Annotated in this window: 53 protein-coding genes and 1 pseudogene; 35 read left to right on the top strand and 19 right to left on the bottom strand. The window is 69.2% G+C overall.

Going from position 1 to position 51,669, the window contains the following annotated elements; all coding sequences use genetic code 11:
• Positions 1-206 precede the first annotated feature (206 nt).
• Positions 207-1,235, top strand: a complete 1,029-nt coding sequence (locus B118_RS33090) for a hypothetical protein (protein ID WP_028193321.1) — start codon at positions 207-209, stop codon at positions 1,233-1,235.
• 17 nt (positions 1,236-1,252) lie between these two features.
• Positions 1,253-1,708: a DUF4262 domain-containing protein gene (locus tag B118_RS0120290; RefSeq protein ID WP_028193320.1), complete on the top strand. Its 456-nt coding sequence runs from the start codon at positions 1,253-1,255 to the stop codon at positions 1,706-1,708.
• A 1,061-nt stretch (positions 1,709-2,769) separates the two neighbouring features.
• Here B118_RS0120290 and B118_RS28755 read toward each other — a convergent pair.
• Positions 2,770-4,338 (bottom strand): annotated as a pseudogene (locus B118_RS28755) (ISL3 family transposase).
• A gap of 714 nt (positions 4,339-5,052) precedes the next feature.
• Between B118_RS28755 and B118_RS0120270 the strand changes: the two are divergent.
• From B118_RS0120270 to B118_RS33080, 29 genes are all read left to right on the top strand, one after another.
• Complete coding sequence (locus B118_RS0120270; RefSeq protein WP_028188863.1) at positions 5,053-5,931, top strand: hypothetical protein; 879 nt, start codon at positions 5,053-5,055, stop codon at positions 5,929-5,931.
• Between the two features lie 587 nt (positions 5,932-6,518).
• On the top strand, positions 6,519-6,899 hold the full coding sequence (locus tag B118_RS0120265; protein ID WP_028188862.1) for a pilin: 381 nt from the start codon (positions 6,519-6,521) through the stop codon (positions 6,897-6,899).
• Between the two features lie 6 nt (positions 6,900-6,905).
• Positions 6,906-7,817, top strand: coding sequence for a TrbL/VirB6 family protein (locus B118_RS0120260; RefSeq protein WP_028188861.1), 912 nt, complete (start codon positions 6,906-6,908; stop codon positions 7,815-7,817).
• A gap of 38 nt (positions 7,818-7,855) precedes the next feature.
• Complete coding sequence (locus B118_RS0120255) at positions 7,856-8,788, top strand: PrgI family protein (protein WP_080678104.1); 933 nt, start codon at positions 7,856-7,858, stop codon at positions 8,786-8,788.
• The gene (locus tag B118_RS0120250; protein ID WP_043541665.1) at positions 8,785-10,569 is read left to right on the top strand and encodes a VirB4 family type IV secretion system protein; all 1,785 of its coding nucleotides are present in this window, start codon (positions 8,785-8,787) and stop codon (positions 10,567-10,569) included. Before B118_RS0120255 ends, B118_RS0120250 begins: the two co-directional genes overlap by 4 nt.
• Complete coding sequence (locus B118_RS0120245) at positions 10,566-13,082, top strand: helicase HerA domain-containing protein (RefSeq protein ID WP_050592268.1); 2,517 nt, start codon at positions 10,566-10,568, stop codon at positions 13,080-13,082. The genes B118_RS0120250 and B118_RS0120245 overlap by 4 nt, the downstream gene beginning before the upstream one ends.
• A gap of 207 nt (positions 13,083-13,289) precedes the next feature.
• Positions 13,290-14,165 (top strand): replication-relaxation family protein, encoded by an 876-nt coding sequence (locus B118_RS0120240; protein ID WP_028188857.1) that lies wholly within the window; start codon positions 13,290-13,292, stop codon positions 14,163-14,165.
• Positions 14,166-14,592: 427 nt separating this feature from the next.
• Complete coding sequence (locus tag B118_RS0120235) at positions 14,593-15,309, top strand: hypothetical protein (RefSeq protein WP_028188856.1); 717 nt, start codon at positions 14,593-14,595, stop codon at positions 15,307-15,309.
• Between the two features lie 28 nt (positions 15,310-15,337).
• Complete coding sequence (locus tag B118_RS32200) at positions 15,338-15,778, top strand: hypothetical protein (RefSeq protein ID WP_028188855.1); 441 nt, start codon at positions 15,338-15,340, stop codon at positions 15,776-15,778.
• Between the two features lie 230 nt (positions 15,779-16,008).
• Entirely contained in the window at positions 16,009-16,134 is a 126-nt protein-coding gene (locus B118_RS33490; RefSeq protein WP_272945107.1) for a hypothetical protein, read from the top strand.
• A gap of 172 nt (positions 16,135-16,306) precedes the next feature.
• Positions 16,307-16,726, top strand: a complete 420-nt coding sequence (locus B118_RS0120220) for a hypothetical protein (protein ID WP_028188854.1) — start codon at positions 16,307-16,309, stop codon at positions 16,724-16,726.
• A 186-nt stretch (positions 16,727-16,912) separates the two neighbouring features.
• On the top strand, positions 16,913-17,485 hold the full coding sequence (locus B118_RS0120215; RefSeq protein WP_238324057.1) for a hypothetical protein: 573 nt from the start codon (positions 16,913-16,915) through the stop codon (positions 17,483-17,485).
• 157 nt (positions 17,486-17,642) lie between these two features.
• Complete coding sequence (locus B118_RS0120210) at positions 17,643-18,569, top strand: hypothetical protein (RefSeq protein ID WP_028188852.1); 927 nt, start codon at positions 17,643-17,645, stop codon at positions 18,567-18,569.
• Positions 18,570-18,659: 90 nt separating this feature from the next.
• Positions 18,660-19,337, top strand: coding sequence for a GGDEF domain-containing protein (locus B118_RS0120205; protein ID WP_028188851.1), 678 nt, complete (start codon positions 18,660-18,662; stop codon positions 19,335-19,337).
• A 94-nt stretch (positions 19,338-19,431) separates the two neighbouring features.
• Positions 19,432-20,019, top strand: coding sequence for a hypothetical protein (locus B118_RS0120200; protein WP_028193318.1), 588 nt, complete (start codon positions 19,432-19,434; stop codon positions 20,017-20,019).
• 216 nt (positions 20,020-20,235) lie between these two features.
• A complete protein-coding gene (locus B118_RS0120195) occupies positions 20,236-20,649 on the top strand; it encodes a hypothetical protein (RefSeq protein ID WP_028193317.1) in 414 nt (137 codons plus the stop codon).
• 49 nt (positions 20,650-20,698) lie between these two features.
• A complete protein-coding gene (locus tag B118_RS28750) occupies positions 20,699-21,739 on the top strand; it encodes a hypothetical protein (RefSeq protein ID WP_238324056.1) in 1,041 nt (346 codons plus the stop codon).
• A 106-nt stretch (positions 21,740-21,845) separates the two neighbouring features.
• Positions 21,846-22,259, top strand: coding sequence for a hypothetical protein (locus B118_RS0120185; RefSeq protein ID WP_028188848.1), 414 nt, complete (start codon positions 21,846-21,848; stop codon positions 22,257-22,259).
• 90 nt (positions 22,260-22,349) lie between these two features.
• The gene (locus B118_RS0120180; RefSeq protein ID WP_028188847.1) at positions 22,350-23,444 is read left to right on the top strand and encodes a M23 family metallopeptidase; all 1,095 of its coding nucleotides are present in this window, start codon (positions 22,350-22,352) and stop codon (positions 23,442-23,444) included.
• Between the two features lie 293 nt (positions 23,445-23,737).
• Positions 23,738-24,037 carry a hypothetical protein gene (locus tag B118_RS0120175; protein ID WP_028188846.1) on the top strand — a complete coding sequence of 100 codons (300 nt, stop codon included), beginning with the start codon at positions 23,738-23,740 and terminating at the stop codon, positions 24,035-24,037.
• Positions 24,038-24,190: 153 nt separating this feature from the next.
• On the top strand, positions 24,191-25,363 hold the full coding sequence (locus B118_RS29605) for a hypothetical protein (RefSeq protein WP_050592266.1): 1,173 nt from the start codon (positions 24,191-24,193) through the stop codon (positions 25,361-25,363).
• Positions 25,364-25,489: 126 nt separating this feature from the next.
• Positions 25,490-25,837 carry a hypothetical protein gene (locus B118_RS28740; RefSeq protein WP_050592265.1) on the top strand — a complete coding sequence of 116 codons (348 nt, stop codon included), beginning with the start codon at positions 25,490-25,492 and terminating at the stop codon, positions 25,835-25,837.
• A gap of 201 nt (positions 25,838-26,038) precedes the next feature.
• Positions 26,039-26,182 (top strand): hypothetical protein, encoded by a 144-nt coding sequence (locus B118_RS32495; protein ID WP_196236787.1) that lies wholly within the window; start codon positions 26,039-26,041, stop codon positions 26,180-26,182.
• Positions 26,179-27,327 carry an AAA family ATPase gene (locus B118_RS0120155; protein WP_050592264.1) on the top strand — a complete coding sequence of 383 codons (1,149 nt, stop codon included), beginning with the start codon at positions 26,179-26,181 and terminating at the stop codon, positions 27,325-27,327. Before B118_RS32495 ends, B118_RS0120155 begins: the two co-directional genes overlap by 4 nt.
• Before the next feature lie 8 nt (positions 27,328-27,335).
• Positions 27,336-28,961 carry a VWA domain-containing protein gene (locus B118_RS0120150; RefSeq protein ID WP_028193316.1) on the top strand — a complete coding sequence of 542 codons (1,626 nt, stop codon included), beginning with the start codon at positions 27,336-27,338 and terminating at the stop codon, positions 28,959-28,961.
• A 272-nt stretch (positions 28,962-29,233) separates the two neighbouring features.
• Positions 29,234-29,518, top strand: coding sequence for a hypothetical protein (locus B118_RS0120145; protein ID WP_238324055.1), 285 nt, complete (start codon positions 29,234-29,236; stop codon positions 29,516-29,518).
• Between the two features lie 89 nt (positions 29,519-29,607).
• Complete coding sequence (locus B118_RS0120140) at positions 29,608-29,823, top strand: hypothetical protein (protein ID WP_018909210.1); 216 nt, start codon at positions 29,608-29,610, stop codon at positions 29,821-29,823.
• A gap of 41 nt (positions 29,824-29,864) precedes the next feature.
• The gene (locus tag B118_RS29600; RefSeq protein ID WP_238324054.1) at positions 29,865-30,575 is read left to right on the top strand and encodes an HAD domain-containing protein; all 711 of its coding nucleotides are present in this window, start codon (positions 29,865-29,867) and stop codon (positions 30,573-30,575) included.
• Entirely contained in the window at positions 30,575-30,907 is a 333-nt protein-coding gene (locus B118_RS33080; RefSeq protein WP_238324053.1) for a hypothetical protein, read from the top strand. Before B118_RS29600 ends, B118_RS33080 begins: the two co-directional genes overlap by 1 nt.
• Before the next feature lie 287 nt (positions 30,908-31,194).
• Here B118_RS33080 and B118_RS0120120 read toward each other — a convergent pair whose 3' ends face one another.
• The 10 genes from B118_RS0120120 to B118_RS0120075 form a co-directional block, all read right to left on the bottom strand.
• Positions 31,195-34,275, bottom strand: coding sequence for an AfsR/SARP family transcriptional regulator (locus B118_RS0120120; RefSeq protein ID WP_028188843.1), 3,081 nt, complete (start codon positions 34,273-34,275; stop codon positions 31,195-31,197).
• A 25-nt stretch (positions 34,276-34,300) separates the two neighbouring features.
• Complete coding sequence (locus B118_RS0120115; protein ID WP_028188842.1) at positions 34,301-34,744, bottom strand: pilus assembly protein TadG-related protein; 444 nt, start codon at positions 34,742-34,744, stop codon at positions 34,301-34,303.
• Positions 34,741-35,199: a hypothetical protein gene (locus B118_RS0120110; RefSeq protein ID WP_028188841.1), complete on the bottom strand. Its 459-nt coding sequence runs from the start codon at positions 35,197-35,199 to the stop codon at positions 34,741-34,743. The genes B118_RS0120115 and B118_RS0120110 overlap by 4 nt, the downstream gene beginning before the upstream one ends.
• Before the next feature lie 11 nt (positions 35,200-35,210).
• The gene (locus tag B118_RS0120105) at positions 35,211-35,657 is read right to left on the bottom strand and encodes a TadE/TadG family type IV pilus assembly protein (RefSeq protein WP_028188840.1); all 447 of its coding nucleotides are present in this window, start codon (positions 35,655-35,657) and stop codon (positions 35,211-35,213) included.
• 2 nt (positions 35,658-35,659) lie between these two features.
• Positions 35,660-35,860, bottom strand: a complete 201-nt coding sequence (locus tag B118_RS0120100; protein WP_018721953.1) for a hypothetical protein — start codon at positions 35,858-35,860, stop codon at positions 35,660-35,662.
• Positions 35,861-35,893: 33 nt separating this feature from the next.
• Entirely contained in the window at positions 35,894-36,766 is an 873-nt protein-coding gene (locus B118_RS0120095) for a type II secretion system F family protein (RefSeq protein WP_028188839.1), read from the bottom strand.
• Entirely contained in the window at positions 36,763-37,611 is an 849-nt protein-coding gene (locus B118_RS0120090; RefSeq protein WP_028193315.1) for a type II secretion system F family protein, read from the bottom strand. The genes B118_RS0120095 and B118_RS0120090 overlap by 4 nt, the downstream gene beginning before the upstream one ends.
• Before the next feature lie 3 nt (positions 37,612-37,614).
• Entirely contained in the window at positions 37,615-38,922 is a 1,308-nt protein-coding gene (locus B118_RS0120085; protein ID WP_028188837.1) for a TadA family conjugal transfer-associated ATPase, read from the bottom strand.
• Positions 38,919-39,557: a hypothetical protein gene (locus B118_RS0120080; RefSeq protein ID WP_028188836.1), complete on the bottom strand. Its 639-nt coding sequence runs from the start codon at positions 39,555-39,557 to the stop codon at positions 38,919-38,921. The genes B118_RS0120085 and B118_RS0120080 overlap by 4 nt, the downstream gene beginning before the upstream one ends.
• 106 nt (positions 39,558-39,663) lie before the next feature.
• The gene (locus B118_RS0120075) at positions 39,664-40,263 is read right to left on the bottom strand and encodes an SAF domain-containing protein (RefSeq protein WP_028188835.1); all 600 of its coding nucleotides are present in this window, start codon (positions 40,261-40,263) and stop codon (positions 39,664-39,666) included.
• 72 nt (positions 40,264-40,335) lie between these two features.
• Between B118_RS0120075 and B118_RS33720 the strand changes: the two genes are divergently transcribed.
• Entirely contained in the window at positions 40,336-40,536 is a 201-nt protein-coding gene (locus B118_RS33720) for a hypothetical protein (RefSeq protein ID WP_028188834.1), read from the top strand.
• A gap of 676 nt (positions 40,537-41,212) precedes the next feature.
• Here the strand turns inward: B118_RS33720 and B118_RS33070 are convergent.
• Positions 41,213-41,929 carry a hypothetical protein gene (locus tag B118_RS33070; RefSeq protein WP_238324047.1) on the bottom strand — a complete coding sequence of 239 codons (717 nt, stop codon included), beginning with the start codon at positions 41,927-41,929 and terminating at the stop codon, positions 41,213-41,215.
• A 579-nt stretch (positions 41,930-42,508) separates the two neighbouring features.
• Between B118_RS33070 and B118_RS0120065 the strand changes: the two genes are divergently transcribed.
• The 3 genes from B118_RS0120065 to B118_RS0120055 all read left to right on the top strand — a co-directional run bounded on the left by B118_RS0120065 (position 42,509) and on the right by B118_RS0120055 (position 44,397).
• Entirely contained in the window at positions 42,509-42,886 is a 378-nt protein-coding gene (locus B118_RS0120065; protein ID WP_028188833.1) for a winged helix-turn-helix transcriptional regulator, read from the top strand.
• 316 nt (positions 42,887-43,202) lie between these two features.
• Entirely contained in the window at positions 43,203-43,670 is a 468-nt protein-coding gene (locus tag B118_RS0120060; RefSeq protein WP_028193314.1) for a prepilin peptidase, read from the top strand.
• Between the two features lie 229 nt (positions 43,671-43,899).
• Positions 43,900-44,397, top strand: coding sequence for an NUDIX domain-containing protein (locus tag B118_RS0120055; protein WP_050592263.1), 498 nt, complete (start codon positions 43,900-43,902; stop codon positions 44,395-44,397).
• Here B118_RS0120055 and B118_RS28725 read toward each other — a convergent pair.
• From B118_RS28725 to B118_RS0120020, 7 genes are all read right to left on the bottom strand, one after another.
• On the bottom strand, positions 44,361-45,425 hold the full coding sequence (locus B118_RS28725) for a Gfo/Idh/MocA family protein (RefSeq protein WP_080678103.1): 1,065 nt from the start codon (positions 45,423-45,425) through the stop codon (positions 44,361-44,363). The genes B118_RS0120055 and B118_RS28725 overlap by 37 nt on opposite strands.
• Positions 45,422-46,483: a DegT/DnrJ/EryC1/StrS family aminotransferase gene (locus B118_RS0120045; RefSeq protein ID WP_028193313.1), complete on the bottom strand. Its 1,062-nt coding sequence runs from the start codon at positions 46,481-46,483 to the stop codon at positions 45,422-45,424. Before B118_RS0120045 ends, B118_RS28725 begins: the two co-directional genes overlap by 4 nt.
• A 60-nt stretch (positions 46,484-46,543) precedes the next feature.
• Positions 46,544-47,815 (bottom strand): UDP-N-acetylglucosamine 1-carboxyvinyltransferase, encoded by a 1,272-nt coding sequence (murA, locus tag B118_RS0120040; RefSeq protein WP_028188829.1) that lies wholly within the window; start codon positions 47,813-47,815, stop codon positions 46,544-46,546.
• Positions 47,816-47,879: 64 nt separating this feature from the next.
• Positions 47,880-48,497: an acyltransferase gene (locus B118_RS0120035; RefSeq protein ID WP_028188828.1), complete on the bottom strand. Its 618-nt coding sequence runs from the start codon at positions 48,495-48,497 to the stop codon at positions 47,880-47,882.
• Positions 48,494-48,715, bottom strand: a complete 222-nt coding sequence (locus B118_RS28720) for an acyl carrier protein (protein ID WP_162173365.1) — start codon at positions 48,713-48,715, stop codon at positions 48,494-48,496. The genes B118_RS0120035 and B118_RS28720 overlap by 4 nt, the downstream gene beginning before the upstream one ends.
• A 26-nt stretch (positions 48,716-48,741) precedes the next feature.
• The gene (locus B118_RS0120025) at positions 48,742-50,154 is read right to left on the bottom strand and encodes an NAD(P)/FAD-dependent oxidoreductase (RefSeq protein ID WP_026274671.1); all 1,413 of its coding nucleotides are present in this window, start codon (positions 50,152-50,154) and stop codon (positions 48,742-48,744) included.
• A 1-nt stretch (position 50,155) separates the two neighbouring features.
• Complete coding sequence (locus tag B118_RS0120020; RefSeq protein ID WP_028188827.1) at positions 50,156-51,016, bottom strand: methyltransferase domain-containing protein; 861 nt, start codon at positions 51,014-51,016, stop codon at positions 50,156-50,158.
• Between the last annotated feature and the right edge of the window lie 653 nt (positions 51,017-51,669).

Below are 51,669 nucleotides of genomic sequence, written 5' to 3'. Positions count from 1 at the left end.
CGGGACGCGCCCGCGTCATCGGCGTCGCTGCCGCCGCGCAGAGGTTCGTCGGCTGGTTCCGGCCCGCGCGCCCCGTTCCGCCGACGCCGGTACCGCTGCCCCGCCGGCAGCCCATGGCCACCCTCGGCCTCGCGGCCTGACGTCCCGAACAGAGCAGCGACCGGGGCAGATCCCGCCGCCGGTTCGACAACCCCCATGGAGGCGCCTTGACCTTCTACCAAGAGACAACCCTGGCCGGCTACGCCCGTGCCGCCGTCCACCTCAAGTCACGGATGGTCGACTACAGCCGTACCCGCTTCGCCCAGCAGTACCTGAAGGCATACCTCGACGCCGCGTTCGAGGAGACCGTTGCGACGACCCCGCCGAAGGTGCTCGCGGCCATCGACAAGCTCGCCCACCAGCCGTGGCAACTCGGCGATTCCTACGTGCTGGCCCCCGAGATGACCGCGATCGTGGCCGCCGCCGCCGAGGCACTCGACCTGACCGGCGACCTCATCCCCGACGACATCGCCCCCAGCGACAGCGGCGTCCTCTTCCTGCCCGAACCGATCTACTACCGTGGAATACACGGCCAGGTCACATCGATAGGCGCGGTCACCTGGGCCAAGATGCACAACATCGGCACCGGAAGCACCGACTGGTGGATCACCGGCTGGGCCGACCGTAACGATCCGCTCGACCCCAGCGCCGCCCGCCTCCGAGCCCAGTGCGATCAGGACGCACAACTCGCGGCGGACTTCGGCCCGTACGTGCTGGCCTTACCGGCCCGGATTCCCGTGGGCAAACCGGTCGAAGCCCGTTCCGACCTTGCCCCGTTCGATGATGACGACATCGAGTGGGAACCAGCCCCGGACGGGCGGTTCTGCATCGACGAGTCGACCGTCCGGGTCAACGCGGTCGCCGCCGTCGCCTACGCGTTCTGGGTCATCCAGGCCCAACCCCTCGCCACCGTATCCGCCCCACCCCTCGACCGCGCCGCCCGCCGCCGCGCCCAACGAGACAAGGTCGGCCACCTGACCCGCGTCGTCATGCTGCGCCGACGCAAACCCGTCACCGACCGCAACACCGGTGAAGCGAAATGGCACTACCGGGTCCGGTTCTTTGTGCGAGGCCACTGGCGTCACCTCTTCGATGCTGACGGTCGGCGGTATCGCATCTGGGTCCACAAGCACATCAAGGGGCCAGACGGTGCCCCGCTGCTTCTTGGCGACGCCGTCTCCATCCTCACCCGCTAAACAAGAAAGAAAACAAGGTGCCACCCCTCGAGGAGTTCCTCCAAAACCAACAACGTCTCATCAACGAGTTCGGCTGGGCAGTGACCGCCGTACTACCCGATCTCGGGGAGAGCGGCTCCACGTTCGCCTACACCGTCGGCCTGACCGAGCACGATCTCCCTGAGTTGGTCATCGCCGGCCTCGACCCGCTCACCGCCCAGGAATTGCTCAACGACATGGCCGCACGCGTCTCCTCCCGGGCCGAGCGGTTCACCCACGGCCAACGCGTCGCCGACCTGCTCGCCGGCTACGACGCGATCATCGTCGAGGGACCCGCCACCGACGCGCTGCATCCCGGTGCGGCCCACGCCCGGTACGGCAAGGATCGCGTGCGCCTCCAGCAGATCGTGTGGCCGGACACGCACTCCAGGTTCCCGTGGGACGACGGCTACGAATACCCCGCTCACGTACAACCGCTGCTGGGACGCCCATAACCGATGAGCGGCATCACGGGAACCATCAACGACCTGGCGCTTCCACCCGGACGACGACGACATGTTCGCCGTTGGCGCCGGTACGTGGACGTGGGAGGAGCGGCCGGAGTAGAACCCGGCCAGCCACCCGACCCGGCGCGCCCCGGGCTGTACTCGCCCGCCCGGGCGAGGCCCGTACTGCGGGCAGGCACGGCCAAGGCGCAGGGCAAGCCCTTAAACGCAGTTTCTCTACCCGAAGAAAGGAGGCGAGATGCTCAGGATCCTCGCGGTATCCGTCCGAGGTCATCGGTACCTGGAGGGAAGCCCGAGCGTTCACCCCGTCAGCGAGGTACCCGCCGGTATAGGGACCCTGTTCTCTGGCCTGACGGCGGTGCAACACCACGTGCAGCGCGAGTACCGCACCCTGTCGGTGATCTGGCGCGTCGAGGTCATCAACGAGCGTGGTCAGGTCGTATCGCGCGGCACGCGTGACGGCCTCAACGGCACCGGCAACCGNTGGGTGTGGCAGAGCACGTAANCCGTGACCGGCGCACCCACGCCACCCGAGCCCGACTCCGCTCGACGTCCGGACACTCCGGCGAGCGGCACCAGCTCCACCNGTTCCTGCGGCGTCATCCGTAGCTGACCGACGCCCGCTTTCGGCACCGCCACCGGTTGTCCGCCCCGCCTGTTGACGGCGGTTCGGCGCGGCACCAACCAACCCCATTCCCGACCGGGAGGTGGCCACGCCGGAGGCGCGGCCACCTCCCGGCCCATTTCTCAGGAGGAACAACGGATGGACTCTTCACCCACACCGGCGCACAACAGCCCCGAACGCGACTTGATCAGCGAGAGCGGCAGCGGTAGTCGTGTGTCCGCTGCACCGAGCGACGGCGTCAGGGGACCGGCGATGGCGACACCGACAACGAGTACACCCGCTACATCGGCCGGCGGCAACGTGATCAACGCGGTCAGCGGGCTGCCAAGGCTACGCGCGGGCGAGCTGCAGAACCAGGTCCTCGTGTCGGCTCCGCCTGAAAACTGGCTCTGGCACATATTTTGTGATTGATCTTGGTGGCGGTTCACGAGTTGGTCAGGATGCGTTTGCGCAGGAGGTCGAGGTTCGCCCGGCCGTACATCTGCCGCTTGATCGTCTTGATGCGGTTGACTTGGCCCTCGACCGGACCTGAACTCCAAGGCTGGGTGAGGCCGGCGACGACGGCGTCGCGGTCGCTGACAAGACCGGCGGCGAAGCCGCGGATTTCGGGGTATCCGGCGTGGCGGGCGCGGTCGATCCAGGCGTCGAGGTGCTGCCCGGTGCCTTGGTGGCGGACCAGGGCGGCGAACCCGCGGGCGAGGTCGGCGACGGTGTCGAGGTCCGGGCAGCGGCGGCGGGCGTCGGCGAGATTGGTGTGGTCGTCGGCGGTGAGTTTGTGGCCGGGGCGCATGATCCAGGCGGTGATCCGCCGGGCCGACGGCACCCGGACTGCGGTCGCCGGGGCAGGTCGGGTGCGGTTGATGGTGAGCCAGTCGCGCAGCACCCGCAAGCTGCCGTGGTAGCCGCGGGCCAGGATCTCGGCGTGCAGGTCAGCGGTCTGGTGGATGCCGTCGGTGAGGCGTTGCCGTAGGTAGGAGTGGAATGGGGCGAGGACGCTGGGTCGGCTGCTGGCGTTCGGGCCGATCAACGCTTCGGCGGTGGCGGCGTGGGCGTACTTGCGGGCGGTTCTGACGTTCATGTCGAGGTGGCGGGCGGTTGCTTTGATCGACAGTCCTTCGGCTCGTAGGGCGTGCACGGCGGCGTGGCGTTGGCGGGTGTTCGTCGCCCGTCGTCCCGCTGCGACGGGCTCGTTGGGCGGTGCGGCCAGGGCAGATGGTGGTTCGGTGTGGGTGCGTAGGCATCGGCGGTGCCCGCGGATGACGTTCTCGACGGTGTCGCTGAGGTTCTTCAGCAGGTGCCACCGGTCGGCGACCTGGATCGCGTCAGGTGCCCCTTTGCGGGCACCGTCGGCATAGCTGCCGCCTCGATCGCGGCAGATGATCTGAACGCCGGGATGGTCGCGCAGCCAGGCGGCGAGGGTGTCGGCGGTGCGGTCGGGCAGAATGTCGATCGGCCGGCGGGTGTGCATGTCGAGCAGCACGGTCGCGTAGCGGTGGCCCCGACGGCGGGCGAAGTCGTCCACGCCGAGCACCGTCGGTGTCACCGGCGGCGGGTTGGGCATCCGGCGGATCATCCGGATCAANGTCNNNCGCGACACCGNNNCNGCTAACCGATGCGCCAGCCGGCTGCCCGGTCGACCGCCCAGCGCCACCGCGACGGCTTCCAGGTCACCCGCGACCACGACGGTGTGACGGGCATGCCGCCGCGTCAGCCCGGGCACCTGCTCGACGAACGTTCACCGCCAGCATTCGGCGTTGGCGCAGGTGAATCGGCGGACCGTCAACGCGACCAGCACCTCATGACCACCCAACCTGACATCGGCCAGCCGCCGCACATAGCGACCATGCACAGTGGTCGACCACACGCCACAGGCGCCACACCGTGCCCGCACCGTCTGCGTCGCCGCAGTGATCCTGACCCCGACGGCCCGGACCACCACCGCCTCCAACCGCAAGCCCATCAGGTGCGGCAGCAACGCCGAAATGATCTCCATCCCGGCAACCCAACCCGAACTACCGACGAGCGCGACTCACAAAATGTGTGCCAGAGCCAAGTTTTGGGGCGGTGTTGACACCTCGCGGTCCTAGCCAGCCGCACCGGCGTCGCCCTGGATGTCGGCGACATCGCCGGGGTCCTCGTCGGCCGGTCCTCTGGCGCGATCGGTCAGGCGTGCGACCGGCTCGTTGGGCGCGGCCACGCCGAACTCCTGCCAAGCTCGCCGAAGCAGTACCGCATCAGCTCGGCCGGGCTAAGGGAGCACCGGGCGAACCCGACGCTGATACCGCCCGCACCACAAGGCAGCACCGCTCGACCCGCGTCCGCCGCCCGGTCGGCTGCCCCAGCCCCACGCCCGGCGGCAGCCACCGGCCCCACCCCGCCGGGGGCTGCTACCGCGCGACCCACGATGCCGGCGGCGCCCGCGCCGAAGAAACCGACCACGGGGCCGGTTCGGCGCCCGAACGGGCAGTTGTACTACCCACGGCTGCTGGCCAAACGCCCCGACGTCGACGTACTGCGGACCTGCGCAGCAGATCGTGGATCGTCTGGTCGGTGCCGTCTGTCAGAGGTCGGGGAACGGGCGGTGATCGGGGTTCTGAGCAGCTCTGTCAGAGGCTTGTGAGCCCGCTGTGGCGGAATCGATGTCACCGCTCGCCGTGACAACACCGGCGACGTCATCGAATCTCATCGCTGTCACAGGAGTTTTGACATGAGCGTGTCCGACGCTACGGACTGGCCCACATCCGCCCTTGACGCGGCGGCGACCGCCTTCGCCGCGCTGACGTGCGAGCCCGCGCCACTGGTGCTCGACTGCACGGCGTTCGGCCCCGACACGGGTCTCCCGCAGCAGGAGGTGCCGCTGCCCGCGCTGCGGGACTGGCTGCTGCGTCACCCTCGCGCCTACACGGCGCGTGACGAGGTGTGGCGGGAGCTGATCCGCCGTGCTCGGCTCGACGGGCCGCACTGGGTCGTCGCCGCGGTCGGCATGGCGATGCCGGCGCTGCAGCAGTACGCGGGCCAGTCGTGCGAGGGGTACAACGGGGACCCGGCGGACGTGGACGCCGAGATCCTGACCGGCTTCCTGACCGCGCTGCGCGATCGGGCGGACCTGACCAAGCCGGCGCCGTACGCGGGCCTGTGCAAGGCGGCGTGGCGGGCCGGGCGTGATCTACGGCTGCAGCAGCAGGATTACCTGCCGGTGGAGGACATCGAGCACGTCACGCCCGGTCCCCGCACGCCGAAGGCGCCATACGGGCATCCGGACCTACTGGTCCGCCGTGCGGTTACCCTGGGAATCCTCGACCCGGAGGACGAGCAGGCCTACATCGACGTGAGGCTCGGACACCGGGCGATCGAGCCCATCGCCGTCGCGAACGGCGTCAGCGTGGACGCTCTACGTATGCGGCTGTCGCGCATCGACAGCCGCATCGCCGAGGCCCTCGCGGACGGGCTGCTGACCGGGGTCGCGTCGCCGGAGACGGTGGCGCAGCTACGGCTGCAGGCCGGGCAGCGCAGCCAACGGCGGGCAGGCCGCGCCGCCGCCCGCCGCGAAGCCGCCGCCCACGCGCCGGTCATGGCGGCTGCCTGACAGTCTCCACCCCACCGACTCCAGCGGCTGTGGCCCGACGTGCACAACGTCGGGCCACAGCCGTTTCTGCTGTGCAACGACGCGTACTACCGCGTGCTGTCAAGGGCTGTGAGCACTGGCGACGCTCACACGACCTCGCACCCGGGCGGTTCCGACCCGCTGTGAGCTGCTGTCCTCGAACACGCCTGCTGTGTGAAACCAGCCCTGACCTGCGCTGTGAGTCGTCGCCGCGCCGTGTGAGCGGCTTGTGAGCGTGGCAAGTGTTCGCCACGGCTCACAAACCCCGGTTTGGGGGTGCGGGACTCTTCCGAGCCATGCCGCTCGCCGGTCCCGCCCGCCGCCGGGCGACACGAGGAACGAATGCGATCCGCATGCCTCGGGTGCCGCGCCACGTTGATGCGCTGACACCACATTGATGACCGCAAACCACCCATGAGGGAGGACGAGCTCCTCCCGGGGTTTACGCGGTTCGTCCGCTCCTTCACCTGCGCCCGGCGGCGGTCCCTTCGGACCGCTTCGAGCAATCGCCACGCCTCGGTCACGCCGTTCGTTCGGCGCGTCCAGGGCGCGGCGGGAGGTGAACCTCAATGTCCCGCACCCCACTGCGCACCCTTTGGAACCAACCCGTCGCACGCGCGGCGCTACGCGCTGCCGTGCCGCTGGCCGGCGTCGGCCTGACCCTGGCCCTCCCGGCCGCCGCTCACGCTGATCCCAGGGACACCGTCCACCTGGCGGCGAACTCGCTGCCGGTGGTGATCGCCAACTTGCAGACCTGGGTCATGGGGATCCTCGCCGCGATCGCCACCCTCTTCCTGGTCTTGGCCGGCGTGTACTGGGCCACCGCCGGCGGCGACCCGTCGCAGGTCGAGAAGGCCAAGTTGGCGCTTCGCAACGCTCTGATCGGGTACGGCCTGGCCGTCCTCGCGCCAATCCTGCTGCAGGTCATCCAGGGCATCGTCGGGGGCTGATCCGTCATGGGATGGATCCTCGACCAGGTACTCGACTGGCTCACCGCGGCGATCCTGGCCTGCCTCACGGCGATCTTCGACTTCATCACCGGCATCCTTCTCACCACCCCGATGGTCACCGCGCTTCCGCAGGTCCAGGCGCTCACCGGCCGATCGGTCTGGATCGTGGACACCGTCTTCGTGTTGGCGTTCGTCGCCGCCGGCGTCCTGGTTCTGGTCGCTGGCGGCGACGAACAGTCCCGCTACACGCTCAAGGACCTCCTGCCGCGGCTGGTCGTCGGATTCACCGCTGCGCACTTTAGTCAGCTCGCCTGCGGCCAGCTCATTGACCTCGGCAACGGGCTGACCGGAGCGATCAGCGAGGACACCTACGACGGCGGCGGGGCGTTCACCGCGATCCAGAGGCACCTCGCCGCGGCGCAGGACGAGAACGTCGCGCTGCTGTTCCTGGTGCTGATCCTGATCATCACGGTGCTGATCGTGACGACCGCGTTTCAGCTGATCGGCCGCTTCGTGGCGCTGCTGGTGCTGACGAGCGTCGCGCCACTGGCGCTGGCCTGCCACGCGTTGCCGCAGACCGAGCCTGCCGCCCGGCTGTGGTGGCGGGCGTACATCGGGTGCCTCGCGATACCCGTCGCTCAGGCGTTCTTCCTCACCGCTGGCGAGCAGACGTTACTCGACCCGGACTCCATGCTGCCCGTGTTCGGGCTGCCCATCGACCCCGGCGGCACCCTGAACCTCATGGTTGTCGTGGTCCTGCTCTGGACCACCGTCCGGATCCCCACGCTGATGGGCCGCTGGGCGAGTCAGAGCGGACGCGGCGGGAACGTGCTCGGCGCGGTCGTCCGCGTCGTCGTCGTACAGCAGCTCGCGCGCAGCGTCCCTGGACTCAACACGCTTCGGAAGGCCGTCAGATGACCAGATTCGAACCCGACCACTCGCCGACCAGGGCGCGCATGCCGTCAGACGTCGACGCCCCCGACAAGGTCGCCTACGGTTTGACGTTTCACCAGTTGGCGATCGTCGCCGCCGGAGCGCTTCTGTGCTACGGCGCATGGCAAGCCTTGAACACGATGGTCCCGGTACCGGTGCTCATCGGTGCTGGTGTGGTGTTGGGCGGGCTGGTGATCGGCCTAGCGCTCGGCCGCCGAGACGGTCTGTCGATGGATACGTGGCTGCTGCATGCGATCCGTCACACCCGCACCCCTCGGTCGCTGTCGGCCGCTGATGTGGCGGCGGATCCCGGTGCGCCGGACTGGGTCGAGACGCCGAAGAGCGGCCGGATGCCGCTGCCGGCGCCGTTGCGGTTGCCCGCTGACGCCATCGACGACGACGGGGAGATCAGCCTCGGTAGCGCCCGCGCCGCGATCGTCGGCACCACCACGGTGAACCTCGCGCTGCGCACCCCCGACGAGCAGGCGGCCCTCATTGATGGCTGGGGGAGGTGGCTCAACAGCTTGTCCACGCCGACGCAGATCGTCGTGTCGGCGCAGCCGGTCGATCTGGCGCCTCACAGCCGTGCGCTTGCCGCCGCCGCGGATGCCCAGCCGCATCCGCAGCTCCGCGCAGCGTGCGCCGATCACGCCGAGTTCCTCGGCGACCTCGCCTCGCGGCGCGACCCGCTGCGTCGGCAGGTCCTGGTCGTCAACCGGACGGCCGCGGGCGAGCGCACCGGTCACGCCGCGCGGCGTCGCGCCGACGACACCGTTCGGGCACTGGCCGGGCTCGGCGTCAGCCCCCGGGTGCTCGACGGTGCAGCGGTGACCGCCGCTCTGACCTCCGCCGCCGACCCGTACCGGCCACCGCGCCCGGGCGGCCTCGCCGCACCCGATGCCGTCATCACCGCGAGCGCCCCAACTCGCACCCGCAAGAAGAGGAAGAAGTCATGATCAGGAGGAGACGCTCCGGCAGCGCGGCCGTGGAAGCACCGCCGGCCTCGCTGGCGTCGGCGGTCGCGCCGGCCACGGTCGAGGTCACGCCCCGGTGGCTGCGCGTCGGCGACGGGTACGCCGCCACCCTGGTGGTGACCGGATACCCGGCCGAGGTCGGCCCGGCGTGGCTGGAGCCGCTGTTGTCCTGGCCGGGCCGGCTCGACCTCGCGTTGCACATCGAGCCGCTGCCGGCGCCGATCGCCGCGTCCCGGCTGCGTAAGCAGCGGGCCCGGCTGGAGTCGTCCCGGCGGGCCGACTCCGAGCGGGGGAAGCTGGCCGACCCCTACGTTGACGCCGCCGCTCACGACGCCGGCGACCTGGCCGAGCGCCTCGCCCGGGGCGCGGCGAAGCTGTTCCGGGTCGGCCTATATCTCACCGTGCACGCCCGCACCGAAGCCGAACTACTGGAGGCGTGCGCGCAGGTCCGGGCCGCCGCCGCCTCGACCCTCCTGGAGGTGCAACCCGCGACCTGGCGGCAGCTTCCCGGCTGGACCACCACCCTGCCCCTCGCCTCGGACGGGCTGCGGATGCTGCGCACCATGGACACCCAAGCCCTGGCCAGCTCGTTCCCGCTGGCGTCGCCGGATCTGCCCGCGCCGCTGCCCGGCGACCCGCCGACCACCAGGGGGGTCCTCTACGGCATCAACCCCGCCAGCGCCGGGATCGTCTGGTGGGACCGCTGGACGCAGGAGAACCACAACTCCATCGTCTTGGCCAGGTCCGGGGCGGGGAAGTCGTACTTCGTCAAGTTGGAAATCCTGCGCAGCCTCTACCAGGGTGTGCAGGTCGCGGTCGTCGATCCCGAGGACGAGTACCTGCGGCTCGCCGACGCGGTCGGAGGCAGCGTCGTGCGTCTCGGCCTACCTGGCGTGAAGATCAACCCCCTGGATTTGCCGGCCGGCGACCGCCGTCCGGACGTCCTCACCCGCCGTGGGCTGTTCCTGCACACGCTGATCAGCATTCTGCTCGGGCATCAGCCGCCGCCGGCTGAGCGGGCCGCACTGGACCGGGCCATTCTCGCGGTCTATCGGGCCGCTGGCATCACGGCGGACCCGGCCACGCATCACCGGCCGGCGCCGCTGCTGCGTGACCTGGCCGAGATGCTGCGCGCCGATGACGACCCGGCCGCCGCGACTCTGGCCGCCCGGCTGGCGCCGTGGGTGCAGGGCAGCTTCGCCGATTTGTTCGACGGGCCGACCACCCAGACCCCGGTCGGGCACCTCGTCGTGTGGTCGCTCCGTCACCTGCCCGACGAGCTACGCACGGTCGGCACGCTGCTCGCGCTGGACTCGATCTGGCGCACGGTCGACGCCCCAGGGCACCTACAGCGGCGCCTTGTCGTGGTCGACGAGGCCTGGTTGCTGATGCGTGACGGCGAGGGCGCGCGGTTTCTCTTCCGCATGTCGAAGGCGGCGCGTAAGCGCAACGCGGGGCTGACCGTGGTCACCCAGGACGCCGCCGACGTGCTCGGCACGGATCTCGGCCAGGCGGTGGTGTCCAACGCCTCGACACAGGTGCTGCTGCGGCAGGCACCGCAGGCCATCGACGCCGTCGGAGAGGCGTTCGGCCTCACCGGCGGCGAGCGGCGGCTGCTGCTGTCGGCCCGCCGGGGCCAGGGGTTGTTGATCTCTGGGGTGAGCAGGACGAGCTTCGAATCCATCTCCTCGGAGGCGGAGCACGAGCTGTGCACCACGAACCCGGCCGAGTTGGCCGACCTCGATGAGGAGGACGACCTGTGACACCACCGACCGAAATTCTTCGAGCGGCTCTCGCTTCACCGTCACCGGCGCCCAGCCCCACGTTCGGGCCGGGCGCCGGTTCCGTTGCGCCACCCTCGGGACCCGGCGCTGCTGTGGTGGACGCCGCCGTGTGGGCGGCACAGCGGCCATGGCTGGCCGGTGTCGCCGCCGGCCTGCTGGCCGTCTGGATCGCCGGCCGCAACCTGGTGGAGATCTGGCGGCACCGCCACCACGCCCACGGCGCACGCCTCGTGACGATCGCGCCGCCGCCCGAGGTCGACCCGCACAGCGCTGGCGCGTTGTGGGCGAACCTGGCCGGCGTGCTGACCCCGTCCCGGCGGCGGCGCCTGCTCTACGGCGCCCCGCACGTCGTGTGGCAGTACACCTGGTCCGGCCGGCAGTTGCTCATCTCGATCTGGGTACCCGGCACTGTGCCACCCGGAGCGGTCGAGGCGGCGGTGCGAGCGGCGTGGCCCAGCTCGGCCACCACCACCGACGACCATCCGCAACCGCCGATCCCCTTGGACGCGCATCCCGCCGTAGGCGGACACCTGCTGCCGGTGTACGCGGAGTGGCTTCCGCTGGCCACCGACCACGACACTGACCCGCTGCGCCCACTCATGTCCGCCGGAGCCCAGCTCAAACCCGGCGAGTACGGCTGTGTGCAGATCCTGGCCCGTCCCGCCACCCCGCGTAGGGCGGCACGAGCCCGCCGGGCAGCCGGAAGGCTACGGGCCGGCAAGACCGCCGTACCGGCGATCAACCCGGCCGCGCCGGTGCTGTGGCTGCTGGACGCGTTCCTGCCCGGCGGCGGCGCCGGCCGCGCCACATTACCGGTCTCCCGCAGAGATCCGACCGTGGAACGGGACGTCCGGGCGATCCTCGACAAGACGGCGCACCCGCTGTGGCAGACCGGGATCCGGTACGCGGTCGCCACCACCCGTCGTCGACCCGGGGCCGACCCGCTCGGTCGGCTGAGGGGCATCGCCGACACCCTCGCCTCGGCGTTCGCCATCCACACCGGCCGCAACCGGCTCACCCACCGGGCTCGGATGCCCGCGCCGGTGGCCATCCTCGCCGCCTGCCGACTCGGTCCGGGGTTTCTCACCTCCGCCCCGGAACTCGCGGCACTCGCGGCGCTACCGCAGGACCTCGCCGTGCCCGGCCTGGACCGGGCGCGGGCCGCGTCGATACCAGCGCCGGTCGCGACTCCCGGCGGTGGGCGTGGCGTAAAGATGCTCGGCGACGCCGAAATTGGCGGCCACGGTGTGGGGCTGTCGGTGCCGGACGCGAGGTATCACATGCATGTGATCGGTTCGACCGGCTCCGGCAAGACCACACTGCTGGTCAACATGGCCCTGGACGACATCAAAGCCGGGCGGGGCACTGTCGTCATCGACCCGCACGGCGACCTCGTCCTGGACATCCTCGACCGGCTCCCCGCCGACGTCGGCGACCGCGTCGTGCTCTTCGATCCCGACCAGGACAACCCGCCCACACTGAACCCGCTCGAGGGCGAGGACCCCGACCTCGTGGTCGACAACCTCGTCAGCATCTTCGGGAACATCTTCGCCAAGGCGTGGGGGCCACGCATGGACGACGTCATGCGGGTCGCGTGCCTTACGCTGCTGCGCCACAACAACGTGACCCTGCAGCACATCCCCCCGCTGCTCAACAGCCCTCAGTTCCGGTCCGCGATGACGGTGGACCTGGACGACCCGGCGGGGCTAAGCGGCTTCTGGCAGTGGTACGACAGCCTCAACGACAGCCTGCGGTCGCAGGTCATCGGGCCGGTCCTCGCGCGCCTGCGGTCCTTCCTGCTGCGCGACTTTGTCAAGCGGACCATGCGGTACCCGAAGTCCAGCTTCGACATGGGCAAGGCCCTTGACGGCGGCGTGCTGTTGGTTCGGATTCCCAAGGGTGTGCTCGGCGAGGACACCAGCCGGCTTCTCGGCTCCCTCGTCCTCGCGCAGGTGTGGCAGGCCGCCACCGCCCGCGCTGCCATCGAACCCGAGCGGCGCCGCGACGCCACTCTCATCATCGACGAGGCGCAGAACTTCCTGACCCTGGCCAACTCGCTGGACACGATGCTCGCCGAGGCGCGCAAGTACCGGCTCTCGCTCGTGCTCGCCCACCAGGACCTGGCGCAGTTCCCACGAGACCTGCTCGCCGCCGCGTCCGCGAACGCCCGCAACAAGCTGTACTTCACCTGCGCGCCGGAGGACGCCAAGGTGCTGTCCCGGCACACCGTGCCCGAGCTGGGGGAGCACGACCTCGCCCACCTGGACGCGTACACCGCCGCCGCGCGCCTGGTCATCAACGGCCGCCAGACGCCGGCGTTCACCATGCGGACCCGACCGCCGAGACCGATCGTCGGTGAGGCGACCGCCATCCGCCAGGCGGCAGCGGCGGCGGTACCGAGTCAGGACACCAGCGCCGTCGACGAACTCGTCGAGCGACTCAGCCGCAAGCCCGACGACCGGCGGTCCCGTCCGAAAAGCGACCGCACCTGACTCACTGATGAGGCGGTGGCGTCGCACGGGTCGCGCACCGGCTCGTCACGGGGATCGTCACCGGTGACTGCCGGATGCCAGCCGCGCAGCGCTGACCTGGGCTGTCAGTGCCGCACACGCCCCCTGACAGCCCCTCCGCACCGCCCTCCTCCTCTCCAGACACCCCTCCCGATCAGGAGGGGACCCCTTCCTGCCAAGGAGCAAACCGTGTACTCCCGTGTTCCCTTCGCCTCCAGCAAGCCGGATTCGCTCGCCGTCTTCGGTCGAATCGTCCCCCGCGACCATGCCCTACTCGCCCTGATGGCCGAGCACTACCTGCTGTCCACCGACCAGATCACCAACGCCTTCTTCGAGGCCCGTCGTACCGCCCAGCGGCGGCTTACGATCCTGCACCGTCTCGACGTGCTGCACCGCTTCGGCCGCAGCGGCGACGCCGGCCGGTTCGGGTCGCTGCTTTACACCCTCGGCCCCGTCGGGCTGCAACTGCACCCGACCGTCTACCACGACCCGGCCGGGACCGGCGGCAAGCCGCCACGCAGCTCGCTGGAGCGCACCAAGCGCATCGCCGCCAGCGGCCAGGTCAACCACCTGCTCGGCGTCAACCAGTTCTTTACCGATCTGATCGCCACCGCCCGCCGTACCACCGACGGCCACCTGTCGCGGTGGTGGTCCGAGCAGCACGCGACCACGGTCTACGCCCAGGCCGGCATCCGCCCCGACGGGCACGGCATCTGGACGACCGCGGGCACCTCGACGGGCTTCTTCCTCGAGCACGACAACGACACCGAGAACCTGGCACGGGTCGTGGCCAAGCTGCGCGGATACGAACGCCTCACCGCCTTCGGTCCCCGCTACCCCGTGCTGTTCTGGGTGCCCAGCCGGCGCCGCGAGGCCAGCCTGCTCGGCGTGCTCGCCGGACTGCGCAGCGCCAGCCCGATCGCGACCGCCGTGCACGGCCCCGACCCGGCGGGCAGGGTCTGGACGCTCGTCTCGGATCCCACCCACCGGCGGCACCTGCACGAGCTGCCGTCGGACCACGGACCCGACACGGTCACGAACCCGCAGCGCTTCGATGACCTGTAGACCGACGCGCGCCGGCTACCGTCCGCGCCTGCCACCAAACAAGATCATCTGTGAGAGTCGGAGAGTCTCACAGCGACCGCGCCGACGTCGGCGAGATACGCGCCGGAAGCTCTCACAGCGCAGGTCAACCCCCACTTTTCGGCCATCAACTCGCCGGACCGGCCTGACAGAACAGGCCGCTACCGTTCACGGCACTAACAACACCTCATATATCTCCACCCCGGTTCGGTCCCACCTCGGAACCACCGCCGCACCCACCGGTGCGCCACGCCCACCCGCCCCACCCGGGCCGGTCGGCACCGCGCCGCGCGGCGACTCCAGGTCGCACCCAACCGACCCGCACCACACCTCTCCCGCAACCGACCCACGCACCCAGTGGGCCGGTTATCTCCGCGCGCCCTGACGCGCCACCCGAAGGAGGACACCCATGGGCAAGATTCCCCGCAAGGTCACCCACACTCCGGCTGTCAAGCCGAAGGCCACGATCCGCACCATGATCCTCTGCATCCCGGGCGAGCTGCCCCGCGAGGCGCTGACCGCGCACCAGCTCGACCGCAACTTCGGCGTCCAGGGCACCCTGTCGCCCCGGTTCTGGGCCAGCGGTGCGTTGTACCTCTGGCAGCGCCGGCAGATGATCAGCCTGCGCAAGGGCCGCCCTGCCTACTGCGCCGGCGGACCGGTGAAACTGCTCGACCTGGACGGCATGCTCCAAGCCGCCGGCATGGGGGCGGGCATCCGCCACCAACTGTTCAGCCGGGTCGTGCACGGCACCCGCAACGCCACCCCGTGGCACGTCTACGAGTCCCGCCACCTGGCGGACCCGGACGAGTACCCGTGGGACAAGGCCGTGGCGGACTACAACAACCAGCCCCGGGTTAACGCGATCCGGATGCACAACGCCGCCACGTACGGCGCCGGACAGATCTCCCTCAACGAGCTGGAGGTGTACCAGGCCGGCTCCATGGCCTACCAGCACCACAGCGCGCTGACCGCGGTCGCGGGCGACGCGCTGATCACCGCCGAGGGAGCCAAGCTGGCCCCGGCCAGCGACGCCATGGCCGACCGAGTGACCTACCTCGAACAGGCCAACCGCCTGTTCGCCGCCATCGACCCCGACCAGCGACTGCTCGCGGTCGCGCTCTGACCGACCGGGACAGGAAGGAGACAGCCCGATGGGCCGAGTCATGTTCCTGCTCGACGAGGTCGAGCAACTCGCCGACGCCTGCATCCGCGCCCAGCGGCGCAGCGCGGCAACCCGCGAGGTACCCCACCCGGTACCACCGGTGCTGCGGGTGATGCACGACGAGTTTCACCAGATCTATCTGACCGGCAACAGCACCTACGCGGACGAGAACCACCGCCTGCGGCCCGTCACCCCCAGCCTCCTCGGCTGGCAGGAGACACCAGTGCTGGCCGGCGACCTCACCGGCAAGCGGTACCGACGGCTGCACCCAGGTCGTCTCGGCGACATCCCGCTCTCCGGGTCGGGGCACAACCTGCTCCACCTCATCCAGCTCGGCGTCGACGCTGGCTGGAGCACCTTCGTCGTCGACTACCTCGACGACACCGTCATTCCCGGTGTCGGCTGCGGGCGCTTTAGCGCCTCGCACTGACACCTGCCGGAATCGATCGGGCCAGCAGCCGCCATCCCTGTACCCGAAGGATGCGCGCTGCTGCCCCGGCGGCTGTTCGCCGTCGACCTGCCGCCACGCCGTGAGCGCAGACCGACGTCGTCGGACCCGACGACCTCGATCTCGACGTCCCCGTCGAGCGAGTCGCCTTCGGCGCGGCCCACAACGGCGTCCCGCCGCTACCGCCGCCGGTCGCGGGCACCTACTACCTGGTGTCCCTGGTCGTCGGCCTGGCCGGGCACGACCGCGACGACCTGCTGGTCTGGCACGACACCGTCCGAGACCTGGACGGATCGATCATCGGCGCCCGCAAGCTCGCGCGTCCGCACCGCCTCTGAGCATCGACCGCAACACCTGGACCGGTCGGGCCAGCCACACCTCCCTCGCACCCGAAGGGACCCGTGTTGCTGCCCGGCCGGCTCCACCCCATGGCACGCGAGGGATGCGTGTTGCCGTCCTGTCGGCCCCGCCATCCACATCCCCGCTTGCAAGAGGAAGGGATCCACCAGCATGAGTTCGGTCATCCGGTTCACGCTCGCCGCCGTCCTAGACATCGCCGAGCACGCCGTGGCCGCCACCGCGCACGCCGACCCAGTCGACGAGGAACCCGCCGGCCCCGCGCTACTCCTCGTCGCCGACGACGGCGTCTATCTCATGTCCAATGGCCTGCCGCAACCACCGCCGGGCCCGGACCAGCCGGCAACCTCCACCGTACGGGCGGTCTTCGCCGAGCACCTCGGCCCAGGGCAGCCAGCTTACGACGGCGACGATCAGCTCATCGCCCTCCCGCTGTGCCAGCCCGGCGACCGGCTCATCGAGAAGCTCCGCGCCGCCGCGCGCACCGGCCACGACGCCCTAATCATCACCCTCCTCAACGACCAGCTCAGCGTCGCGGCCATCCGGACGCCGAAAGCCCCACGCCTCGGCTGAACCCGCCGGCCGCCCCAGGCAGGGGCACCCAGCCGACGCCACGGCCGGCGAGACGGCCGCCCTTTCCCTCTTCCACCAGCAAACGGCACCCGATCCGGCAATCTGCCGGGTCAAGTCGTGCCCGCAGAAGCCAACGGCGGCCAATCCCGGCCGCCGTCATCACCCTGTCTGAAAGGACAAGTCAGCATGCCTCAACTCCCGATCTGCCCCGTCTGCGACGAGCCGGTGGCAGACCAGCCCGCGCAGGACTGGACCAGCGCCTACCGCGGCGGAGCCCCGTGGTGGCACCTGGTCGACAACACGCCCATCTGCCCCGCCGAGGGCGGAACCTACTCCCGGGCGGTGTTCGTCGAGGACGGGTGGTCAATGCCCACTCCTGAGTACGAGCCCCGGCGCGGCAGCACGGCCGTGTTCTCCGGACGGTGGCTGCGCTACGAGCCAGTCCCCGGGTTCGGCCGCTACTACGAGGGATACCGCGCGACGGTGCTCGGCTGGTGGAACGGCGCCTTCGAACTCGCGCTCGACCACGAGGCCCTGACCGCACTCACCCAGACGTTCAACGCGATGGCCGACTACGTGGGCGGCGACTGGCGCACGGTCGCCTTCGACGGCCACACCCTCACCATCGCCCGCCCGCAGTCCGTCGGCGGCGGCGTCCACCAAGCCAGACCCACTGACGGACGCTACCGGATCGGCTGGGGTCTTCCGTGGCTGCCGGTGCGCTCCAACCGCTGCGACCGCGTCTTCGGCCGCCCGTAGCCGGACAACCCCAGCAGCACCAGGCTCCGCACGCCCTGCCCGCGCTTCGGCGGCGGACCGAGATCCGGTCATCCGACTTGATCACGAGGTGCCGCCGAAGCGTCCATCAGTGCACACCACATCCAGCCACATCGAACAGCAGCCACAGGGAGGACAGATGGACAACCCGGAACAGACCACGACGCCCGCTCTCGACAAGGTCGCCGCCGCACTGGCCGAACTCGGTCAGGAAGCCGCCGCTGCCATCGCCGAATACGCCGGCGTCGGGTACTCCACGGCCACAAAGAAACTCCGCGTGCTGGAGGAAGCCGGCAAGGCCGAACCGTACCGCGCCGATGACGGCCGCACCCTCTGGCGTCGGGCCGCGAGCGCGGCTAGCAGCACCGACGGTGACGACGCATCGGCCAGCACGTCCGACGCGAAACCGCTCGACGCACCGGCACCACCCAGCGGTGAGGGCGGGGGCCACGAGCAGCCTGACGAGCCCTCCACGCCAGCCGATGACACGACCGAGCCGGACGAGCCCGCCACGCCGACGGCATGCACGACCGAGCCGGACGAGCCGACGGCCGCACGGCCGCACGACGCTGACGTCGCGTCATCGGATGCCGGAGTGGATCGGCCAACCCTGCACGACCCGCCGGACGAATCCCCGACCGGGCCCGCTCTATCAGCCGAAGTCGACGACAAGCGCGACGAACCCGCGGAGACCGCAGGCATGAGCGACTCGGACGCCGCGACGGTTGACGAGGCGGACACCGGCGACACCCCGGCGAGCACGGACGGCTCTGTCTCGGCCAGCGCCCCGGCCGAGGATCCGAGCGCGTCAACGGACGGAAAGCCGCGCCGGTCGAAAGGCACCCTGCGTGGGGCCATCCTCGACGTTCTCGAGGCCCACCCAGACCAGCAGTTCAGAACCAGCCAGTTGTGCAAGGCCATCGACAAGGCGAAGGAGGGCAGCGGCTCGGCCAAGGCCAGCGCGGGCGCGGTCGTCAACGCCGTGCACAAGCTCGTCGCCGACAACCTCGCCGTCCAGGTCGTCGAACGGCCGGCTGCCTTCCAACTCGCCCCGAAGGCCGACTAGACCAGTCCACCCCTGGTAGCCCGGGGCGGGCGTTGATCTTGGCGGAACACGCCCACCCCGGTGCTCCTTCGCATCAAGGAGCGATGTCGAGTGTCCCACCTCAACTCCTACCTCACCGCAGCCGGCGGACTCCTCGCGGGTCTCGCCACTGCGGCGGCTCTGCTCGCCTGGCAGCGGCGGATCATCCACCAGCAGCGACAGACGCTGACCGCCCGCGAGCGGGACCGGTCCTACTGGCACTGCCTCGCCACGCACAGCGACACCACCGAGCTGCCGAACCGCAGGGCTCTGCGGACCCACCTGGAGGCCACCTTCTCGCTCGGGGAACCGCTCGGGCTCGTCTTCATCGACCTCGACGGGTTCAAATGGGTCAACGACACTTACGGTCACGAGCACGGCAACGACCTGCTGTACCAGGTCGGCCAGCGTCTGGCCACCCTCGGCCCACCGGCGGCTCTGGTCGCGCACCTGTCCGGCGATGAATTCGCCGTCGTCGTGCACGGCAACGCGGGCGATGTCGAGGACGTCGCCCGCACGGCGTACGTACGCATCTCGGGTCTGCCGAACAACGTCGGCGACACGGCGGTGACGCTCACCGCCAGCGTCGGCTACGCGCTCGCGGAACCGTACATGCTGCCCCGCGACCTGCTGCGGGCGGCGGATCAGGCGATGTACCTGGCCAAGGCCAGGCGCAGCGGTGCCCACGCCCACGACCCGAGCCACAACACGCCACCGGGTGCCGTCATCCGCTACCGCGACCTGCGGTAGCCCGGCCCGGCACTACCCGGCGACAAGCCATCACATTCCAGGAGCCCTGCAGGCCGATCGGCCTGCAGGGCTCCTCACGTCAAGGAGCCAACAGGTGCTGTCCTTCCCCGCCGTCCACACTCTGACCGGATGCCTCCTGGACCTCGAAGCGAGTGCCGACCAGCTCGGCTGGGGTCGCCCGCCCTTCCTGCTGCTCATCCAGGACCAGCCATCACCATCGGCACCCATCAGCAGGACGCGTCAGGTGACCGCCGTCCAGGTACCAATGAACCCAGCGCGCGTAGGCCGGTACAGCGCCGGCCTCCCCGATCTCCTGCTGGATCTCGCCGCCGCGCTGAGCGCCGACCGGCCGGTCGGGCGACCCACGCTGGCCGCCTGCGTCGATCTCAACCTCATCGGCGATCGAGTCTCCGATCCCACCCCCGGACTACGGCTGTTGGCCTGGGCCGTCTGTTACGAGGACGTGCTCGTCGAGTCCGACGAGCTACACGAGATCCGACGAGTCGACGCCGTGGACGCCGACAGTCGCGGCTACCAGATCACGAGGTTGCGCGGCGAGCCGTACCCCGTGGTCTTCATCGACGAGCAGCCCGGGGAACACGAGCCGGCCACTCGACTCGGCCTGGACAGGCTCGTCGAGGCCACTAGCCGACCGAGGCCACCGTCGGCGACAACCCGCTGACCACCCTTCAGCGACAAGCTCAGCCGCGCCATCCAACCTCCGCGTCCGCGCGGCTACCCATCGTGCTTTCCAGCGCCCTTCAAGGCAGACGACTTGACCTTGTTCGAGAGATGAGCGTCGATCGTACTGGTCATCGCACGGCCCGCCCATCAGGAGAAACACGACCAACGGGTCGGACGGTGACCCCTGCCTGGACACCGATGGAAGGTCACCCGCATGTTCGACCCGACCGAACCCCGCCCGTCCGAACGCGCGCTGCTGCCCCGCGACGTCACCGATCCGCTGCTGTGGCGGCTGGCCGTCGACGTAGCCACCGCTCACCAGCTTGGCCCTGATGACCGGTGCGTCAACCTACAGTGCGCCGACCAGTCCGGTGCGTGCGTGGCCGCCCGGATGGCCCAACGGGCGATGCGCCTCTCCCGCCGCCCGGAACCGCGACCACGACCCCTGCCACAGACCGCCCCCGCTGGGGAACGGACGCCGCAGCAGCCGGTCCGCGACTCCGGCGGCTTCGTCGGCTGGTTCACCGCCCGCATCACCGCCACAGCCAGCGGCCTGCGGTTGCGGATCCCACAACGGCTACCACGCCGTGTTCTCGGCGCAACCCTGACCACCGCGTACGCCGCATAGCCAGCACCAGAGCGACCAACGCCATCCAACCCTGACCAGGAGGACAAGCATGACCTTCCGCAACGAGGCCGCCCTCACCGGCTACGCCCGAGCCGCCGTAGCGATGAAAACCTGCATGCACGATTTCTGCACCAGCACCGCCGGTAGCGAGTACACACGAGCCTTCGTCGAGACCCTCTTCGTGAACTCTCCCGAACCCGAACCTCACGGCGAGGCCACACCCGACCAGAAAGTCGCCGAGGTCATCAACCGCGCCAGCGGCACCGTGTGGGCGCAGGGCGAGGCGTACGTCCCCGCTCCCGCCATGACCGCCATCGTCGCCGCAGCGGCCGAAGCCCTCGACCTCACCGACGACCTCCTCACCGCCGATGTCGCACCCGCCGACGGCGGCGTGCTCGTCCTGCCCGAACCGATCTACCACCGCAACCTCAACGGCCAGGTCAGCGGAATCGCCGCGATCACCTGTACCACCATTTCCTCCCCCAGCGGCCGGTCATGGCTGATCTGCGGCTGGGCCGACCGCGACGACCCCGAAGATCCTCACGCCGCCCGCATCCGGGGCTACACCCAGCAGGATCCGACCCTGCTGTCGCGACTCGGCCCCTACGTGATGACGAACCTGACATGCTGCCCATCGCGGCACCGGTACCCGCCGTCGAACACCCGGACGACCTCGAGCCCGACCGCGACTGGGAAACCGCGCCCGACGGCCGGTACGTCATCGCCGACGCCACCGCCCGCACCCACGTCTGCGCGGCGATCGCCTACGCGTTCTGGCGCAGTCAGGCCCAACCCATCAGCGTCGCCGCGCCGGCACCACTGGAACCGGCCCGCCCGCCGCCGCGCCGCACGCGCCTCCATCGTGCACAACACCCACGTGGTGATGCTGCGGCGCACCTCCGCCCTGACCGAACCCGGCGACGGACCGGCCAGGTGGCACTACCGCGTCCGGTTCGTCGTGCGCGGTCACTGGCGCCCCCTGATCGACAAGCACGGGCAGGCGTACCGGATCTGGGTCCGGGTCCACGTCAAGGGACCCGAGGACGCGCCGCTGCTGCGCGGTGAGGAGGTCGCGGTCCTCGCCCGCTAGCGCAACCCGCACTCAACTCCACGGCGACGACCGCGCGGTCGACCCCGACCGCGCGGTCGTCGCCGTGCCCATAGCCCGTTCAGCGATTCACGAGGAGACATCACCCGTGGGAACCCCCTGCTACGTCGGCGCCGCCGACCCCGCCCAGCCGACCATCGTCCGCGCCCGCTACGTCCACTTCGACGGCTACCCCTCATCACTCATTCCGCAACTGCGCGGCATCTGGGCCACCACCACCCGCCGCGACACCAACGCCCTCATCGACGCGGTCCTCGCCCACGACTGGGACTACCTCGGACCCGATCTCATCCCGGACCCGCAGCCCTTCGCCGGCCAGCACCACGTCGCGGGGGTCGGCATGACGCTCGACGACACCGCGCCGGAGCCGCTCACCGTTTTCCCGCTCAGCCGCGCCGTCGACCTCGTCGCCTCGTGGATCTACGTGATCAACCCCGCCGACGACACGGTCACCGTGCACAGCGGCGACGGCGAGCCGGCCGGCGTCCACAGCCTCGGCTAACCCTACAAACCAGGAGGAACCAACCATGCCCGACTCGTCCGCGTCGCCTACCGAACCCATCACCTCGACCCCTTCGGCAGGGGGTCGGGGATGAAGCTCCGATCCCTGGTGTCACTTGCCGTGGCGCTCATCGCCGTGTTCATCCTCTGCGCCGGTGGCCTCGGCGGATTCCTCGGCGGCGGCACCGCCGCCGCCGGCTGCATCCCTGTGGCCACCTCACCCGGCTCCTCTTCACCCACGATGACGGCACCGGTCGCCGGACCGACCCTGTGGCCGGCTATCGGTGACTGGGATAGCGGCCAGGTCGGCAACGCCGCCGCGATCACCATCACCGGCGCCCGTCTGGGAGTACCCGGACGCGGGTGGGTGATCGCGGTCGCCACCGCCATGCAAGAGAGCACCCTGAGGAACCTGGCCGGTGGCGACCGCGACTCCGTCGGTCTGTTCCAGCAGCGCCCTAGCCAAGGCTGGGGCACCCCCGCCCAGCTCCAAGACCCCGTCTACGCGTCGGAGAAGTTCTTCGGCAAGTTGGGCGCGATCGACGGCTGGCAGACGATGCCGCTTACCGAGGCGGCTCAGGCCGTGCAGATCTCCGCCTACCCCGACGCGTACGCGAAGTGGGAGGGACCAGCCGCCGAGCTGGTCACCGCGATCGCCGAGACCGCCGGCCTACCCACCGACGGGCTGGCCGGCTGCGGGGCCGTCGGCCCATGGACCCAGCCGGTGCTCGCCCCGGTCGGATCCGCCTTCCGCAGCTCGGACCGGCCAGGTCACGACGGCGTCGATTTCAGCGCCCCACGGGGCACGGTCATCCGCGCCGCGTCGGCCGGCACCGTCCGCACCGTGCGCTGCAACGCGGTCTACGCCGACAGCGGTGCCGAATGGGGCTGTCACCGCGACGGCGACCCCATCCGCACGCGCGGGTGCGGATGGTACGTCGACATCGACCACGCTGGCGGTCTGCTTACCCGCTACTGCCACATGGACAAGCCCCCGATGGTGGCGGTCGGGCAGCAGGTCGTCGTCGGCCAGCCCATCGGCGTCGTCGGCTCCACCGGCCACAGCTCCGGTCCGCACCTGCACTACGAGGTGCACCAGAACGGCGATGCCAGCGCGAACGGGGCCATCGACCCGGTGCCGTTCATGGTTGCACAAGGCGCCCCTCTCGGAGCGCCGCCCGTGTAGGTCCTCATTACATCTGTCGGTTTATCTCGAAATGTCGGTGCAGATGTCGGTTCCGACATCTCGATGAGAAGAACGCCGGTCAAGCCGCTGCCGGATGGTCGCCCCTGCTGATCGATCGGAGGAAAACAACACATTGATGAGAAGGATCCGCCGACAAGTCGATGAGAAGCCGAGGTCGAGGCCCAGGTCAGCCGCCGACGCTCCGACATACAGCCCGCCTGACCAGCTCAACCCCGGTCTCCGCTCGGACCGAGCGGATCCCTCCGCGACACCTTCCCCGAAAGGAGCAGCGTGTGACCACCGACGAGGACACCGACCACGAGGGCCTGCTGGAGCGTCTGCTCCGGCACCTCCTGTCCGGCAACGACCTCGACGAACTCTGTGAGGAAGCCGCCCTGCCCGTACTGATGGAGCACACGGGAGGGCCGCTGTACGTGCGGGAGGTCGTTACCTACGGCGACGCCGGTGTCATGACCCTCAACCGCGGCGTCGTGATTCGGTTGTCCGACGGCAGCGAGTTCCAGCTCAGCATCGTCACCTCCCGCCGTCCCGGCAGCCCCGTCCGGGTCCGCCCGCCGAGCACTTCCGGCTGACCCGCAAAACGCACCCTCGGCGTCGCGGCACCAGCCGCCCGAATCCGGGCCCGACATCCACCTGCTCGTGAGTGAGCCGCCGCCCCTGCCCGCTCGGCAAGAGCCCTGCGGGCAGCCCAGCCAGCAATCCATCCAAACCACGGAGGTACCACTGTGTCCCACACCCCGGGCGAACCCATCGCCCCCGAGCCCGCAACCGCGCCGTGCCTGATCGGCCAGCTTCACGATGACGGGCACACCGTCACCGCTGACGAGCATTCGGCCACGTCCGGCGACCACCTCGCCCCGCATCACGTCATGGTCGGTGACCTCGGCGTCTTCGCCGGCGACTGGGCCGCCTACGACCACCACGGCCGAACCCGCTACCCGACCGGCTTCGTCGGCCGCCTCGACGCCCAGCGAGGGCGCGACGGACAGTACGCGGTCTTCTCCTGCGACCGGAACATCGCCGACGCGATCGTCGTCGAGCAGGGGCGGCTGCGCGACGAGACCCGGCGGCGGCTGGCTGCCGAGGGCCTGCGGGAGCCGGATCTCGACGCCGAGGTGGACCTGGCGAACGCGCCACTGCGCTTCGAGGGCGACGAGATCGTCATGGACGAGCGGCGCGTCCACGGGGAGGCCGACGGGCTCTCACGAATCTGCCCGGACGCCGCCGGACGGTACACGATCTGCGCCTGGCAGTGGGAGTGGCGCGCCGTCGACCCCGCCGACTGCGACCGCGTTGTCGGCACGCCACCGACGGCGGCGGAACAGCCCGCCCGGATCCCGCTGGTCCACAGTCCGCTGCACGTGCCGCACAACCGGCTCACCGTCACCAACCTCGCCGAGAGGCTGAACTACGACAGGGTCCCGTTCAACGCCACGCTCTGCCTCGACGGCGCACCGATCGGTGAGATCCGCAACGAGGGCAACGGCAGCGGAACCTGGCTGACGCACCACGACCCGGCCAGATTCAGCTCGCGCCACATGCACCAGTTCCTGCTCCGATGCCGCTACCTGCGCCAACCCACCAACGAGATGACGGTCCTGGACCGGCTGGTTACGGAGTACGACCTGGACCGGCGAATCACCGCTCTGCCGCCGAACACGATCCTGGCCCGGTCGGTCGACGACAACGGCGACTACTGCGGCAACGTCGTCGACCTCGAATCCCTCACCGGCCTCGACCGATTCGACCAGGCCGAAGCGTGGAACGACCTCGCCCGCTACCTGGCCACCTTCGCGACCAGTGCTTTCAGTACGCACTGGCAGGTGTGGCACCACGGCCGTTGGCAGCGCGTTCCCGCCCTGAGCACGACCGCCGACGTCGGGCCGAACAGGCACTGAGGTACCGCGCGACGTACGGCTCCGGTGGTCCACCGGAGCCGTATTGACACCACGAGCAGAGGGGCGAGCCCGGCTACCGGGCTCGCCCCTCAACCGACGACCGGGAAGCCGGATGTCCGGCCCGCCGTGGCGCTGCACCACCTGGCCGACGCCCTGCACACCGCCCCGATGCGTAGCTGGCTGCACGAGGACGGGCGACGCTGCGTCGGCTTCGCGATGGTCTTCGACGACTGGCTTGAGGCGGTCCACCCCGGCTGCCGGCACGGTGACTTCGCCCAGGCGCCGGCGTCCGCCCGCGTCGAGGCCCGTGTCCTCGCCGCCGTCGACGCCGACCTGCGGGTCTACCGAGCGATCCGGACGCGCGGCGCCCAGGCGCCGAGCATCACCACCTGGGCGTCCCCACCGCCCCGAATCCGCAACACCCGAATCACCACCGGGCTGTCCCGGCTGATGAACCTGGCCCGCTTTCTGTAACACCCCGCCCGGGCCGGACTCCGGCCCGACATCACTCCTTGACCCGCCCTCGCGCCGCCGAACTGGTAGGCGCCCGACCTGAGCACCGCTCCGCGTAGCCAGTATGGCTACGCGCGCTCTTCCCGCCCGCTGTGGCGCACCACTGCCGCCGCGGGCCCCGGGAAGGGGCGCGCGGCGGCTTCATTTCGCCAAGGAGCATTCATGTCGATCTCGACACGCCTTCCGATCCGCCAGCCGCTGACCGGCCACACACCGCCGGAGCTGGGCGGATACGACTTGATCACGTCCGGGACCGCGGGTATCGGTTGCACGCTGACCGCACCCGTCATCGGAGGTGCCCGATGACCTCACCCGCTCGTCCCGCCAAGCTGAAGGCCAAGCCCCGCCCCATGTTCGGGCCGGTCCTGACCCTGCTCGCGGCCGAGCCGCACCGTGCCTTCTCCATCGGCGACCTCGGCAAGGAACTGCCGGGCCGGTCCTCCGGGGCGATCGGCTCCGTCCTGAACCGCCTCGTCGACCGAAAGTGGGCCACCATGTCCGGTGGGTCACCACGCCGGTACACGATTACCGCCGAGGGTATCGACGCGTTCAAGGCGGGGGCCGGCGCCAGCCGCGCCCCCTCGGCCGCCACCCCCACGGTCCCGGTGTCACCCGCGCCGGCACCCACCCCGACCGGGCCAGTGCCACCGCGTCCCGGCGCTGTTCTGCGCCCCAACGGCGTCTGGTACCTGCCCCGACGGCTCGGCGACAGCACCGACGTCGAGGTGCTGCGCCGGCTGCGCCGCGACAACATCACGGTCCTGCTCTACGGGCCGCCCGGCACCGGCAAGACCAGCCTCATCGAAGCCGCCTACGCCGACGCGATCACCGTCGCCGGCCACGGCGACACCACTGTCGAGGACCTCGTCGGCAACTACGTCCCGCTGCCCGACGGCGGCTTCGAGTTCGCCTACGGGCCGCTCGTCGTCGCCATGCGCGAGGGACGCGCCCTATTCATCGACGACGCCACGTTGATCCCACCCCGCGTGCTCGCCGCCCTGTACCCGGCGATGGACGGCCGGGCCACCATCACCATCGCCGCCCACCACAACGAGGTTGTGACCGCCGTCGACTGGTTCTACGTCTGCGCCGGCCACAACCCCGGCGTGCACGGAGCGATCCTCACCGAAGCCCTCGCCTCGCGATTCGCGGTGCACATCGAGGTCACCACCGACATGCAGCTCGCCCGATCCCTCGGCGTGCCGAACGGAGCCATCGACGCGGCGATCGCCCTCAACACGCGAATGCGCAAGCACGAGATCGACTGGGCGCCGCAGCTGCGCGAGCTGCTGGCGTTCAAGCGCGTCGCCGCGAGTCTCGGCCTCGACGCCGCCGTGTCCAACCTCGCCGCGATCGCACCCGAACTCGACCGGCAGGCGGTCATCGAGGCCCTCCAGCGTGCCTACCGCACCACGACCATCAACCCGCTCACCCTCGGCAAGCAGAAGTAGGGGCTATCATGACCAGCGTTTCCGCGCATCTGAGCACCTCCGGCCCCGCCCCGGCTCCGGCGCCGGCTTCGTCGCCCTGGAGTCCGTGGTCGGCGGCCTGGACCAAGCACGCCGCTCGGCTCACCGGCCGTCCGGACGCCTCCGTCACCGTCACCCCCGCCAGCGGTGGCGGCCCGAAGGGGTTCAGCTACCCGGCGACCGCCGAGATCCAGGTCGACGCCGACCTCATCGGCGACCCGGAGATCGCCGACCCCCGGCGACTCGGGCACCGGTCGAAGGTCCCCGTGGCCTACGGCGTCCTGCTGCACGAGGTCGCCCACGTCATTCACTCGCACTGGGACCCGCCACCGTCGGTGCCTCCCGTCGTCCGGGAAGCCGCGCTCATGCTCGAAGAATCCCGGATCGAAGGGCACTACCGTACGGCCCGACCCCGCGACCGCCGGTGGCTGCGCCGCGCCATGACCAGCCTCATCGTCCCCGACGACACCCCCACCGACACGAGATGGAGCGCCGCCTACGCCGCCGGACTGATCCTCGCCCGAGTCGACGCGAAGATCCTCTACTCCGCCGACGTCCGCGAGCCACGACGCGCCATCACCAAGGTCCTCGGCCGCAAGCTCCTTAAGGGCCTGCGCGCGATCTGGCGGGAAGCCCAGACCGTCGGTGACACCGACACCGACCGCATGATCGACCTCGGCGAACGCTGGTGCCGTCTCCTGGGCATCGACCCCACCGTCAGCCCTGGCATACCCGCCGACGAAGCGGCCACCAGCGCGATCGCGGCGGCCATCGCCGCCGCTATCGACGCCATCCTCAACAACCCCGCCGACGCCCCCGAACACGTCGGACCCCGCGACGACGTGCCCGGCATCTACGTCGACACCGACACACCGATCACCTGGACCGAACGCGACCCCCGCGACGCCGAACGCCAGGCCGCCCATCGGCTCACGGCCCTGCTACGACGCGCCCGCCACCGGGAACCCGCCCGCACCATGGAGGCCAGCAGCGCACCACCCGGACGGTTACGCACCCGCGCTGCCGTTACCCTCGCCGCCCAACGGGCAGCCGGCGCCATCCCCACCGCCCAACCGTGGCGGCGCGCCGTACGACGCCCCGTCCCCGACCCGGAGCTGACCGTCGCCATCCTCATCGACGCGTCCGGCTCGATGGGAGCGTTCGCCGCCCCCATGTCCTCCGCCGCATGGATCGTCGCCCAAGCCAGCACCCGCGCCAGAGCCACCAGCGCGACCCTGGCCTACGGCGACCGGGTCACCGTGCTCATCCCACCCGGCCGCCGACCCACCAAGGTCCGCGACATGCAAGCCGACGCCGGCATGGAACGCTTCGTCGAAGCCTGCGCCGAAGCCGACCGGCTCCTGCACCTGACCACCCCCGGCACCGCGCGGCTGCTGGTCGTCGTCTCCGACGGCCACTACCGCAACCCGGAACAGAGCCAAGCCGCCATCACCCGACTCCATAACACCGGCTGCGCCATCCTCTGGCTCGCACCCGACAACAAACGCTGGTCGCCCAGGGTCTACGACAACACCACCACCATCAACGTCGACGACCCCACCACCTGCATCAATCTCATCGGGCAAGCGGCGATCGAGGCCCTGGCCAGGGCCTAAGCCCGCCGCCGCGCGGGAACCCAACAACCCTGAGCACACAGGAGCGGCTCCCGATACGGATGATCGGGAGCCGCTCCTCACGCTCCGCCCGCGCGTGTAGGGCATCCGAGATCGCTGCTCGGAATCCGGCAGCGGGCCCGCCCGCGCTCAGGCTAGTTTGAGGACGACCGTTTTCTCCCCGCGCGACTTGTCTCCGTCGCCGTCGCGAGCGTCAATTCGCGCGAGGCGCGTTTACGTACCCATCTCGGCTCGCCAACAAGGCACTCCCAGCCATGACTGAAGGAATGACCATCTCTACCGTCGACTCCGCAAAACCGCAGCCCGAAACCATATTCGTCGATCTACATGGCCTGCCCTACATCGACCAATCCTGGGGCCCGATGTACCTATCGCCCTGCTGCTACGCCGCCGCCACCATCTTCACCGACGACGGTGTGCTCTATTGCAAGAAATGCTACGAGGGCGTCGACGAGCGCTTGGCCGGCAGACCCGAACCGCATACGCCAGCGTTGCCGCTGCCCCGCGAACAGCTCCGCAGCCCCAAATCTCCGCGCTGATTGACCAATGTGGGCCCGGCCCTTTTACAGCCGCGCCCCGTCATCCGTACCCACAAACGCCCCAACCCGCTCACAGAACGGCTACCGGCATGCCTGACACCAAACGTTCGCTGCCCGACTTCAACTCCAGCAACCGCGCCTACCTTCGCTTTTTCGATCTCCTGCCGGACCTCGGCGTCACCATGCAAATCGACGCCGACACCGGCCGACCGCTCACCTTCACCATTACCGATCCGCTGTCAGGTGACACCTTCACGCTCAGCGCCGACAGCTCGCTGGAGATGACCGAAATCGAGGCGCGATGAACCCGCCCCCCACCAGGCCTGGGGCCGCCGGCCATCGGCTGATGCCCGTCGTTGCCATCGACGTCGACGGCGTTCTCAATCCCGACCACCCGGCTACCGCCCGCCAACTCGGCTACCAGCCCCACGAGTACGACGGTCCCGACCCAGCAGGCCAGCCAATGTCCGGCACGGTATGGCTACATCCCGACCACGGCACGTGGCTGCGAGAACTCGCCCAGCGCGCCGACCTCCTCTGGTGCACGAGCTGGCGGCCCATCGCCGCGACCTGGATCGCCCCTCGACTCGGCCTCCCCAACGACCTGCCCTGGGTCGACCTGGGACAAGGCGGCGGCATTCGGTTCGGGCGCCAGCTCAAGCTTCCCCCGCTGTACCGAGCCGTCGGCACACGGCCGGTAGCCGTCCTCGACGACGAGTTCGGCGGACGGGATCCCGACGAGGCCGCCGCACGTACCGCCAACGGCCACCAGACGCTGCTCGTACCGGTCAACGGTGGGACCGGCCTGCAACGGCAGCACGTCGATCTGGTGCACCGATGGCTCGACTGCCTGGTGGAGCAGGCGTCACCGCTACCACAGAGGCCAGCCAAAGGCGGATCCGACCGCCGGAGACGACGCCGGTCCTCTGCGTTCGACGACGCCGATGACCGGCAGGCGGTGAAGGTGCTGCTCACAGCGTCGGTGATCCGGTTCTCCGAAAATCTCGGCTGCTATCGCGCCAATGCGACACGTGTGTCTTCCGACCCGCCACCCTGATGCACCTCGCCGAAGGCCGTCTCCACGACCTCGTCACACAGGCACGAGAAGACGAATCCTTCATCGTCTGCCACGACACGCTGCCGGACTATCGGTTCCCCGAGGTCAAGCCGGCGATCTGCCGCGGGTTCGCCGACCGTTACTCGACCCAGGCGCTACAGGTGATCGAGCGGCTCTTCGGCTTCATCGAGGTGAACCCACCTCACCAGCCGGGGAGCCGCGTGGGCACACCGGAAGCAGTGGAGCCCAGATCCACGAACGAGGTAGGACCGCGCAGGACGGAGAACGAGGTGGGCTGGGCGGTAGCCGCTCAGCCCACCTCCTCGGAGTAAGAAGCATGCCCTTTTGCGTTTCCAAACCCGGCCGGCATCGGTGTGCCCCGCGCCGAAATCGCGCGTGCGGGCCGGGCGGTCCCGCTCACCTAGTCCGGCAACTGCCGCCCCCGACTCCGTGAAAGTCCCGGCTTGCGAGGGTAATCAGGCGGCAGGTAGCGGTAGACGGAACGCAAGGAACTTGCCGATCCGGTTCGCGAGAGCCTCAAGGTCCATGTCGGCGGGTCGACCGGGCGCAACGGCTGCGGTCGCCTCGACATCGGCGATTGCTGGTGCGAGGTGCGGACTCACGGACGGTGGCCGCCATCATTCGCGTGTCTGGCGGGGCCCCGACTCCGCAAATCGGCGATGAGCTGGTCGGCGAGTGCGATGGTGTCGTCGCTGGGCTCGGCGTCGATCTCTTCGAGGCGGCGGGTCAGATTGCGGCGCAGGGCGCGGATCTCGTCGAGGTGTCCCAGGGCGGCACGGGCGCGCATCGCCTGCTGGTACAGCGGTTCGGCGTAGGGGTCGTGGCGCATCGCGGCGTCCAGGACCGTGAGTGCTTCGGCGGGGTCGGTGGTGGCGGCGGCGAGGGCGAGGTGGGCGTCGAGGGCCTGTCGGCGGATGCCTTCGCGGTGTACCTCGATCCACTCGTAGTCGTAGCCGTCGGCGAGGCCGCCACCGTAGGCGTCGACCGCAGTTCGGAGTGCGGCGATTCGGATGCTGTCGTCGGTAGCCCGTTCGGCAGCGCGGAGCGCGTCGCGCATCCGCCACAGGTCGGTGTCAATCGCCTCTCGGGCGAGGGCGTAGCGGCGGGATGGGTGGGTAAGGTAGCTGCCGGCTCCGCCGGTGCGGGCGAGGGTCTTGCGCAGGGCGGATACGTAGGTGTGCAGGCGGTGCGGGGCTTTCGAGCGCGGGGCCTCGGGAAGGAGATCATCGAGGATCGCGTCCTGGGACGCGTCGCCGTCGTGAACGATGAGGTAGACGAGCAGCTCAAGCGCCTTGGCCCGCAGTGGCACGGTGGTGTCCATGTCGATGATCCGGGTGTCCCCGAGTACCCGCACCGCGATCCGCGGACCGGGTGCGTCCGCAGAGTTGTCCTCGCGGTCGCCGCTGTCCGGCTCGTTGCCTGGGTTCGGTTGAGGGGCGGTGCGGGTGGAAGCCTCGAGTGCGACCGGGTCGGGCGCCAATTCGGCTTGTTCGACGTCGAGTGGCGTGGCCGGGGACGGTTGTGAATCCGGTGCGGGAGCGGGGGCGGTGGGTTCCGCTGGGGCGGAGGCCTGCCGTACGCCGGTGTGTGCCTCGGCGAGCGTGGTGATCACGTCGATCGTCTCCGCCGGCGTGAGCACGGCGAGCCGGCCGATGTCGGCGGAGTGCGTGCCGTGGCGCGCTTCCTCGGCAGCGCGGCTGGTGGTCCCGTCGCTGTCGACGATGATCGTGTCTCCGTCGGGCCAGGGGCCGAGCAGGATGCCGTGGATGTCGAGGCGTTGTCCCTGCGCGAGGAGCGCGGCGATTCGGGTACGTTCGTGGCTCGCTGTAGCGTCGGCAATGAGGACGATCGGTGGCTGCCACTCCTCGTAGGGGTCGGTGTGTCGCAGATCGGAGATGGTGTCAACCTCGTGCTGGTAGACGAGGCGGGTGCGGTGCAGGGTCTGCGCTTCGAGGATGTCGAGGGCGTCGTCGAGGCCGCCGGTGACGGTTAGGCGGGGAGTCTCGGGCAGGGCGACGGCGGCAGTACCCAGCAGGGTCGCCGCGGTCATCGACGGGATGACGACCCAGCTTCGCGCGTCCGGGTCGTCCACGCCACCGGCAGCGAGGGCGGCAGTGAGGAAGCCGCGCCCGGCTGCCTCATCGCCGGGGCCAGTCAGCCCGAGGCCGGCTGGTGGCCACACCGCAGCCAGGGGGTTGTCCAGGGCCGGTACCACCGGAACCGGGACGGGCGGCGCTTCCTCGTCTTTGGGTTCCTTTTCGGATGGCACGGTGTCGGTCGTGCCGGGTGCCTGGTCTTCGACGTCGCTGCTACCCGACGTTGATTGCTCGTCATCGGTGTCGATCTCGACAGGCTTCGATGTGTTGAGGATGTCGAGACCGTCGTTGTCGTCGGCCAATCGTCGCCGCAGGCCGCGCCGCACCTGAGTCACGACCGCCGGCATCGGCGCGAGGTCAGGGTCGCCGGCTCGGGTGTGGGTGTCGGGCGGGCGTGGCTCGTAGCGGCGCCGGCGCAGCGCCCAGACTAGGGTCGCGCCGGCGGCGATCGCGGCGGCGAGGCCGAGGTCCAGCCAGCTTCCGGTGCCTAGCGAGATGCCGTCGGGACGACCCGCGTCGGTGGACGGGCTGTCTGCCGGGTCCGTCGCGCCGCTGGCGGGGCTGCTGGCCGCTGCCGGTGTGCTGGTGGCGGAGTTGCCCGGCATACCGCTGGGCGCGGACGGCGTGGAAGTGGTGGCCGGGCTCGCTGGGACGGGTTCGGTGACGCCGTCGTCGATCGGTCGGCTGGTGCTCGGGCCAGGTTGCACGGCGGTGGCCTCGGGGGCGGCCGGCTCGTTAGTTGGCTGGGCCTGCTCCGGAGTGCTCGGGGTTTCGGCCTTGGGAGGGGCTGGCGGAGGCGCGGGCTGCGCTGTGGCTGGTGGGGTCGCGTCCTTGGGCAGTTCCAGCACCCACCCGGGGTAGATCAGGTGTGGGCTGGTGAAGGTGCCCCCGACTTGCGCGAAATGGGTGCCCCGGTTCAGCGCCCAGATTTCCGGCCAGCGGTTGGCATCGCCAAGCCACTCTTTGGCGATCTCGGAGAGAGTATCGCCGTGCTCCACTTTGCATTCGAAGCTCTGCCCGGCGGTAACGAGGGTGATCTGGCCGGCGGCGAGGCGAGTCGCGGGTCGAGCCGTTCCTGGCGTCTCTGGCGTCCCCGGCCGTGCGGTCACGGTGGGCGGGGCCTGCGTCGCACCGGAAGCCCGGTCGGCGCCCGCCGTGGCCTGGGCAGTGGTGCTGTGGCCCGTTGCGACGGCGGGGTGGATGAGAGTCGGTGCGGCCTGCGCCGCGGTGGCGAGGACGCCGCCGGTGATTGCCGTGACCAAGAGCGCGGCGAGTCCTCGGGCGGGTGCCATGGCTTTCGGCTGCGGTAGCCGGATACCGGCGACGACCTCCACGATTTCCGCGAGCAGTGACCAGGCGAACGCAGCCCAGGCCAGCCACAGGAGGCACACGACGAGGTTGCCGAGCATGGTGTCGGTCAGTGGCGAGGTCAGGGCCGTGCCGATGTCCTGCAAGGTGGGGACCTGGGCGGGTAGAGGCCAGCCGACGTAGCGGATCAGTGCGGATGGAACGCCGGCGGTAAGCAGGAGCAGGAGCGCGAGTCCGGCCAGCCTGCGGGCCGTGGCGGCGAGGAGTGCGATCACTGGTGCTCCCAGTCGTGCGAGAGGGTCATAGGGGCGTGGTGACGCCGGTGAGCGGGGTGGCGGTCGCCGTCGCCGATACCGGCAGGTTGGTGATACCGACGATGTGCAGAAGTTGGGTCTGCCGGGTGCCGGTGATTGTCACGGTGACGGTGGTGGTGGAGGCGGACACCGTGACCTGCTCGGCGCCGGTCTGCCGGGCGAACGCCCTCGCTGCGGCGGCGGCCTGCGTGGGTTGGAGCTGGATGGTGCCGTTGGCGCGGTAGGTAGCAAGGTCGATCTCGTGGGCACCGGCCCGGGCAGCGGCCTGGGCGACATCGAGCATCCGCACCTTGTCGGACATGCCCAGGCCGAGGTCGAGAACCAAACCGGCGAGGACCAAGACGATTACGACGCCGACGATCGTCCACGGGGTGATCTGACCCTGGTCATTCCGCGACGCGGTCCGTAACGCGGTACGCAGGCGCTTCACGGCGTTGACCCGATGTACCGGTCAACGGGTTGCGACGCCGTGCTCGATAGCGTCACCGACCCGGGCAGACCCAGGCCGAACAGGTCTTCCAGGTGAACGGTGCAGACCACGGTGGCAGAAACCTGACCACCCGGGATCATGCCGCCGGTGCTGACCGACGTGCTGTGTGGTTGGCAGGTCATGGTCCGGCCCTGCAGGGTTGCGGCGGCAGCGTCTCGTCCACCGGCGACTGCGCCGGTGGGGGTCCGAGCGAGGGACGCCTGGCGAGCAGCCGCGGCTGCCGCCGCGTGCACGTCACTGTTGGCCGAGACGAGCCGCAGGCAGGCAACGATGGCTAGGGCGGCGAGGACCATCAATGGTACGTAGGTCAGCGCGATCTCGGTGGATACCGATCCTCTATCCCCCCTCAACCTCGCGACGCGGCGAATGAGTAGGCGCTCGGGGTCCGCTGGCACCCGTGTTCTTCTCACTGGCCTCCTCCTGAGAAGCCGAGTCCCAGCGTGTCGAGGTCTGGGCGAAATCGTTCGACTGGAGCGCTCACCCTGGTGCCCACACGGAGAGTGAGGAATGGCACGACGCGAGGTGCGGTCGCGTCTATTTCGACGATCGCGGTGTCGGCCGTGCGGGTGATGTCGACCTGCTGGGCGCTGACCAGACTGCCGCTGACCTGGGTCAGGACCGCGTGGGCGTCAACCTGCCCGGCCGCGACCGTGCCGCCCTCGACCCTGGTCGTCTGCAGCGCATGGTTGGCGGCGTGCTGGACCGCGAGCTGGGCAACGCCCCAGGTCGCGAACTGCACTCCGAGCAGGACGAGCAGCATGAGGAGCGGGACGTAGAGCACCATCTCGGTGGTGACGTTGCCTCGGTCGCCACCGAGGTGGCGCCGATGTCGGAGTGGGCGTCTGGCGGCCATCGCTATAGGGTGATTCCGGTGATCTTCGTGATAATCTTGGACTGGAAGATCGCGTACACCGCAGCCACGAGCAGCACCAGGAATGCAATCCACAGTACTTTCTCGGTCGTTTCGGAACCGCGATCTGCGCTGTCGCGCAGGCGACGGATCCGGTCGGTCAGGGTGAGATGGACCAGGGTCAGCAGAGCGAGTGCTTTCGGCATGGAACTTCTCCTTTGGTGTGGATTGGCCTTTGTCTAGAAGGTGTCGATGGCAGCGACCGCCGGGTAGAGGAGGAAGAGCATGTAGCCGATCGCGAGGAGCATTACCGGCATCGACATGCGCTCTGTCGCGGAGTTCGCCTTTGCTTCCAGGGCGTTTGCCTGATGTGCGCGCATTGTGGCGGCGCGGATGCTAAGTGAAGTGCGGATCCGGGCGCCTTCGGCGCCGGCGAGGCTCATCGTCGAGGCCAGTTCCTGCAGTTCGATCACGCCGGTCTCCTCGCCGAGCTGGCCCAGCGACTGCCACGGTGGGATCCGCAGCAGCCGGGACGTCGCCACCGCTCGGTTGAGCCTGCTGGCAGCCCACCCGCTGGTGTCAGCACACGCGTCGTCAAGAGCCTGCTCAAGTCCGGCACCCCCAGCCAGGGAGATGACGACCAGATCGAGCACGGCAGACAGGGCGAATCGGAGTTCCTCCCGACGTCGCTCGGCCTCCGCATGCACTGTGGTCTCTGCCAGCCACCAGCCACCAACACCACCAGCAAGGGATGCCCACAGCGGAATCCCACCGCCGAAGGTCGTACCCCCGGCGGCCAGCAATCCGATAGCAACCGGCGGGAGCAGCAGCCCGGCCAGCACGGCGAGTGTCTGATCGGCGAGGTGCACGGCGGCGGGCCGCTCCAGTACCGCCAAATCGGCCTTGGTGCGGGCCAGCGGCAGCCCGAGTGCCTGCCACGGCCTGGACAGGAATTGGGTCCGCCACGGCAGCGGCTCGGCGACCAGAGCAGGCGCACGACGCAGGGCATCGAGGGCTTGCGCGAGGGACGGCCGCGCGGGAAGCAGGCCGGTGGCGAACAGCAGCAGCCCCAACCCGGCCACCATGCCCGCGATCAGGACGCTGCCACTCATGCCGTTGTCCTGTCTGTGTGCGGGTGCCCGAGGATGCGCGGCGGCTGGGGGATCCGCGAGGCGCGGGCCAACCAGACAAACCCGCCCGCGAAGACACCGCCGACCACGAGCAGGACCATCTGCCCGGTGAGCGTGCCGTATGGGGCCAGAAAGCCGCGGTTGACCAGGATCAGGCCGGCGACCATGACGACACAGGTGCCGGTGATGACCCGTGCCGCGGTCCGGGTGGTGGCCCGGGTGGTCGCGACGCGCATCCGGATCTGCGCCTGCTCCCGGGCAGTTGCGGCCAGGCTCGTTAGGCTCTCCGTTAGCTGACCGCCGTGGTAGCCGGCGGCCTGCTGCAATGCCCGCACCACCAGGTCGGCGGTCGGATCGGCCAACTCGTCCGCGAACGCACGCAGCGCGTCGGACAGCCGTACGCCGGTGCGGACGGAGTCGGCCAGACGCTGTACCTGGGCGCGGATCGGCAACGGGGTCACTGGCGCGGTGGCGGTGATCGCCTGCTCCAGCCCGGCGGCCGAGGAGAGGGTGTCACGCAGCAGCTCGGCCCACGTCGCGATCGCCTCGATCCGGGCGAGGGAGCGGCGGTGTTCGCGATCCGGCCCGAGCACGCGCGGCAGCGTCCACACCGCCGCAGCGGTGAGCAGGGCCGCCACCGGCCAGCGGGTCAGCACGACAGCGGCGAGCCCGCCCGCGGTCGCGGCGAGCGCCCGTGTCCGATCGACCGACGTCCAGGCTCGTCGGGTTCGGCTGGCCGGGGCTGGCCCGGGAGGGCGGCGACGGAGCCCGTCGATGACCAGGATCAGACCGGCGGCGCAGGCCACACCGAGCACAACGGCGCGCATCGGCTACCACCGGTCCTTGCTGAGCAGGTCCGCGTCGAGGCCGGCGGCGACGAGGTCGTCGAGAGTGTCGGCGCGCATCGGCGTCGCCGGTACTGCCCTCCCGTCCCGGGCGGGCTTGTAGATCTCGTTGCTCGGAACCTGCGTGCCGTCGGTCTCCAGGATCTGCCGGATCGAGGAGACGACCCGAACCCCATCGGTCGCGGTCGCCAGGTGGATCACGAAATCGACGGCCTGGCCGATCAGCATGTTCGCGGAATCGAACGGAAACCGCTCGGGCGCCTGCATGACGTAGGTGGCCAGCCGGGTCAACGCCTGCTTACTCGACGACGCGTGGAGGGTGCACATGCTGCCGTCGTTGCCCTGGCTCATCGCCATTAACATCGGTACGGCCTCGGCACCCCGGGACTCTCCGACGATGACCCGATCGGGGCGCATTCGCAGCCCCCACCGCACCATCGTGGCCATGTCGATCCCGCCAACACCCTCCAAGTTCGGTTCGCGCTGCTGCAGCGCGGTCGTGTTGGGATGCTGCTCGGCGTCCTCGTCGAGCCCCAGCTCGTAGGCGTCCTCGACCGTGACTATGCGCTCCAGCGGGCTCATCGCACCGGCGGCGGCTCGCAACAGGGTGGTCTTCCCCGCACCGGTACCGCCGCTAATGATCAAGTTCTTCTTGGCGCGCACCATGGCCGCGATCAGCTCCCGCAGGCCAAGGGTGAGTTCACCGCGCTGGAGCAGGTCGTCGAGCGTGACCCGGCGCAGAACGTTGCGCCGGATCGACAGCGACGGCCGCTTGGACACCGCCATGACCGCGAACAGCCGCTGCCCACCTGGCAGGCGAAGTGACAGGCCCGGCGAGCCTCGGTCGAAACGCCGCTCCTCCTGGCCGCTTCGGGCGGCTGCGACCCGGACAAGTTCGGCGAGGTCCTCGTCGGACTCCGCCACCGGGGCTACCCGCTCGACACGACCGCCGGTGTACCTGACCCAGACGTTGTCACAACCATTGACGAAAATGTCTTCGATGTTGATCTCGTCGATCAGCCGCTGCAACCCGCCGAGCCCCGTGAAAGTGTCCCGCAGCGCGCGGGCAACGGCCGCCTCCACCTGCGGCGTCAGCGGTGTCCGGCCAGCCGCGATGTCCGACTCGGCGTTGCGTACAAGCTCCTCGGCGATGTAACGGGCGATCAGCGCGTTCCGCTCCGTCTCGGCGAGCTCGGCCCCTCGCTTGGCGAGACGGTCACTGACCCGCCCACGCAGCCGGGCGACGGTGTCCGGTGGGGCAGCAACGCCACCGGCAGGAATCGACGCCGTCATCGGTCCACCGCTTCAAGACCAGCGGTGTCGGGCTGTGGCGCCCGCTGTCGCACCGTCACGGCCAGGTCGCGTAGCGCCCGGACCAGCGCCGTGCGCTGCCACGTCCGGCCCATTAGCCGCCCTGCGAGGACTCCGGCGCCGCGCGGGTCACGGGGCAGCTCGGCCCACACCGGTACCGCCAGCCGAGCCTCGATCTCGGCCGCCGCGTACGGGCCCTTGCCGACGAACACCAGCCCGACCCGATCGCGCCGAACTGAGTCGGACAGCGCAGATAGGCGTGTGTCGACATGGTCTAGGTACTCCGTCAACGGAGTCGCCACCAGCACTACGACGTCTGCCGCGGCGACGAGGTCCGTCGCCGGGCTACCCGGATAGAGCCGCCCCGCGTCCACGATCACCATCGGCGCGAGGTGCCGCAGCGCCTTATCGGCGTGGCGGGCAATCACCCCGACCGAGCCTGCGGCGATGTCAGCCGACCCCGGCGCCACCACCACATCGACCCCCACCGGAAGTCGCTGCACATGGTCGTTGCGTGCACCCATCACACCGTGCCGGGCCACCGCCGCCAACGACGCCACCCCCGGCTGCTGGGCAAGCCCGAACCGGGCGGCCAGCACTCCACCCGACGGGTCCATCTCAATTAACAGCGTCCCCTCCTGCGACGACCCCGCCGCGAGACCCACTGCGACCGTGGACACCCCCGGCGATCCAGACGCCGACGCACACACGACCAGCATCGCCCTACCCCTCCGGCCCGAGGTGAACCAGCGACACATCGCCCGTCGCGGAGGCAATGGCCTCCGCCGCGTCCGCCGCTAGTAGTAGGGTCACCAACTGGCTGTCGACCTGGTCCTCACCGGCCTCGGCCGACACAAGCGTGGCGATCGCCCGCTGCACACCCGATGTCCCGCTCGGTGCCGCGTTGTTGTCCGGCGGTGGAACCGGCTGCCCGGCGGTCGGTGGCGGAACCACCAGTACGATCACCCGGGCGCCTGGCGCCAGTCCCACCGGAGCGCGACCCGGCTTCACCGGCAGCGCTATCACCGCCTCACCGGACGGCGGCCACGCCGCCGGCCCCACCTGCTCGGACGTCAGCAGACTGCCCGCAGCGAGGGGCGTCGCCGTGGTGCGCCCCACCACCTGGCTACGTTGATCAGCCGGAACCAGCGCCAACCCAGACGCGTTCGCGACACGTACGACCCGCAGATCCGCATCGGCGATCACCTGTCCGGCTGGAACCGGCCGAGCGACCGACAGGTACGACTGATTCGCGTTGACACGAAGATCGGTCTGCCAGAACACGACAACCGTGGACAAAACCAGCAGGACACCCAAGACCATCCGCCGGCTGTTCCGGTGCCCTGGTCGGACCGGCGTCGTCGTAGGTGCCTGCTGTGCCGTCGGCTTCGCGGCATGGGAACGATCAACAGTAACTGTCATCTTCAGCCCGCCACGACTGCCTGCGACTGCGCCACCGGCAGCGCTACCGACGAGGTCGTCGTTAGCGGCGGCACCGTGCCGGTCTGCCCACCACCAGCCCAGGTCACCGACCAGGTCACCGTCGCGCGGAGCGCGAATCTGCTACCCACCGCGCCTGCGGAGCTGCTCCGATAGGTGTGCCCGCACGACGAGGCTGTCCGAGGATCGGTACCAGCGCGCCACTGTGTCCCAGGCCCTTCACACACCACATCAGGGCTTCCGTCACCTGGGCTCCACACCACACGGATCGGCGTAGCCGTCGCGGTCACGCTCATCCCTGGCACTGACGCCGTCGCTCGACGTACACCCCACGTCGAATCGTCCACCCACAGCCACACCGGCACCTGCACCAGCGCCCCGGCCGACGAGCTCGGATTAGTCCGGATCGCCGGGGCCGGAAGCCTCAACCGGGACACCGCCTCTTGGCCAAGCGCGTGCGGATCAGCCACCTGCCCCGCCGCTAGCCACATCGGCGAAGTCGCCGAGCCGACGTTGCCCAGGTGGCAAATCTGCCGGTACCAACCACCCTCGCTGGAACCGGCCGGTCGCGGAGGCTGTGGTTGCATGCGCTCGTAGACGCAGGTCGACTCCTCACCGCCGCCGGATCCCGAGTCGTCACCACCCCCGCCGCTACCGTCACCGCCGTTACCGGGCGTGCCGGGCACTCCCGCGGTGACGTCACACTCGGGCGCGCTTGGATTGGCACTGCAGTCGACGTTCCCGTAGCCACCACCGGCCAGCGCCGACGCTGGTCCGATGAGGACGGCTGCACTGAGGACTGCTATTGCGAGGACTGGCCCACCACGTCGATTCAGCACGTACCTATCTCCTGAACTCCAAAAGAGGTAACCTTCCAGCCCTCGGCCCCGAGGTCACTGACCGTTGCCCGGGTGGCACGCCGCCCTCCCGGTTCGTCGTCAACGCGATCGCCGGAAGCGTTGTAGACGAGAAAATTGGCGTCGTTCAAGCAGTCCGTCACGGAAACGGTGACGGGACTCGACGAGGACGACGCGGCAGTGGCCTGCGGATTCGACACGTACTCTCCCTTGAGCACGTGGCCCTTGCTCCGGTATGAGGACAGGCCCGATGTGAGCGTATTGAGAGCCGCACCGCTTGCATACTGGGCGAGTTCGGGTTCGTTCGCGTCGGCAGTCAGTCCTGCCTTCGCGTACGCACGCCACATTCCGCGGTACGCGTCTAGCGCGAGTTCCTCGGCACTACCACGTACATCCTGCTGGGGTGCTGGTACAGCGGGGGTTGTCGGTGAGTTCCCACCGGTACCAGTTCCGCCGTCGGTGCAGCCGGCAAGCATGACCGCGAGCGCGACGCCCACGGCCACCCCGAATCGGCTGTAGCACCATGAGACAACCTGACGCGGGTAGCTGGTAAGTACCCGTCGCTTCTGTCTCTCACTGCTAGTTACTGCGCTCTTGGTGACATCCAGCTGCGCAAGCTCGAACGACATCACCGCGCCTCCCCCATGGAACTTCCATATCTCAAGGTCTGCAATCACCTCTACACCCTCCACCTGCGGTTACCGCAACGTAACTACCACTCGGTAACTACCTGCTGGTAAGTCCCGAGCGGCGGCGTTAGATGCAGATTTATTAGGATGAATCCGATACTGGGTGTCGCATTCGCGACACTTCGCCTGAGTTGATTAAGGCTGCAGAGTTTTGTAGCTGCCGCGAAGGGGTCGCCGCGTGAGCGCCGTTCCGGAGGGGTCCTGAACGGCATGCGATCTTGGCTCTTGTGGCTCTGAGTAATTGCGGCGAGGGGTCGCTGATCAACTCGAACTCGATCGCCCCCGTGTGTTGAGCGCGAGCGGCTCGGTGGCGACCTCGGATGGCTCGCCGCCACCGGTCTTGTGCGACCTGAATCGTCTGCAGGTGCCTTGGACGTGTCGGACCCTTCGGGCGATCTGCCGGCTGTCGACCCTCGGCGCGGCTGTGGCGGGCTCTCTCGCCGTCCTAGCCGACGCGTGCGACGTGGCGGGCCGCGCACGGTCAGACTGTATCGATGATCAGCGATTTAACTGTGTCCCTGCCCTGACGTGAGGTGAAGTCATCTATTCACGAAGGGTATCGCGCCCCTTACACTTCCCGAGGTGGCCGACCTGATGGGGGGAAGGCGCGTGCAAGAGTTCGATACCTTCTACGCCGCTGTCAAACTCTGTGGACACCGTTGGACCCTTGAAATCTTGACCTCGCTGCAGCAGCAGCCGATGCGCTTCACCGACCTCATCCAAACGATCCGCCCTACGCCCAGCGCGAAGTCATTGAACGAGGCGCTTCATCGTCTTCAGGACCGGAAGCTGGTCGGGCGCACCGGCGGTGATGAGGGCGGCCTGTACCGGCTGTCGCCCGGCGGACGACAGCTCCTTCCCTTGCTCTTGGACTTCATGCAGGAAATCCAACGATGGGCCAAGCGGTACCAGGGCTCTGGCGACCAGGTGACTGGTGCAGGGACGAGCCGTAGGACATGACGCGTGTCCGGAATGCGGGTAGCAGCGGCGTGGCGCGATGTTCCGGGCTGCCCTGATCGGGGCGGGCGTGCTTGGCGCGGGTGTAGGCGCGATGCTTCCACGATCGGTATACCGCTGGTCCGTACCCGCCGGATTGCCTCCGCACTCCGCCTGCTGTTACTGCCAGGCAAGCTTCGAGTCTGGGCTCCGAGGCTGGGCCGCATTTGGCGACCGCTGCGCAAACTGCAGGCGGAGCCTTGGCCCTCCGTGGCCACTGCTCAGCGGCATCCTCGCGACCGCGTCGACCCTCTTGGCCTGGCGAACTATGCCATCGGCTGTGGAAGAGGTAGTGCTGCTGGCGGCGTGGCAGCTACTGGCCGGCGTTGGTCTGCTGCTGGCGTGCATCGACATCGCGGTACGACGGTTACCCACCCCGATCGTGCTCGCCGCCGGCGGCGGTCTAGTCGCGGTCGTCTGCGTAGCTGCCATCGTGTCGCGCCGGCCTTGGCTGCTCGCCAACTCCCTCGCGGCCGGTGTCGCGTTAGCGGTGGTGTACCTCGTGCTTGCGCTCCTAGGCGGTGGGTTGGGGATGGGCGACGTTCGCCTTGCAGGGCTACTGGGCCTGGCGCTCGGGCCTGGCGGCTGGACCGTCGTGCTTCTCGGCGCAGTATTGCCCTACCTTCTCGCTCTTCCGAGTGCTCTAGCGCATACGTGGCGGGGAAGAGGCGTGGAGGCGCAGCACCTTCCGTTTGGGCCGTATTTAGTTGCTGGGGCACTGCTCGCGATATGCATCGTCTACGCGTAGTCCGGACAAAAGATAGTGGATCAAGCGCCGTCCGGCAGTAGAATGCCGGACTAATTCAGTCGCGGGTCTCGGCTGCGATCTGAGTTGAGGTGTCTAGCGACTCGGCCAGCGCTGGTGGGGATGGATTGGCGTTCAACGCGGAGGCTGCCACCAGAGGCCACCGCAGTAGGGTCGCACAACCTGTTCGATCCGGACGAAACGCACGAGGCGAGGCCGTAGGGTCGGCCGCGTGGCCGAGACACAGACCGAACCTAAACTTTCCTACATCGCCAGTGTGACGCGGGTCCGCGCGGCGGCCGGCGTGATCCTTCGCGACCAGGCCGGTCGGGTGCTGGCTGTCCACCCGATCTACAAGGATACGTGGGAAGTCCCCGGTGGGACGGTGGAGCCGGACGAGTCTCCGGCGGATGCCTGCACCCGCGAGATCCGGGAAGAGCTGGGACTGTCGGTGCCTGTAGGAGCGCTGCTATGCGTCGACTGGGTGCCGGCGAGCCCGCCGTGGGATGGCGGGCTCATGTTCGTGTTTGACGGCGGGGTCCTGACCGGGGACCAGATCGCGACGATGCGGCTGTGCCCGGACGAGCTCGACCGGTTCGAGTTCGTCGAGCCGGAGCGCCTTCACGAGGTGTTGATTCCTCGGTTGGCGCGGCGGATTGCTGCGGCGGTGGCCGCAATCGGACGTGGTGGTGTCTACCTTGAGGATGGAGTCGAGGTCTCAAGTAGGTAGTCGGCAGCACGGAACCCTGGACGCGGTGCGGGCGGCAGGTCAGGCATGGCTGTGCTACCGGTTGCTGCCGAATTCAGAACGGCCTCGGCGGCGGCGATGGTCGCGACGGCCTGCTGCAAGGGCACGATCGGCGCGTCCCGGCCGAGGATGGCGTTGCGGAAGGCTTCGTGTTCCCTGAGCAGGGGTTCTCGTTTCGGGATCGCGTATCGGGTGATGGCTCCTTCGGTGACACCTCTGAACACTTCGGCGGCGGCCCATTCGGTCGGCGTTGAACCGTTGGCATAGAAGGTGAGATCGCCGTGGACGGTGTCGGCCGTGAGACAGCCGTGAGCGCCGGTGACGATGGTCATGCGTTCCTTGAGTGGGGATAGCCAGTTGACGATGTGGTTCGTGAGGGTGCCGTCGCTGAGTTCGCCGAGGATGACGGCGAGGTCTTCGGCGATCCGGCCGCTGCGGGCCGTGGTTCGGGCTGCGACTGAGACCAGCGGCATTCCGGTGACCCAGGTGGTGATGTCTAGGTCGTGGGTGGCGAGGTCGAGTACGACGCCGACGTCGCGGATCCGGGGCGGGTAGGGCCCTTGGCGCCGGGTAGTGATCTGGTAGAGGTCGCCGAGGGCGCCGTCGGCGAGTTGGAGCCGCATGGCTTCCAGTGCGGGATTATACCGTTCGGTATGGCCTACAGCCCCGATCAGTCCGGCGGTGTCGAAGGCTTGGGCGAGGGCGCGTGCGGTGGTCAGGTCCGGGGCGAGGGGCTTCTCGATCAGCGCGGGTACGCCTGCCTCGGCGAGTGCGTAGCCGATGGCCGCGTGGTGAGCGGTGGGCACGGCGACGACGCAGTAGTCGAGCCGATGGGTGAGGAGCTGCTCCAGATCGGCGGCAAGGGCGACACCTCGGGTGGCTTGGTGCTGGTCTCCGCGAGGGTCGGTCGCGGCGACGAGCTCGACGCCGGGGAGCTGGCTGAGGATGCGGGCATGGTGGCGACCCATCATGCCTAGGCCGATGAGTCCGGCTCGCAGCGGCGCGCTCATCGGCGCACCGCTGTTACGATTCGGGCCAGGTCGGACTGTGTGAGCTGCGGATGGACGGGCAGGGAAAGCACCTCGGCTGCCGCCTGTTCCGTGTACGGGAGGTCGGCGGGTTGGCCGTAGGCCGGGCTTCGATGCAGCGGCGTCGGATAGTGGATCTCGGTCTCGATCCGGGACTCGACGAGCTGTTGCCGTAGGGCGTTCCGGTTGTGGCTACGGATGACGTACTGGTGGTAGACGTGGACGGCGTCCGGCCGGACCGGAGGGGTGACAACGCCATGGAGCTTTCCGGTGAGTATGGCGGCGTGCGCTTGTCTGCGGAGGGTCCACGACGGCAGTGACCGCAGTTGAACCCGACCGACTGCGGCAGAGACGTCGGTCATCCGGCCGTTGAAGCCGATCAGCTCGTACTTGTAGCGGGAGGGCATGCCCTGGTTGCGCAGCAACCGTAGTCGTCTGGCCACCTGCTCATCGGCTGTGACCACCATGCCGCCTTCGATGGCGTGCATGTTCTTGGTGGGATAGAAGCTGAAGGCGGCGGCGTGACCGAACGCTCCTGTCGAGGTCCCGCCCAGTTCGGCGCCGGCGGCTTGGGCGGCGTCCTCGATGACCGCGAGGCCGTGGTGGGCCGCGAGGGCGGTCAGGCGGTTCATCGCGGCGGGGTGGCCGAACAGGTGGACTGGGATGATGGCGGCGGTGCTGGATGTGATGGCTGCTGCTGTTGCGTCGGGGTCGAGGGTGAAGGTCTCCGGGTCGATGTCGGTGAAGATAGGTGTAGCGCCAGTGTGGGCGACAGCGTGCGCGGTAGCGCCGAAAGTGAAGGACGGCAGGATCACCTGGTCTCCGGGTCCGATGCCGCAGGCGCGTAGCGCAAGGTGCAGAGCGATGGTGCCGGAGTTGACCGCCACACAGTGTCGACCGGCGACGAGGTTCGCGAACTCGGCTTCGAACGCGGCGACCTCGCTGCCTTGGACGAGTTGGCGGCTGCGCAGTACGCGAACGACGGCGTCGATCTCGGCGTCACCGACGTGTGGGTGGGCGAGTGTGATCGGACGCGTCATGGTCACCTCCGTGTTTCTTGCGAACGGCTCGGCACCGCCTGTGCCGCGGTGAGCCGGTCGTCAGATTTCATCGCGGGTGATGTCCGCGCCGAGGGCGGTGAACCGGATGGCCAGATCTGCGTGGCCCCGGTCGATCATGGTGCCGTTGCCGATGACCGTTTCGCCGTTCGCAACAAGGCCGGCCAGCACGAGCCCTATGCCGGTCCGCAGGTCCTGGGCGACGACCTCGGTGCCGCGCAGCGGCTTGCCACCGTGCACGACGGCCTTCTCGCCGTCGACGGTGAGGTCCGCACCGAGCTTGGTCAGCTCATCTGCGAGGGCGTAGCGGGCATCGTGGATACGCTCGCGGAAGTAGCTCGCTCCGGGCGCCTGGGTGGCGAGGGCCATCAGCGGAGGCTGCAGGTCGGTGGCGAATCCGGGGTGGGTGTCGGTGATGACGTTGATCGGATGCAGTTGACCGGGTCGGGTGACGTTGGTGACCGCCCCGGTGGCGCCGAGTTCAACGCCCATCTGGTGAAGTTTGTGGGCGGCGACTCCGAAATGATCAAGCACGGTGCCGCCGACGAGGTTGATCGTGCCGCCGGTGATGGCCGCCGCGATGGCCAGCACCCCGGCGTCCATGCGGTCCGGCATGACCGTGTACTCGGTCGCGTTGAGCTCGTCGACCCCGTGGACGACGATGCGGCCGGTCCCCGCGCCGCTAATCTGGGCACCCATGGCCGTGAGCATCGCGACTACGTCGAGGACCTCGGGTTCCAGAGCGGTGTTCTCGATGACGGTCCGGCCCGGGGTCAGAGCCGCAGCCATGATGAGGTTCTCGGTGCCGGTGTGTGAGGGGGTGTCGAGGTACAGGTCGGCACCGCGAAGGTTGCCGGCCTTGACGCTGATCGTGGTGCCCTGTTCGTCGATGTGCGCGCCGAGGCGGGTCAGCCCTCGATAGTGGAAGTCGAGTCCTCGGGTGCCGAGGGCACAACCACCGGCGCCCTCGAAGATGACCTCGCCGCAGCGGTGCAGCACCGGTGCGAGGAACAACACGCTGCCCCGGAACAGGCGGGTGAGATCGGCCGGTAGCCGTGAGCTGGTGATGTCGGTGGCGTCGATGACGAGCAGTCGGTCGTTCGGGTGGTACTCGACGTGGGCACCGAGGAGCCGGGCGAGATCGACGGCGCGCTGGAGGTCGGTGATCGCGGGGACGTTACGCAGCACCGTCTGACCGCGTCGGGCGAGCAGCGCGGCGCCGATCATGGGCAGTGCGGCGTTCTTCGCCCCTTGGACGACGGCGGTGCCGTGGAGCGGCCCGGCCGGGCGGACACGGTAGCGAACTTCGGTCATGTGACGCTTCTCCAACAGTGATCAGATGGTGCTCGGGCGGGTAGTCGCCGGTGGTGTACGGCGGTCACGTGGCCAGAGACAAGCCGTACGGTCGTTGGTGGTAGAGCCGGCCACAGGAGGGGCAGGCGAGGGTGTCGTTGAGGCGGTGTCCGCACATGCAGGACCAGCCGAGTTGCCGGGCTGGGTTGCCCATGACGAGCCCGTGGTCTGGCACGTCGTGCCCCACGACGCTGCCGATGCCGACCAGGGCGTACCGCCCGATGGTGACGCCTGGGGCGATGACCGAGTTGGCGCCGATTGTGGCGCCGTAGCGGATGGTGACCGGATCCCGCCGCCAGTCTTTGCGGCCCTTTAGGTGGCCGGAGGGGTTGACGGCTCGGGGCGCCTGGTCCTCCAGCAGGTAGACGCCAGGGGCGAGCATCACGCCGTCTTCCAGGGTGGCTCCGAACACCCCGCACCCGTCCTGGATCTTGACTCGGTTGCCGATGACCGCTGCTGAGGCCACATGTACGCCCTTGCCGAGCACGCAGTCCTCGCCTATCCGGACGCCCGCGTCGACCTGGCTGTGATGCCAGATCCGGCTCCGCGCTCCGAGGCGTGCGGCTGGGGCGACCTCCGCCGACTCGGCGATGAACGGCGCGTCTAACGCACGACTCGTCGTCGGTGTTGGTTTCTCGGTCATGCCGAACGCTCCGAAGATGTCAGTAGCCGCTCCAAGTCGTTGACGGTCCGGACGCTGAGCATCTTGTGGTCGGGCAGCGGACGACCGGTGCGTTCCTCCAGCAGCACCGCGAGGGTGAGCCGGCCGAGGGAGTCCAGACCGAGATCGGACAGCCGCGTGGAGGCGTCGATGGAGTTGGCGGCTCGGCCGCTGATCTCGCCGAGGATCTGTCGGGCCACGGTCTGAGGGTCCGTGGCCTGGATGCTCATCGGATCCGTCCCGCGGCGTCGAGTAGCAGCGGCAGGCATTCGGCCATCGGCGCACGCTGCCAGAGCCGGCGCATGGCGACTGCCCTTGCTGAACGGCCAGCGGCGATCTCGTGCAACCCCGCTGCCAGGAAGCGTTCCAACAGCTCGTGCGTTCCCGGCGGGAGGCTGCCGCCTGGTTGGCACAGCATGTCTACCAGGCCGCGACTCGCGCCGTCGATGAGGTCGTCGAGCGCCGGCAGGTTCATCGTCCGCTCCGGACTGAAGGGGTGGGTGAAGGTGGAACTGGGGGCAGTGATCCCATCGGCGACGATGACGGCGGCTCGCGGCGCGAGCAGTACTCCGCACCGGTAGGTGCCCGTTGCGAGGTGGATCATCGGGTGTCTGCTGCGGCCGATCAGCGGCAGGTGATCGAGGGCAACCGGTCGGTGCCCGACACGGACCTCGGTCAGTCCGGCGGAACGCAGGTCGGTGTTGAGCTCGGCGCTGGCATCGTGGATCAAGGTTGCGACCTCGTCCAGGGTCGGAGGTCGGCCGTAGTCGGGTTCGGTGGAGAGCCGGTTGGTCGCGCCCAGGTAGATGGTGTCGTCGCCGCGCGGGACCATGTGGCTGCCACAGGCGAAGCCCCGGTTCGGAGTTCGCACGGCAGCGGGCAGCGAGAACGGGACGCGGGCTAGCAGCGACACGCCTCGCCCGGACCGCAGCGGTGGTGCGCCGACCTGCTCGACGAGTTCTGGGGCGAGTAGAGTCGTCGTCTCGGCCCCGGCGGCGAGCACCAGGTGAGCGGCCAGGACACTGCTGCCATCAGCCGCGCCGACCGCCAGATGCTCGCCGCGCTCGTTGACTGTGGTCACGGTGGTGTTGAGCCACCGGCAGCGAGGATTGGCGTGCAGCACCGTGGTCAGCGCCTCGATCAGGATCATCGGGTTGATGCTGGCCTCATCCGGCAGCCAAAGCGCCTCGTGTGCCCGCACTTGCGGTGCCAGTCCTGGCACGGTGGCCGGCGACGCGAACTCAGCGCGACATCCATGGGACTCGGCCGCCTCTGCGATGGCCCGAAGGTTTGCAGCGTCGTCTGGCCCGTAGCCGTTGCCGACTACCCATACGCCCGGGACAAGCCGTACCGCCCGGTTGCTGGCCGCGCCGATGCGGTCCAGCCAGGCTTGGTATCCGGTCCGGGCGGCCAACCGTTCACCAACTTCGAGGCTGACCCGCTGAGGTTCGTGGCTAGCTTCGACCTCGCTGAACACGGTGAGCATCGCCCCGGCGGCCCGCGATGCCTGGCCCGTGTGGGAGCCGGTCCGAGGCCCGACCACGGTGACGTCCAGGTCTCGGCTGAGCAACTCGAAGGCGGTAGCAAGCCCGAGCAGGCCGGAGCCTGCCACAACCACATCAGTTACGAGCTGGTTCACTTTACTCACCGGATCCATTTAGCGAATCGATGCGGGTGCTGGCGAGGGTGTGCACCTCGAACCGTAGGCCGCGGAATACCGCCCGCTCGGTAGCCCGAAGCCGGTATAAACGCGACAGCAACACATCGCGGTGCTTCGCGTATCGGCGCATGGGGATGTCCAGCTCACAGACCTGCACCGTGCGGCACTCGTATCCGTTGCGCCGCAGCGTCTGGCGAGTACGGGGGATATCGGTCAAGGACGAATGCGTTAACAGCAGCGTCCCGCCCGGAGCAAGTAGCTCGTCGAGACGGGCGAGCAGGACGTCGTACAACGCCCGCCCGTCACTGCCGCCGACCAACGCGGCCTCGATACCGTCGTTAGCGACGTACACCGGATCGTGCGGAAAATGCGGTGGGTTGCACACCACTAGGTCCCACGGTTCGGCGACTTTCAACTCGGCGAGGTCCCCGACGATCGTCGCTATCTGTGCAGGCCGGATACCGTTGCGAGCCGCGTTGTCGCGGGTCACGTCGGCGCATGCCGGGTTGACATCCAGCGCGGTCACGTGGGCCGCGCCCGCCATAGCCAACGCCACCGTATAGAGGCCGGATCCGCACCCGATATCCAAGGCGCGGGCGCCCGCCACGGGCAGGGCAGGATCGGCATTCAACGCGGTCAGCAGCGTGAGCCCCACGTCGGTCGGAAAGAGGACCTGTCCCTCGTCCGATGTCTCAATATCGACCCTCCGGCCTCGCACCACGACCTCGGCGGAAGCCATGCCGCTGCGGATCGGCCTCACCTGGCACAGCGCATTTGCCGCGCCTGCCGGAATTCTTACCCGAACCGTCTGCGGCGGCGAACTGATTACATCTGTGCTCATTGATGTTCCTCCTCATCGGGAGAGGTGCTGGCGGTAACCGGTAGGGGCGGATGTGCCGGGTGGTCAGCCGAGGAAGCGGTCGAAGACATCGGCCGTGCTGTCGGTGTCATTTAGAGCATGAGGCTGCTGATTGGGCTGTCCCTGTAGCCCTCCAGAAGGGCAACATTTACCAGTGCTCGTCGGCGTTGTACGCCACCTCCAGCGACACCGCAGCCGGGGCACGGTCCGGAACGCTCTCTCCACGACTGGGGAGGTATTCATGTGGCCCTTCAGCAGCTTTTCCGCCATCACGTCACGGAACTTGGCATCCTCCTCGGAATCCTCGAACGAGTTCGCCTGTAGCCTCATCCACACTCCTGTACGGCTCCTTAATCTTGCTGGTCCTGGCGGGCTTATCGGACCTGGTCCGACTTGCCTAAGGTCTTACGCATCGAGTTTGAGTGCGCGACAACCCTCGATCGGGCCGAGTAACGCCGGGCCTTGGCGATCGTCTCGGTAGTCAGCCCGTGCCGAGCCGGGCAGGGCTGGGCCAGCCGGGCTCCCGCAGACCCCGGCCCAGTGTCAACACCGCCCCAAACTTGACCACCGTGGTCCGGCTGAAGCTGGACCACCTTGGTTTGGTTGATCTTTAGTTGTTGGTCTTGGTGGCTGCG

The organism is Salinispora pacifica CNR114, assembly GCF_000514775.1.
Classification (GTDB): domain Bacteria; phylum Actinomycetota; class Actinomycetes; order Mycobacteriales; family Micromonosporaceae; genus Micromonospora; species Micromonospora pacifica.
Note: the sequence above shows the minus strand (reverse complement) of the source record. Positions and strands in the feature narration are given on the sequence as shown.

Bases quoted from the DNA above. Each gene is read 5' to 3' on its own strand.
- B118_RS0120270 (WP_028188863.1), top strand. From the start codon at position 5,053: ATGAGCGTGTCCGACGCTACGGACTGGCCCACATCCGCCCTTGACGCG.
- B118_RS0120265 (WP_028188862.1), top strand. From the start codon at position 6,519: ATGTCCCGCACCCCACTGCGCACCCTTTGGAACCAACCCGTCGCACGC.
- B118_RS0120260 (WP_028188861.1), top strand. From the start codon at position 6,906: ATGGGATGGATCCTCGACCAGGTACTCGACTGGCTCACCGCGGCGATC.
- B118_RS0120255 (WP_080678104.1), top strand. From the start codon at position 7,856: ATGCCGTCAGACGTCGACGCCCCCGACAAGGTCGCCTACGGTTTGACG.
- B118_RS0120250 (WP_043541665.1), top strand. From the start codon at position 8,785: ATGATCAGGAGGAGACGCTCCGGCAGCGCGGCCGTGGAAGCACCGCCG.
- B118_RS0120235 (WP_028188856.1), top strand. From the start codon at position 14,593: ATGGGCAAGATTCCCCGCAAGGTCACCCACACTCCGGCTGTCAAGCCG.
- B118_RS32200 (WP_028188855.1), top strand. From the start codon at position 15,338: ATGGGCCGAGTCATGTTCCTGCTCGACGAGGTCGAGCAACTCGCCGAC.
- B118_RS0120220 (WP_028188854.1), top strand. From the start codon at position 16,307: ATGAGTTCGGTCATCCGGTTCACGCTCGCCGCCGTCCTAGACATCGCC.
- B118_RS0120215 (WP_238324057.1), top strand. From the start codon at position 16,913: ATGCCTCAACTCCCGATCTGCCCCGTCTGCGACGAGCCGGTGGCAGAC.
- B118_RS0120210 (WP_028188852.1), top strand. From the start codon at position 17,643: ATGGACAACCCGGAACAGACCACGACGCCCGCTCTCGACAAGGTCGCC.
- B118_RS0120195 (WP_028193317.1), top strand. From the start codon at position 20,236: ATGTTCGACCCGACCGAACCCCGCCCGTCCGAACGCGCGCTGCTGCCC.
- B118_RS28750 (WP_238324056.1), top strand. From the start codon at position 20,699: ATGACCTTCCGCAACGAGGCCGCCCTCACCGGCTACGCCCGAGCCGCC.
- B118_RS0120180 (WP_028188847.1), top strand. From the start codon at position 22,350: ATGAAGCTCCGATCCCTGGTGTCACTTGCCGTGGCGCTCATCGCCGTG.
- B118_RS32495 (WP_196236787.1), top strand. From the start codon at position 26,039: ATGTCGATCTCGACACGCCTTCCGATCCGCCAGCCGCTGACCGGCCAC.
- B118_RS0120155 (WP_050592264.1), top strand. From the start codon at position 26,179: ATGACCTCACCCGCTCGTCCCGCCAAGCTGAAGGCCAAGCCCCGCCCC.
- B118_RS0120150 (WP_028193316.1), top strand. From the start codon at position 27,336: ATGACCAGCGTTTCCGCGCATCTGAGCACCTCCGGCCCCGCCCCGGCT.
- B118_RS0120145 (WP_238324055.1), top strand. From the start codon at position 29,234: ATGACTGAAGGAATGACCATCTCTACCGTCGACTCCGCAAAACCGCAG.
- B118_RS0120140 (WP_018909210.1), top strand. From the start codon at position 29,608: ATGCCTGACACCAAACGTTCGCTGCCCGACTTCAACTCCAGCAACCGC.
- B118_RS29600 (WP_238324054.1), top strand. From the start codon at position 29,865: ATGCCCGTCGTTGCCATCGACGTCGACGGCGTTCTCAATCCCGACCAC.
- B118_RS33080 (WP_238324053.1), top strand. From the start codon at position 30,575: ATGCACCTCGCCGAAGGCCGTCTCCACGACCTCGTCACACAGGCACGA.
- B118_RS0120105 (WP_028188840.1), bottom strand. From the start codon at position 35,657: ATGGCCGCCAGACGCCCACTCCGACATCGGCGCCACCTCGGTGGCGAC.
- B118_RS0120100 (WP_018721953.1), bottom strand. From the start codon at position 35,860: ATGCCGAAAGCACTCGCTCTGCTGACCCTGGTCCATCTCACCCTGACC.
- B118_RS0120095 (WP_028188839.1), bottom strand. From the start codon at position 36,766: ATGAGTGGCAGCGTCCTGATCGCGGGCATGGTGGCCGGGTTGGGGCTG.
- B118_RS0120090 (WP_028193315.1), bottom strand. From the start codon at position 37,611: ATGCGCGCCGTTGTGCTCGGTGTGGCCTGCGCCGCCGGTCTGATCCTG.
- B118_RS0120085 (WP_028188837.1), bottom strand. From the start codon at position 38,922: ATGACGGCGTCGATTCCTGCCGGTGGCGTTGCTGCCCCACCGGACACC.
- B118_RS0120080 (WP_028188836.1), bottom strand. From the start codon at position 39,557: ATGGACCCGTCGGGTGGAGTGCTGGCCGCCCGGTTCGGGCTTGCCCAG.
- B118_RS0120075 (WP_028188835.1), bottom strand. From the start codon at position 40,263: ATGGTCTTGGGTGTCCTGCTGGTTTTGTCCACGGTTGTCGTGTTCTGG.
- B118_RS33720 (WP_028188834.1), top strand. From the start codon at position 40,336: ATGGGAACGATCAACAGTAACTGTCATCTTCAGCCCGCCACGACTGCC.
- B118_RS28725 (WP_080678103.1), bottom strand. From the start codon at position 45,425: ATGAGCGCGCCGCTGCGAGCCGGACTCATCGGCCTAGGCATGATGGGT.
- B118_RS0120045 (WP_028193313.1), bottom strand. From the start codon at position 46,483: ATGACGCGTCCGATCACACTCGCCCACCCACACGTCGGTGACGCCGAG.
- murA (WP_028188829.1), bottom strand. From the start codon at position 47,815: ATGACCGAAGTTCGCTACCGTGTCCGCCCGGCCGGGCCGCTCCACGGC.
- B118_RS0120035 (WP_028188828.1), bottom strand. From the start codon at position 48,497: ATGACCGAGAAACCAACACCGACGACGAGTCGTGCGTTAGACGCGCCG.
- B118_RS0120020 (WP_028188827.1), bottom strand. From the start codon at position 51,016: ATGAGCACAGATGTAATCAGTTCGCCGCCGCAGACGGTTCGGGTAAGA.